General features: G+C 41.9%; 60 protein-coding genes, 1 tRNA gene, 2 pseudogenes, 1 riboswitch and 1 other annotated feature (2 of these 65 running past the window's edge). Of the genes and pseudogenes, 22 read left to right on the top strand and 41 right to left on the bottom strand.

The window, feature by feature from the left end; all coding sequences use genetic code 11:
• Positions 1-1,090: the 5' portion of a chorismate synthase gene (gene aroC, locus M1K46_RS16695; RefSeq protein ID WP_091005685.1), read on the bottom strand. 80 nt of this gene lie to the left of the window's left edge; the window shows 1,090 of its 1,170 coding nt (coding positions 1-1,090); it begins with the start codon at positions 1,088-1,090; its stop codon lies off the left edge, out of view.
• 53 nt (positions 1,091-1,143) lie between these two features.
• Positions 1,144-1,375 (bottom strand) — a binding site (T-box leader).
• A 249-nt stretch (positions 1,376-1,624) separates the two neighbouring features.
• Between aroC and M1K46_RS16690 the strand changes: the two genes are divergently transcribed.
• Both M1K46_RS16690 and M1K46_RS16685 read left to right on the top strand, forming a co-directional pair.
• On the top strand, positions 1,625-2,701 hold the full coding sequence (locus M1K46_RS16690; RefSeq protein WP_091005683.1) for a bifunctional 3-deoxy-7-phosphoheptulonate synthase/chorismate mutase: 1,077 nt from the start codon (positions 1,625-1,627) through the stop codon (positions 2,699-2,701).
• Positions 2,702-2,836: 135 nt separating this feature from the next.
• On the top strand, positions 2,837-4,192 hold the full coding sequence (locus tag M1K46_RS16685; RefSeq protein WP_256226902.1) for an MATE family efflux transporter: 1,356 nt from the start codon (positions 2,837-2,839) through the stop codon (positions 4,190-4,192).
• A gap of 145 nt (positions 4,193-4,337) precedes the next feature.
• Here the strand turns inward: M1K46_RS16685 and M1K46_RS16680 are convergent, their stop codons facing one another.
• On the bottom strand, positions 4,338-6,230 hold the full coding sequence (locus tag M1K46_RS16680; RefSeq protein WP_256226900.1) for a vWA domain-containing protein: 1,893 nt from the start codon (positions 6,228-6,230) through the stop codon (positions 4,338-4,340).
• Positions 6,231-6,258: 28 nt separating this feature from the next.
• Positions 6,259-7,152, bottom strand: coding sequence for an ATP-binding protein (locus M1K46_RS16675; protein ID WP_256226899.1), 894 nt, complete (start codon positions 7,150-7,152; stop codon positions 6,259-6,261).
• Positions 7,153-7,318: 166 nt separating this feature from the next.
• Between M1K46_RS16675 and fabL the strand changes: the two genes are divergently transcribed.
• Complete coding sequence (gene fabL / locus M1K46_RS16670) at positions 7,319-8,071, top strand: enoyl-[acyl-carrier-protein] reductase FabL (protein ID WP_256226898.1); 753 nt, start codon at positions 7,319-7,321, stop codon at positions 8,069-8,071.
• A 283-nt stretch (positions 8,072-8,354) separates the two neighbouring features.
• The gene (locus M1K46_RS16665) at positions 8,355-9,959 is read left to right on the top strand and encodes an MDR family MFS transporter (RefSeq protein WP_256226897.1); all 1,605 of its coding nucleotides are present in this window, start codon (positions 8,355-8,357) and stop codon (positions 9,957-9,959) included.
• Between the two features lie 29 nt (positions 9,960-9,988).
• Here M1K46_RS16665 and metX read toward each other — a convergent pair whose 3' ends face one another.
• Positions 9,989-11,083: a homoserine O-acetyltransferase MetX gene (metX, locus tag M1K46_RS16660; RefSeq protein ID WP_256226896.1), complete on the bottom strand. Its 1,095-nt coding sequence runs from the start codon at positions 11,081-11,083 to the stop codon at positions 9,989-9,991.
• An 82-nt stretch (positions 11,084-11,165) separates the two neighbouring features.
• Positions 11,166-11,274: riboswitch (SAM riboswitch) on the bottom strand.
• A 164-nt stretch (positions 11,275-11,438) separates the two neighbouring features.
• On the opposite strand from metX, the gene M1K46_RS16655 reads away from it, so the two are divergent.
• Positions 11,439-11,927, top strand: coding sequence for a universal stress protein (locus M1K46_RS16655; protein ID WP_091005675.1), 489 nt, complete (start codon positions 11,439-11,441; stop codon positions 11,925-11,927).
• 37 nt (positions 11,928-11,964) lie between these two features.
• Here M1K46_RS16655 and M1K46_RS16650 read toward each other — a convergent pair whose 3' ends face one another.
• Positions 11,965-12,558, bottom strand: coding sequence for a cell wall hydrolase (locus tag M1K46_RS16650; RefSeq protein ID WP_256226895.1), 594 nt, complete (start codon positions 12,556-12,558; stop codon positions 11,965-11,967).
• 220 nt (positions 12,559-12,778) lie between these two features.
• Here M1K46_RS16650 and M1K46_RS16645 point away from each other — a divergent pair, with 220 nt between their 5' ends.
• From M1K46_RS16645 to M1K46_RS16635, 3 genes are all read left to right on the top strand, one after another.
• The gene (locus M1K46_RS16645) at positions 12,779-13,351 is read left to right on the top strand and encodes a cysteine dioxygenase (protein ID WP_256226893.1); all 573 of its coding nucleotides are present in this window, start codon (positions 12,779-12,781) and stop codon (positions 13,349-13,351) included.
• Positions 13,352-13,551: 200 nt separating this feature from the next.
• On the top strand, positions 13,552-14,388 hold the full coding sequence (gene proC / locus M1K46_RS16640) for a pyrroline-5-carboxylate reductase (RefSeq protein ID WP_256226892.1): 837 nt from the start codon (positions 13,552-13,554) through the stop codon (positions 14,386-14,388).
• A 105-nt stretch (positions 14,389-14,493) separates the two neighbouring features.
• Positions 14,494-15,108, top strand: coding sequence for a DUF2238 domain-containing protein (locus M1K46_RS16635; RefSeq protein WP_256226891.1), 615 nt, complete (start codon positions 14,494-14,496; stop codon positions 15,106-15,108).
• Here M1K46_RS16635 and M1K46_RS16630 read toward each other — a convergent pair.
• Positions 15,100-15,999, bottom strand: a complete 900-nt coding sequence (locus M1K46_RS16630) for a fructosamine kinase family protein (protein WP_256226889.1) — start codon at positions 15,997-15,999, stop codon at positions 15,100-15,102. The two genes, M1K46_RS16635 and M1K46_RS16630, sit on opposite strands and share 9 nt — an antisense overlap.
• Before the next feature lie 83 nt (positions 16,000-16,082).
• On the opposite strand from M1K46_RS16630, the gene M1K46_RS16625 reads away from it, so the two are divergent.
• On the top strand, positions 16,083-17,942 hold the full coding sequence (locus tag M1K46_RS16625) for a terpene cyclase/mutase family protein (RefSeq protein ID WP_256226888.1): 1,860 nt from the start codon (positions 16,083-16,085) through the stop codon (positions 17,940-17,942).
• Here the strand turns inward: M1K46_RS16625 and M1K46_RS16620 are convergent.
• Entirely contained in the window at positions 17,930-18,595 is a 666-nt protein-coding gene (locus M1K46_RS16620; protein WP_256226887.1) for a GDSL-type esterase/lipase family protein, read from the bottom strand. The two genes, M1K46_RS16625 and M1K46_RS16620, sit on opposite strands and share 13 nt — an antisense overlap.
• A 424-nt stretch (positions 18,596-19,019) precedes the next feature.
• Between M1K46_RS16620 and M1K46_RS16615 the strand changes: the two genes are divergently transcribed.
• The 3 genes from M1K46_RS16615 to M1K46_RS16605 all read left to right on the top strand — a co-directional run bounded on the left by M1K46_RS16615 (position 19,020) and on the right by M1K46_RS16605 (position 21,325).
• Positions 19,020-19,640, top strand: a complete 621-nt coding sequence (locus M1K46_RS16615) for a DUF47 domain-containing protein (RefSeq protein ID WP_248252731.1) — start codon at positions 19,020-19,022, stop codon at positions 19,638-19,640.
• A gap of 13 nt (positions 19,641-19,653) precedes the next feature.
• Positions 19,654-20,661, top strand: coding sequence for an inorganic phosphate transporter (locus M1K46_RS16610; RefSeq protein ID WP_256226884.1), 1,008 nt, complete (start codon positions 19,654-19,656; stop codon positions 20,659-20,661).
• 124 nt (positions 20,662-20,785) lie between these two features.
• On the top strand, positions 20,786-21,325 hold the full coding sequence (locus M1K46_RS16605) for a hypothetical protein (protein ID WP_256226883.1): 540 nt from the start codon (positions 20,786-20,788) through the stop codon (positions 21,323-21,325).
• 424 nt (positions 21,326-21,749) lie between these two features.
• Here the strand turns inward: M1K46_RS16605 and M1K46_RS25865 are convergent.
• The 16 genes and pseudogenes from M1K46_RS25865 to M1K46_RS16525 form a co-directional block, all read right to left on the bottom strand.
• Positions 21,750-22,355, bottom strand: a pseudogene (locus M1K46_RS25865) (DUF2515 family protein).
• The gene (locus M1K46_RS16595) at positions 22,285-22,653 is read right to left on the bottom strand and encodes a hypothetical protein (RefSeq protein WP_256226881.1); all 369 of its coding nucleotides are present in this window, start codon (positions 22,651-22,653) and stop codon (positions 22,285-22,287) included. The pseudogene M1K46_RS25865 and the gene M1K46_RS16595 overlap by 71 nt, the downstream one beginning before the upstream one ends.
• A gap of 114 nt (positions 22,654-22,767) precedes the next feature.
• A complete protein-coding gene (locus M1K46_RS16590; RefSeq protein WP_256226880.1) occupies positions 22,768-23,340 on the bottom strand; it encodes a DUF502 domain-containing protein in 573 nt (190 codons plus the stop codon).
• Between the two features lie 12 nt (positions 23,341-23,352).
• A complete protein-coding gene (dat, locus tag M1K46_RS16585; protein WP_091005652.1) occupies positions 23,353-24,210 on the bottom strand; it encodes a D-amino-acid transaminase in 858 nt (285 codons plus the stop codon).
• Between the two features lie 274 nt (positions 24,211-24,484).
• A complete protein-coding gene (locus M1K46_RS16580; RefSeq protein ID WP_256226879.1) occupies positions 24,485-25,741 on the bottom strand; it encodes an MFS transporter in 1,257 nt (418 codons plus the stop codon).
• A 178-nt stretch (positions 25,742-25,919) separates the two neighbouring features.
• Positions 25,920-26,174, bottom strand: a complete 255-nt coding sequence (locus M1K46_RS16575) for a hypothetical protein (protein ID WP_053354312.1) — start codon at positions 26,172-26,174, stop codon at positions 25,920-25,922.
• A 95-nt stretch (positions 26,175-26,269) separates the two neighbouring features.
• Positions 26,270-27,097, bottom strand: coding sequence for an ammonia-dependent NAD(+) synthetase (gene nadE / locus M1K46_RS16570; protein WP_256226998.1), 828 nt, complete (start codon positions 27,095-27,097; stop codon positions 26,270-26,272).
• Between the two features lie 121 nt (positions 27,098-27,218).
• Positions 27,219-27,599 (bottom strand): kinase-associated lipoprotein B, encoded by a 381-nt coding sequence (kapB, locus tag M1K46_RS16565; RefSeq protein WP_256226874.1) that lies wholly within the window; start codon positions 27,597-27,599, stop codon positions 27,219-27,221.
• Positions 27,586-27,897: a hypothetical protein gene (locus M1K46_RS16560; RefSeq protein WP_053354315.1), complete on the bottom strand. Its 312-nt coding sequence runs from the start codon at positions 27,895-27,897 to the stop codon at positions 27,586-27,588. Before M1K46_RS16560 ends, kapB begins: the two co-directional genes overlap by 14 nt.
• Positions 27,898-27,993: 96 nt before the next feature.
• The gene (locus M1K46_RS16555) at positions 27,994-29,883 is read right to left on the bottom strand and encodes a PTS fructose transporter subunit IIABC (protein WP_256226873.1); all 1,890 of its coding nucleotides are present in this window, start codon (positions 29,881-29,883) and stop codon (positions 27,994-27,996) included.
• Positions 29,834-30,808 carry a 1-phosphofructokinase gene (gene pfkB, locus M1K46_RS16550; RefSeq protein ID WP_256226872.1) on the bottom strand — a complete coding sequence of 325 codons (975 nt, stop codon included), beginning with the start codon at positions 30,806-30,808 and terminating at the stop codon, positions 29,834-29,836. Before pfkB ends, M1K46_RS16555 begins: the two co-directional genes overlap by 50 nt.
• A complete protein-coding gene (locus M1K46_RS16545) occupies positions 30,805-31,554 on the bottom strand; it encodes a DeoR/GlpR family DNA-binding transcription regulator (protein ID WP_256226871.1) in 750 nt (249 codons plus the stop codon). The genes pfkB and M1K46_RS16545 overlap by 4 nt, the downstream gene beginning before the upstream one ends.
• A gap of 183 nt (positions 31,555-31,737) precedes the next feature.
• Positions 31,738-32,676, bottom strand: coding sequence for a rhodanese-related sulfurtransferase (locus M1K46_RS16540; RefSeq protein ID WP_256226870.1), 939 nt, complete (start codon positions 32,674-32,676; stop codon positions 31,738-31,740).
• 89 nt (positions 32,677-32,765) lie between these two features.
• Positions 32,766-32,840 (bottom strand) — tRNA-Arg (locus M1K46_RS16535).
• Positions 32,841-32,929: 89 nt separating this feature from the next.
• Positions 32,930-33,313, bottom strand: a complete 384-nt coding sequence (locus tag M1K46_RS16530; RefSeq protein WP_053354319.1) for a DUF2203 domain-containing protein — start codon at positions 33,311-33,313, stop codon at positions 32,930-32,932.
• Between the two features lie 111 nt (positions 33,314-33,424).
• Positions 33,425-33,637, bottom strand: a complete 213-nt coding sequence (locus M1K46_RS16525; RefSeq protein ID WP_053354320.1) for a hypothetical protein — start codon at positions 33,635-33,637, stop codon at positions 33,425-33,427.
• Between the two features lie 259 nt (positions 33,638-33,896).
• Between M1K46_RS16525 and M1K46_RS16520 the strand changes: the two genes are divergently transcribed.
• Both M1K46_RS16520 and M1K46_RS16515 read left to right on the top strand, forming a co-directional pair.
• Entirely contained in the window at positions 33,897-34,382 is a 486-nt protein-coding gene (locus M1K46_RS16520; RefSeq protein WP_309144594.1) for a DUF6081 family protein, read from the top strand.
• A 23-nt stretch (positions 34,383-34,405) separates the two neighbouring features.
• Entirely contained in the window at positions 34,406-35,866 is a 1,461-nt protein-coding gene (locus M1K46_RS16515; RefSeq protein WP_256226996.1) for an amidase family protein, read from the top strand.
• A 53-nt stretch (positions 35,867-35,919) separates the two neighbouring features.
• Here M1K46_RS16515 and ltaE read toward each other — a convergent pair whose 3' ends face one another.
• Together ltaE and M1K46_RS16505 are read right to left on the bottom strand one after the other, a co-directional pair.
• Entirely contained in the window at positions 35,920-36,960 is a 1,041-nt protein-coding gene (gene ltaE, locus M1K46_RS16510; protein WP_256226869.1) for a low-specificity L-threonine aldolase, read from the bottom strand.
• Between the two features lie 86 nt (positions 36,961-37,046).
• Entirely contained in the window at positions 37,047-37,868 is an 822-nt protein-coding gene (locus tag M1K46_RS16505) for a vanadium-dependent haloperoxidase (protein WP_256226867.1), read from the bottom strand.
• A 152-nt stretch (positions 37,869-38,020) separates the two neighbouring features.
• Between M1K46_RS16505 and M1K46_RS16500 the strand changes: the two genes are divergently transcribed.
• Entirely contained in the window at positions 38,021-38,296 is a 276-nt protein-coding gene (locus M1K46_RS16500; RefSeq protein ID WP_256226866.1) for a YciI family protein, read from the top strand.
• Positions 38,297-38,345: 49 nt separating this feature from the next.
• Here the strand turns inward: M1K46_RS16500 and M1K46_RS16495 are convergent, their stop codons facing one another.
• Together M1K46_RS16495 and M1K46_RS16490 are read right to left on the bottom strand one after the other, a co-directional pair.
• Positions 38,346-38,630, bottom strand: coding sequence for a hypothetical protein (locus tag M1K46_RS16495; protein ID WP_256226864.1), 285 nt, complete (start codon positions 38,628-38,630; stop codon positions 38,346-38,348).
• A 10-nt stretch (positions 38,631-38,640) separates the two neighbouring features.
• Entirely contained in the window at positions 38,641-39,417 is a 777-nt protein-coding gene (locus tag M1K46_RS16490) for a class I SAM-dependent methyltransferase (RefSeq protein ID WP_256226862.1), read from the bottom strand.
• 107 nt (positions 39,418-39,524) lie between these two features.
• Here M1K46_RS16490 and M1K46_RS16485 point away from each other — a divergent pair, with 107 nt between their 5' ends.
• The 3 genes and pseudogenes from M1K46_RS16485 to yjcZ form a co-directional block, all read left to right on the top strand.
• Positions 39,525-41,699 (top strand): MMPL family transporter, encoded by a 2,175-nt coding sequence (locus M1K46_RS16485; protein ID WP_256226861.1) that lies wholly within the window; start codon positions 39,525-39,527, stop codon positions 41,697-41,699.
• A 153-nt stretch (positions 41,700-41,852) separates the two neighbouring features.
• Positions 41,853-42,431, top strand: a complete 579-nt coding sequence (gene plsY, locus M1K46_RS16480) for a glycerol-3-phosphate 1-O-acyltransferase PlsY (protein WP_256226860.1) — start codon at positions 41,853-41,855, stop codon at positions 42,429-42,431.
• A 243-nt stretch (positions 42,432-42,674) separates the two neighbouring features.
• A pseudogene (gene yjcZ / locus M1K46_RS16475) lies at positions 42,675-42,884 on the top strand (sporulation protein YjcZ); the annotation flags it as partial.
• Positions 42,885-42,989: 105 nt separating this feature from the next.
• Here the strand turns inward: yjcZ and M1K46_RS16470 are convergent.
• The 7 genes from M1K46_RS16470 to M1K46_RS16440 form a co-directional block, all read right to left on the bottom strand.
• A complete protein-coding gene (locus M1K46_RS16470; RefSeq protein ID WP_256226858.1) occupies positions 42,990-43,727 on the bottom strand; it encodes an exonuclease domain-containing protein in 738 nt (245 codons plus the stop codon).
• Positions 43,705-44,817 carry a DUF294 nucleotidyltransferase-like domain-containing protein gene (locus M1K46_RS16465; protein WP_256226857.1) on the bottom strand — a complete coding sequence of 371 codons (1,113 nt, stop codon included), beginning with the start codon at positions 44,815-44,817 and terminating at the stop codon, positions 43,705-43,707. Before M1K46_RS16465 ends, M1K46_RS16470 begins: the two co-directional genes overlap by 23 nt.
• Before the next feature lie 5 nt (positions 44,818-44,822).
• Positions 44,823-46,115: an ammonium transporter gene (locus M1K46_RS16460; RefSeq protein ID WP_256226856.1), complete on the bottom strand. Its 1,293-nt coding sequence runs from the start codon at positions 46,113-46,115 to the stop codon at positions 44,823-44,825.
• Between the two features lie 162 nt (positions 46,116-46,277).
• Positions 46,278-46,709 (bottom strand): BrxA/BrxB family bacilliredoxin, encoded by a 432-nt coding sequence (locus tag M1K46_RS16455; RefSeq protein WP_248252704.1) that lies wholly within the window; start codon positions 46,707-46,709, stop codon positions 46,278-46,280.
• Positions 46,710-46,786: 77 nt separating this feature from the next.
• On the bottom strand, positions 46,787-47,437 hold the full coding sequence (locus M1K46_RS16450) for an NAD-dependent epimerase/dehydratase family protein (RefSeq protein WP_256226854.1): 651 nt from the start codon (positions 47,435-47,437) through the stop codon (positions 46,787-46,789).
• A 77-nt stretch (positions 47,438-47,514) separates the two neighbouring features.
• Positions 47,515-48,093 (bottom strand): cysteine hydrolase family protein, encoded by a 579-nt coding sequence (locus M1K46_RS16445; protein WP_256226853.1) that lies wholly within the window; start codon positions 48,091-48,093, stop codon positions 47,515-47,517.
• A gap of 22 nt (positions 48,094-48,115) precedes the next feature.
• Positions 48,116-48,796: an MgtC/SapB family protein gene (locus tag M1K46_RS16440; protein WP_062232066.1), complete on the bottom strand. Its 681-nt coding sequence runs from the start codon at positions 48,794-48,796 to the stop codon at positions 48,116-48,118.
• Positions 48,797-49,016: 220 nt separating this feature from the next.
• Between M1K46_RS16440 and M1K46_RS16435 the strand changes: the two genes are divergently transcribed.
• Together M1K46_RS16435 and M1K46_RS16430 are read left to right on the top strand one after the other, a co-directional pair.
• Positions 49,017-49,355, top strand: coding sequence for a DUF485 domain-containing protein (locus M1K46_RS16435; protein ID WP_053354333.1), 339 nt, complete (start codon positions 49,017-49,019; stop codon positions 49,353-49,355).
• Positions 49,352-50,893, top strand: coding sequence for a solute symporter family protein (locus tag M1K46_RS16430; RefSeq protein WP_091005616.1), 1,542 nt, complete (start codon positions 49,352-49,354; stop codon positions 50,891-50,893). Before M1K46_RS16435 ends, M1K46_RS16430 begins: the two co-directional genes overlap by 4 nt.
• Before the next feature lie 24 nt (positions 50,894-50,917).
• On the opposite strand, the gene M1K46_RS16425 is transcribed toward M1K46_RS16430, so the two are convergent.
• The 4 genes from M1K46_RS16425 to M1K46_RS16410 all read right to left on the bottom strand — a co-directional run bounded on the left by M1K46_RS16425 (position 50,918) and on the right by M1K46_RS16410 (position 55,336).
• Entirely contained in the window at positions 50,918-52,336 is a 1,419-nt protein-coding gene (locus M1K46_RS16425) for an amino acid permease (protein WP_256226851.1), read from the bottom strand.
• Positions 52,337-52,492: 156 nt separating this feature from the next.
• Positions 52,493-53,353 (bottom strand): CvfB family protein, encoded by an 861-nt coding sequence (locus M1K46_RS16420; protein ID WP_256226850.1) that lies wholly within the window; start codon positions 53,351-53,353, stop codon positions 52,493-52,495.
• Positions 53,354-53,448: 95 nt separating this feature from the next.
• The gene (locus M1K46_RS16415) at positions 53,449-53,601 is read right to left on the bottom strand and encodes a YycC family protein (protein WP_256226849.1); all 153 of its coding nucleotides are present in this window, start codon (positions 53,599-53,601) and stop codon (positions 53,449-53,451) included.
• A 46-nt stretch (positions 53,602-53,647) separates the two neighbouring features.
• A complete protein-coding gene (locus M1K46_RS16410; RefSeq protein WP_256226847.1) occupies positions 53,648-55,336 on the bottom strand; it encodes a formate--tetrahydrofolate ligase in 1,689 nt (562 codons plus the stop codon).
• Positions 55,337-55,519: 183 nt separating this feature from the next.
• On the opposite strand from M1K46_RS16410, the gene M1K46_RS16405 reads away from it, so the two are divergent.
• Positions 55,520-55,840, top strand: a complete 321-nt coding sequence (locus M1K46_RS16405) for a 2Fe-2S iron-sulfur cluster-binding protein (RefSeq protein ID WP_062232057.1) — start codon at positions 55,520-55,522, stop codon at positions 55,838-55,840.
• Between the two features lie 58 nt (positions 55,841-55,898).
• Here the strand turns inward: M1K46_RS16405 and M1K46_RS16400 are convergent, their stop codons facing one another.
• Entirely contained in the window at positions 55,899-56,543 is a 645-nt protein-coding gene (locus M1K46_RS16400; RefSeq protein WP_053354339.1) for an HD domain-containing protein, read from the bottom strand.
• A gap of 73 nt (positions 56,544-56,616) precedes the next feature.
• On the opposite strand from M1K46_RS16400, the gene M1K46_RS16395 reads away from it, so the two are divergent.
• Entirely contained in the window at positions 56,617-56,868 is a 252-nt protein-coding gene (locus M1K46_RS16395) for a DUF2564 family protein (protein WP_091005610.1), read from the top strand.
• 22 nt (positions 56,869-56,890) lie between these two features.
• Here the strand turns inward: M1K46_RS16395 and M1K46_RS16390 are convergent, their stop codons facing one another.
• Both M1K46_RS16390 and M1K46_RS16385 read right to left on the bottom strand, forming a co-directional pair.
• Entirely contained in the window at positions 56,891-57,178 is a 288-nt protein-coding gene (locus tag M1K46_RS16390) for a DUF6123 family protein (protein ID WP_256226845.1), read from the bottom strand.
• Positions 57,179-57,235: 57 nt separating this feature from the next.
• Positions 57,236-57,671: the 3' portion of a reverse transcriptase-like protein gene (locus M1K46_RS16385; RefSeq protein WP_256226844.1), read on the bottom strand. The gene runs 227 nt beyond the window's last position; the window shows 436 of its 663 coding nt (coding positions 228-663); its start codon lies beyond the right edge, outside the window; its stop codon occupies positions 57,236-57,238.

The following is a 57,671-nucleotide window of genomic DNA, read 5'->3' as shown; positions in this document are numbered from 1 at the left end:
CAATGGCTGCTGCCAGCTCCCAAGCAACTACAGCTTCCGCTACCACGCTCGCTGCCGGCACTGCGCAGCTGTCTGAACGTTCAATGCTGGCCTGGAATGGTTCCTTAGAATCAATGTCAATACTTTGAAGAGGTTTGTATAGAGTTGGAATTGGTTTCATTACGCCTCTGACGACGATTGGCATTCCGGTCGTCATTCCTCCCTCTAATCCGCCAGCGTTATTGGTTCGTCGAGTATAACCATCTTCTTCATTCCAAAGGATTTCGTCATGAACGAGGCTTCCCGGTTTATGAGCGGCTTCAAATCCGATGCCGATCTCTGCACCTTTAAATGCGTTGATGCTCATGATGGCCGCTGCAAGCTTTGCATCAAGCTTCCGATCATAATGAACATAGCTTCCAACCCCGACCGGCATGCCTTCTACGATCACTTCAACGATGCCTCCAATTGAGTCACCCTTCTCCTTCGCCTCGTCGATGGCACGCATCATTTTCTTTTCAGCCTTTTCATCCAAACAACGTACAGGAGAAGCTTCTGTTCTTTCCTGGAGGTCTTCTATGGATTCAAAGGATAGCTGCTCCGCCACGACTCCTCCAATTTCAATCACGTGGCCGCCGACTTTTATCCCAAGCTCCTTCAGAAGCTGTTTTGCTACTGCACCTGCCGCTACTCTCACTGTAGTCTCTCTGGCAGATGACCGTTCCAAAACGTTCCTCATATCTCTATGGTTATACTTGATGGCTCCGTTTAGATCAGCATGCCCCGGTCTAGGTCTTGTGATCTGGCGTTTTACTTCATCACTGTCCTCTTCCAAAGGTTCAGCCCCCATGATCTTCGTCCAGTGTTTAAAATCCCGGTTCTCTACGGCAAGAGTTATCGGAGATCCGAGCGTATAGCCGTGGCGGACACCGCTGTTGATAATAGCTTGGTCCTTTTCAATCTGCATCCTTCTTCCGCGGCCATGCCCTTTCTGCCTGCGGGAGAGTTCTTCGTTAATCTCTGCTGCTGTCAGTGGCAGTCCTGATGGAATGCCTTCCAGTATAGTTGTGAGCTGCGGGCCGTGTGATTCTCCGGCAGTTAAATACCTCATAATATTGCCTCCTTATTTTTCTTTAGAAATACAAAAAAGTCCCTGCTATAAATAGCAGGGACGAATTTATTCGCGGTACCACCCTCATTGCGGAAAAAAACATTCCGCCACTTCATTCACGGATAACGGAGTAAACCGTCCTTTTCTACTGAACCATGAAACAAGATCGTTCAAAAAGGAAGCTCGAGGGTGTAATTCGCATTCTCCTTTGTACTGGTTCGCACCGTCCACCAGCTCTCTTAAAACAGGGAGAAGAATACTACTGTTGCCTGTCATTGCGATCGTTTAATTGTATTATATCAAGTTTTAACACGGTTAGAGGCGATTGTAAAGGGGGATGGCCCATATTTTTGAAAATTAACAAAGCCTTTGAAGAAATCTGAAAATAACCCCTTGACAAGATATACTATCGTGCTTTAAAGTAGCAAACAATACTCAAAAAATTATTCGAAAAAGGGCCGGCGCCGCCCTTATGAAAGAAACAATTTTGAAGGAGTAAACACCTATTTTATAAATCATGAGGAGGAGCTTAGGATGTCAAAAGAACTGGAAGAACTTCGCAGTGAGATCGAATCCGTCGATCAAAAGATTCTTGATTTGTTAAACGACCGTGCTTCCATCGTACAAGAGATTGGAAAATTAAAAGAAATGCAGGGTGTTAAGCGTTTTGACCCTGTACGTGAACGCAAGCTTCTTGATCTGATTGAAGACCGTAATAAAGGGCCGTTCGAAACGTCTACCCTTCAATATATTTTTAAACAAATTTTCAAAGCCAGCCTGGAGCTGCAGGAAGATGATAACCGTAAAGCGCTGCTGGTTTCCCGTAAAAAGAAACCTGATGATACCATTATAAACATAAAAGGCGAGCTTATTGGAACAGGTGAGCAGCATTTTGTGATGGGACCTTGTGCGGTTGAAAGCTACGATCAGGTCAAACAAGTGGCAAAAGCATTAAAAGATCAAGGATTGACGCTTATGCGCGGCGGAGCGTTTAAACCCCGTACTTCTCCTTATGATTTCCAAGGTCTTGGCATGGAAGGACTTAAAATCTTAAGACAAGTTGCTGATGAAGAGAACCTCGCTGTTATCAGTGAGATTTTAAATCCAAACGATCTGGAAGAAGCTCTGGATTATGTGGACGTCGTTCAAATCGGTGCACGCAACATGCAAAACTTCGAACTTTTAAAAGCAGCTGGCGCGATCAGAAAGCCAGTATTATTAAAACGCGGTCTATCTGCAACGATTGAAGAGTTCATGTACGCAGCAGAATACATCCTAGCTCAAGGAAACGACCAAATCATTCTCTGTGAGCGCGGAATCCGTACGTATGAAAAAGCAACACGGAATACGCTCGATATCTCTGCTGTTCCGATTCTTAAAAAAGAAACTCACCTTCCAGTTATGGTCGATGTGACCCACTCTACCGGAAGAAGGGATCTATTGCTTCCTGCGGCAAAAGCAGCGCTAGCGATCGGTGCTGACGGCGTAATGGCTGAAGTTCATCCGGATCCAGCTGTTGCTCTATCTGACTCTGCACAGCAAATGAATATTCCACAATTCCACGAGTTCATGAACGAACTGAAAAAACACTCGGTTGTTCATTCTTCCTAAATTGTAAAAAGATGGTCCATCCGGATCATCTTTTTTTTTGTGTTTTTCATCTTACTTCCTGCGAAATAACTGCCCTCCCCTCTTTGCCCATATGTTATAATTTCCATTATTACAGACATGGAAAAGGAATATGAAATGGAAAAAACTCAAACGATCAAGCAAAAAATTTTATTGTTCATCAAGCTGGTGCTTCCTGTATTGGTTACACAGATCGGATTATTCGCGATGAATTTTCTTGATACAGTTATGTCCGGCCACTCAGGCCCGAAACAGCTTGCTGGTGTAGCGATCGGTTCAAGCATCTGGGTCCCTGTTTTTACTGGATTAAGCGGAATATTGATGGCGCTTACCCCCATCGTTTCCCAATATAATGGTGCCGGAAATAAAGAAAAAGTACCGTACGCTGTCATACAGAGCATCTATCTTGCGTTTGCTCTTTCATTTGCTGTAATTGCTGTTGGATTATTGGTACTAAATCCCCTGCTGAATGCCATGAATCTCGACCGTCAAGTAAGGGAGGTAGCTTCTGGGTATCTGATAGCCCTTTCGTTCGGTATGATTCCTCTGTTCTTATATAACGTTCTCCGCTGTTTTATCGATGCTCTCGGCAGAACGAGGGTGTCTATGCTGATTACGTTAACTGCACTTCCCGTCAATGCCCTCTTCAATTATTTATTGATTTTCGGTAAGTGGGGGTTTCCGGAGCTTGGCGGTGTTGGTTCGGGTTATGCTTCTGCTCTTACGTATTGGTTTATTGCTTTACTGGCGTTCTATATCATTCACAAAAAGCTGCCTTTTTCTGATTATCAAGTCTTCAGCAAGTTTTACTCCCTTTCGATTTCAGCATGGAAAAGCCAGCTAAAAATCGGGCTGCCGATTGGATTTTCCATCTTTTTTGAAACGAGTATCTTTGCAGCCGTAACGCTGCTGATGAGTTCATTCAATACAGCAACGATTGCCGCACATCAATCTGCACTTAATTTTGCTTCGTTTCTTTATATGCTGCCTTTGAGTATCTCCTTTGCACTTACCATTGCGGTCGGTTTCGAAGTCGGGGCGCATCGGTATAAAGACGCTAAGCAATACAGTTATCTCGGAATAGGAACTGCGGTCATTCTTGCCTTGCTGTGTGCAGCAGCTTTGCTCATCTTCCCCAGCCAAGTAGCCGGAATGTATTCAAACGATTCATCTGTCATAAAATTAACGAAGCATTTTTTGCTTTATGCGGTCTTTTTTCAGCTTTCCGATGCTATTGCCGCTCCCATACAAGGAGCTCTGAGAGGGTATAAGGATGTAAACGTAACGCTTGTATTATCTTTAATATCCTATTGGGTGATCGGATTGCCGGCTGGCTTTGTGCTGGCTAATTATACTGCCCTTGAAGCGTATGGATACTGGGTAGGATTGATCACAGGCCTAGCGATGGGTGCGGTCACTCTTTACTTCCGTCTCGCATATATTCAACAAAAACAAATGAAAACAAACCATTAAAAAAATCCAGGATAACCCTCCTGGATTTTCTTTTTCAGTTCAACATCGCATGCTGTTGCTTAAATGAGACCTTCAAATCTTTTTTACAAGTAATGGATGAGATAGCTGTCGATGCAGCCAGCTAATTTTTGGAACACAAGCTTTTTTAAGATAATCTGAATAGAAGCTTGCGCAGGACAGGCACTAAATAACTGACGAGTTCTGCTGCACTGGGTACGACCACCTGATGGCTGCCATATATATTTTTCATTAGATTTTGAGCTTCCTCGGTCACTTTTCCATTAGAAATGTACATCCCCAGCGTTTCAATCCCCATCTTACGAGTATTGGCTACAGCTTCATACGTGTCCAGAATGCCATGGTCCTCATAATCAAACGCCGCTGGCTCTCCATCTGAAAAGACGAGTAAAAACTTTTGTTTTTCCTTCCGGCGCAGCAAATCCTCTGCCTTTTTCCGGATGGAATAGCCATCTCGATTATCTTCCTGAGGCTCCAGCTGCAGAATTTCAGGTCCAGACTGATTTTTAAGTGAGCTCGTGAACGAAATCACTTCCTGAAAATAATTAGGCTGGCTGTCTTTCTTCGCATCAGCCGCATCTTCCCAAAAGCCTACTATGGAATGTGGGATGCGGACGGCCTTTAGGGTCTCATGGAACAGGACAATAGCCTGTTGTGTTTCTTCCATTTTGTCAAACATGGAGGCCGAGCAATCGACAAGCAAAGTAAAGACGGCATCGAGTTCTTGCGGTGATTCCGCTTTTTTAAAGAACAGCCTTGGATTTTTATCGGTCAGTAGCCGTGTCAGCCTTTTGTTTAATCGGCCAAAATGCAAATCGTGGTTTGGTACATTTTTTTTATGTTCTATGGTCTTCAAAAAGCTTTGTTTCAACAGGCTGACAGAAGATTGTACAGCAGATTTGAACTCCTGATAATCCTGTACTTCCTGAAAAGAAGGCTTCTTCGGTAGGATCTTTTTTTCAACAGCAAAACGGTTCATCTCACCGTATGGAAAAAGGCCTTGCCCTGAACGCCCGTCTGTTTGGTCTATACCTGCACCAGTCTCCCCTTTAAAATCCTTGCCTTTTGAATCTTTCGCTCCAGCCTGAACCGCTCCGAAAGCCTGATCTCCTTCCTCAGCTTTCCTCCCTCCTTCACCAAGCAAATCGGTTGATGTCCCTTGATCCAGATCAAACTGAAGAAACGAGTCAGACGGAGAAGAGGTCTCTTCGTGCCAGCTTGGCATTTCTTCCCGTTCCGTTTCATCACTGCTTTTTTCGTCTTCTGATGCAGTCTGTGAATGTGGTGCTTTTACTTCATTTTCTCTTGAGATATCTTTAAAATTCAACTTTTCCGATTCGTAGAACGACAGATAAGAACTCGTCATATCTCTTTCGTTAAATGTTCTTAATGCTCTCTTTATATCATGGATTACTGCAACTAGCTCTGATGTGCTTCCAGCAGTGTTTAATTTTATTAGATCATGGCACAGCTCAACATACCATTCTTTTAATGGTGTTTGAAGCGGCACGAGCCGGTGGTTGGCAAACAGAAAAATACAGCAGAAGAACGCGTCTAGCCATCTTCTTTGCTGGATATGCTGACGGTACTGCCTCTGATAATGGGTAAGAAGAACTCTCTTCCTCTCCAAGAAAGAGACAGACATACCAGGCCGTTTAGTCACACATACTTTTTCCAGGCGAAAATCTTCTGAAAACAAAAGCAGATGCTTAAGAAATTGAAAATGCTCTTCATTTTTTAAGGACTGAAGTGCTTCTTGCAGAGAGGTATGATCCGAAAAAAAGAAATTCCCATAGCTTCTTAAGTAAACTTCACTTTTTAATCCATGAAGCTGCAGGCTGGCTGGATAGGTCATCCAAAACTGGCTGACATGCAGCACATGGCCAGGTTTGTTCAAATAAGAATGGTATGAGAATTCTACATCCATTTTTGGATCTCTGGACAGGGTTTTCGCAAGGTCGATCAGCTGCATATGCAGAAAAGAATCGATTTTTGTATCTGCAAATGATAAAAATTTCATGCGCTACTTCACCTCCTGGGCATCCACTCTACATAAAAAGGGTATCTGAAATGTTATGGATTAATGTTTTTTCCCGTACGTCTTCTAATTTATCAGCTACAGCACGCTGAATCGCCCTCTTTGGCGGCATATAGGCCGATAAGTCTGCTGCATCAAGCAAAGCCCTGATGGACGCTGCGTCCTCCGATAACTGCCCCGTCTTAGTCTGCTGAACAAGATCTGAAGAAAACTGAACAAATTGTTTTAGAATTCCGCGGTCTTTCTGTTGAGAATGGGATAGCAGCATCTCAAATAGTGTATCTCCTTGAATATAAGGGACTTCAATAACAACAAAACGGTTTTTTAATGCTTCATTCAATGGAACGGTCCCAATATATCCCTCGTTGATCGCTGCGATCACGTTAAAACCCTCAGCAGCTTTAATAATATCACCTGTAAACGGATTAGTAACTGTCCGTCTGTAGTCGAGAATACCGTTTAAGATGGGAAGTGTTTCTGGCTTTGAAACATTGATCTCATCAATGTATAAGAAATGGCCGAACGCTGCCGCTTTTGTTACCGGCCCAGGAATAAATTCAATTTCAGAATGTCCTTTTTCATAAGAGATGGTCTTATGTCCCAGTAACGCTTCAGCATCCAAATCCACTGAACAGTTGATAGAATGCAGAGGCTGCTGAAATAAAGAAGAAAGGTATTCCGCCAGCTTTGTCTTGCCTGAACCTGTAGGCCCTTTCAGCAGAACATTCTTCCCCATCAGCAAGGCAATCACAGCGTCTTTTACAATCTCATTATCTTCCGCTGTGTACCCTTCTGATCCGATTAGACCTTGAAACTCAGCAGAATTGTTTTCATTTCGTCTATTTCTTTCAAAATTTAATTTTTCAGCCAGTACGTTGGGTAATTGCAATTGATCTATGGTCATGTAAAAATCCCTTTCATCATAAAAACTATAAAAATCTATTATATAGTATATCTCTTCTTCTTTCCTTTCAAATGCTTAGTTTAGGGCAGCATTGACATTCGGTGGGAACCGAATTAGAATTAGGACCAGGTACTAAATGCAGAATGTGATAAAGGACGTGTTTTTGTTGACAAGAAAAGTAGCTTTAATTACAGGCGGCACCAGAGGTATCGGTAAAGCCATCGCCTCCAAATTTGCCTCCGAAGAATATGATCTCGTGTTGAATTTCATGAGGAAGAAGAAAGACGCAGAGGAGACCAAACAAGAATTTGAATCTCAATACGGAATTAAGGTCCATTTAGTGAAAGCGAACGTCGGTGACCTTGACCAGATCAAAGCCTTGTTTGCGGAAGTAAAAGAAACCTTTGGCAGCCTAGATGTATTTATAAACAATGCCGCTTCCGGTGTTTTAAGGCCCCTGCTGGAAATTGAAGAAAGCCATTGGGATTGGACTCAGGACATCAACGCAAAAGCGTACCTGTTTGCCTCCCAGCAAGCAGCGATGCTTATGGCAGAAAAAGGTTCAGGTGCTATCGTTGCTCTATCGAGTCTTGGATCAATCAGAGCACTTCCGAATTACGTAGCCGTTGGTGTATCCAAGGCTTCGGTTGAAGCAATCACCCGTTATCTTGCTGTCGAACTTGCGCCTAAAGGAATTGTTGTCAATGCGGTATCTGGCGGAGCTGTTGATACGGATGCACTGAAGCATTTCCCTAATCGGGAAGAACTCTTAAACGAAGCGAAGAAGAAGAACCCGGCGGGACGTATTGTTGAACCGGTTGATATCGCTGAAACGGTTTATTTCCTCTGTACACCTGCAGCCAGCATGATTAGAGGGCAAACCATTATAGTGGACGGCGGCCTATCATTGCTTGCTTAAATACACTGGAAAAACGCCTAATAATTTTTGGGCGTTTTTTTAAATTATAAGATTGACTGACTGGTCATATCAGTAATATAATGATTTAGTGATTTTAGTTTAGTAGGTTAATTAAATTGAGAATTTGACTGGGGGTCATTTCATGGAAGGTGATCAAAACGAATTGTAAAAATACTACCATGAGAACATGAAAGCACAAAGGTTCCTGAGTTGAAGGAGTATAGCAAAGATTAACACTTAAAGATTCAATTAGTATAACAACAGAATGGAGAAGAACAATCATATGAAAATTGAACAACAAATGCCTATCAACCGCAATATGGTCCTTTTGGGCCTTATTATTGGGATGTTTTTCAGCGCAATGGAACAGACCGTGGTTGGTACAGCGATGCCTACCATTATCGGTGAGTTAAATGGATTTTCTATTTTTGCCTGGGTAACTACTGCCTATTTAATTACATCTACTACGATAATTCCGATCGTCGGAAAGCTTTCGGATCTATACGGACGCCGTTCCCTTTATTTGATTGGGACCGTCATTTTCGTCATTGGCTCCGGGTTATGTGCAACAGCGAATTCTATGGAACAATTGATTTTCTACCGCGGGCTGCAGGGTCTTGGCGGCGGTATGATCATGCCTCTTTCACAAACCATTATCGGTGATATTTTCACAGCGGAACAGCGTGCGAAATGGCAGGGAGTATTCGGAGCAATCTTCGGATTAAGCTCTGTTATCGGTCCGTTCATCGGTGGATTTTTAGTCGACTCGATCAGCTGGCACTGGATTTTCTTAATTAATGTTCCTTTTGGTCTCTTATCTGCCATCCTCATTTTTGTTGGAATGAAAAATGAACTGGTAAGGCCAAAAGAAGAAGTGAATATCGATTATCTTGGAATCATCACTCTAATCCCTGCCATCGTCTTATTGCTCCTTGGTTTGACGTTTGGCGGAGATAAATTTGAATGGGTTTCTCTGGAAAGCGGATTGATCTTCGGCTTCTCCATCGTTCTCTTGATCGTATTCGGATTTGTAGAAAAGAAGGCAAAAGAGCCTGTCCTAGATCTTTCACTGTTTAAAAACCGTGTTTTTGCCACAACAAATGCTCTAGGGTTTTTACTGGGCTTAGGCATGTTCGGTGCGATCATGTTCGTTCCGATGTTTATGCAGGGAATTCTGGGTGTAACTCCGACACAAGCTGGTTCTACCATGACACCGATGATGATTTCTCTCATCCTGGCGAGTATTATTGGAGGAAGACTTCTATTGAAAGTTCCTTATCGAACCGTATTGACTGCGGGCATGATCATTACAGCAGTAGGCTTCTACTTGATGAGCACGATGGGTGTTGATTCCAATGAAATTACAGCATACGCTTATATGATTATTATGGGATTCGGAATGGGTCTTGTTATGCCGACATTAATGATCGCGATTCAAAATGAATTTCCGAAAACAAAACTGGGAGCTATTACTTCTGCATCAACGTTCTTCCGTTCAATTGGCGGTACGATTGGTATCACTGTTCTAAATGTAGTGATGAACCATTCCTTAGAAACAAAAATGAAAGATGTAGTGAGTGAACAAACGAACCCAATGCTTCAAGGGATCTTTCAAAAGTTAGCAGACAAAACAGATGCATTGTTCAGCATTTTAATCCATCCAGATCTTCTTAAATTGCCTGATACAATTAAAGATACCGTTATTCATTCTATACAGACCGCATGGAGTGATTCTTTTACCACTGTATTTTTAACAGGCTTGATTTTTATTGGAGCGGGTATTTTGGTCGCTTTATCCGTCGGCGGCGGAAGAATTAGCCGGGAGCGCCCTGAACAGCATACGCCTTCTAATCAGACGGCGGTTATTGAAAAACCAGCTGTTGAATAGTGATAAATAAAGACATGAGGATGATATCCTCATGTCTTTATTGTTTCTCTCATAAATTCTTTGAGCAAGTTCCCCCACTTATCAAATTCTGTCAGAAATCCATCATGGCCAAACATGGTGGATACCTCAAGATATTTTGCTCTTTTATTTTCAGCTTGAACATCTTTTACAAACTGTTCCATTAAATCAGAAGGATAGAGCAAATCACCGGTGAAACCAACACAAAGCATTTGAGCCTTATAGCTCTGGGAAGCAGCCACTACTCCTCCCCTTTCTCTGCCGATATCGTGAGTATCCATCGCTTTCAATAGTGTTAAGTAACTGTTGGCATCAAAACGGTCCGCTAATTTATCCGCTTGGTATTGAAGATAGGATTCAACTGAAAAGGCTGCATCCTCATGAATGGTTTCCCAATTCTCTGTTTGTTTTCGCTGAAATCGATGATTGAACAATGCTCCCGAACGATAAGTGAGCATACCGATCATCCGAGCAATGCCAAGCCCTTTCCTTGGTGTATTTTCTTTACCGTACTGTCCGTTATTCCATAAGGGATCACTGAGGATGGCCGTTCTTCCCGCTGCATTGAAACCTATCGCATAATCACTTAGAAAAGGGGTTACGGCAATCGGGATCAGACGCTCCATAAAATCAGGATACATCAGTCCCCACTCTAATACCTGCATGCCGCCTAACGATCCGCCGATCACTGCCTCTAGACGTCCCAAGCCGAGTACTTCCAAAAGTTTCTTTTGGGCCTGCACCATGTCTCTGATTGTTATCAATGGAAATTCAGCTCCGTAAGGACTTCCAGTAACGGGATTGACCGAGAGTGGTCCTGTTGATCCGTCACACCCTCCCAATACATTTGAAGTAATCACCTGGTATTTCTCCAAATCAATATACTGCCCATTTCCCAATAGACCTGCCCACCAGCCTTCTCCCATCTCACTGTTTAACGTATAATGATTACCTGTAAGCGCATGGCATACGAAAATGGCAGGTGCATTTGCTGCGCCGATTCGCTGGTAAGCGATATGGACATCTTTCAGCTCTTTTCCAGACTCTAACGTAAGTTCTCCTATTGCTGCCGTATCATTTACAGCAGATAATTGTGTATTTGCCAACAGATATCCCCCCATTTATTCAACAAAAAACACCTCTCTAAAAGATTCAGAGAGGTGCAATTATCCGCTTGGGCTTGACCTTCTCTTATCTCTCAAAGCCTTCTGCCTTGCAGGATTTGGCACCTGTTCAGAAATAATCTGCAGGTTGCCGGGTATCATCGGGCCAGTCCCTCCACCACTCTTGATAAGAGTCAATTATGAATTTTTCAAATACTTTAATACGTTCAAAAATACCTTACTCCTATAGGTTTGTCAAATGGAATTTGGAGGTTGGGTACAAATGTTACGATTATGTTTGCCTCTCTTATATATAGGGAATGAATTTATATAAGTTTACAAAAAAGGGGTGATTTTTATGCCTTATTACGAAAGAATCCTTGTTGGTGTGGATGGATCGGAATCTTCGGAGGTTGCCTTTTACAGAGCTATAGAAATTACGAAAGAATATCATGCGCAATTGCTAATTGTTCATATTTCTGAGGAAAAAATCCCTACTGCTCCATTAGACGCAGGTGCAGTTAACTTCGAGATGAACCGTGACAAGAGTTTTAGTGAATCCCTTCTTGAAAATTATGATGAGATGGCAAGGAAACATGGATTAAAAAATGTTAAAACCTTATCTAATTACGGAACTCCAAAAACAGAAATCCTTTCTTTCGCTTCCATGCATGAAGCAGATTTAATTGTCTGCGGTGCAACCGGGTTAAACGCTATGGAACGCATTTTTATCGGCAGTGTTTCACAATATATCACCAGGCATGCCACTTGTGATGTTCTCATCGCCCGGAACAGCCAAAAAATTGAATCATCGGGTCTTAGCATAAAGAGCTCAAGTGAACGATAATAAAACCTCGGACCTTTCAATGGCCTGAGGCTTTAATTTACTTGCTGAATGTATGGTTGCCGATTACTATTTTGACAGGCTTTGTATCGAGCCAACGGCTTACCGCTGTCGTTTTATTATAGAAAAACAGCGATCCATTCGTATTGTCATAACCGGATAATGCTTTATCAACAGCTTTTTCTGATGAAGGTGAAGGCTTTTTCAGGTTGTTTTCCATGACAGGCTGAAACTGACCTTTGTCGTAGATAACCCCTTTGATCGTATCCGGAAAGCTATCAGCCTTTACTCGGTTCAAGACAACAGCAGCAACTGCAGTTTTACCTTCAAAACTTTCACCCATTGCTTCAGCTTCAACAAGAGAAGCGAGAAGTCTTTTATCTTCTGAAGAAGCTTTCACTTGATCTTCACTTACCCCTTTAACTGCCGGTATGTTTAATTGCTGGCCAGGTCTTATCATATTTCCGTCTAAATTGTTGTCTTTTTTGATACTTTCATAAGGTACGTTATAAGACTGACCAAGCTTCCAAAGTGTATCCCCTTCCTTTACCGTATGTGCGCTTGCATTTGTTCCTCCTGCTATAGAGAGCCCAATGGCTGTTATTCCTGTAATTAAACCAATCTTTTTATACATAAATTTATACCTCCTGGATCGTTGTGTTTTCGTCAAAAGTAAAAGGACGATTCCTGGCCACCCGTTTGTTGTTGCGAACTAACGCAGCCCCTAGGAGTAATGTTTCGGATATATGATATTTTTTGTGACCATTGACCGATTTTCCTTCAGAGCACATGCTGGATAAGTGGCTCCAATATACTATAGATAACCCCATTTAATTCGGCAGGAGGATGATAACTTGCTATTCCTTACAAAGATTGAAAAACTCTTCACTCCGCTCGTTCAACCTACCTCACAGGAATTGCTTGATGCTATCCATAAACTGCAAGCTAGTGTAAAGGACGCCGGCCCTTTTATCAGGGATCCAGAGAACAAACCCTATGGCAGGAAATTAATTTATAAGAGTGATCACGTAGAAATTCTCGTTATGCATTGGGCTTCTGCCCTGGATTGCTCTCCACATGACCATGGGCAGTCATATGGGTGGGTCCAGATTTTATCTGGTTCTTCAAACCACACACTCTATAAGCTCCGGCCCGGCGAACTGCCTGTGCCAGTGAAAGAACAGGTTGAAAATAAAGGATCGCTCCTTAACGTTGGAAGAGGAATGATTCATAAGATGGGTACTCATGAAAAGGATCCGCTGATTACTTTACACGTCTACTCTCCCCCAATTTCCGGTATGAAAGTGTTTGACCTTGAAAAATGTGCAGCTTGCATCGTCTCAGAAGATTGTGGAGCATGGTGGCCTGATGAACAAAGACAGCTGCTGCAAACCATATTGCTCCCGCCACAGCCTGCCAAGCGATGAATGTATTTCTTCATATCCAGGGATTTAAAAGGTTTTCCCATAATTTCTTACACTATTTGCAGTTTAGCCTCCTTAATTCTCTCTTTCTTTAGAGATTATTGGCTATAACGGACGATGTCCCGGTAAAGGGTTGAAACCTTTTCTTTACATGTTAAGATAGGACCTTAAGTGAACTTAGCACAGCAATAAGGAGAGGTTGCATGTTAGAAACTAAAAAGGTGCTTTTTATCGGGGCAGGTTCCATGGCCGAGGCAATAGCTGCCGGAATGGTCAATCAAGATAAATTACCGCCCAGCAATATTATGATGTCGAATAAACAAAATGAAGAACGACGAATTGAACTGATGAAAAAATATAAGGTGATTGCCTTACCTTACAGTGAAGTAAGGGTCCAAGAAGCGGATCTGATCATCTTGGCCATGAAGCCGAAAGATGCAGAAAAAGCATTAATCGAGCTGAAACCCAAACTAATGCCAGATCAAATTGTACTCTCTGTTCTCGCGGGGATATCTACTGGCTTTATGGAAGAAATTCTTCCTGATGAACAGCCGGTTATTCGGGTAATGCCTAACACTTCCAGTACGATTGGAGAATCCATTACGGCCGTAACTGGTGGACAATCGGTCACAATGGAGCATATAGAAATCGCAAAAGAGTTATTTTCTGCGGTCGGCAGGGTAAAAGTAATAGAAGAAGAACAGATGGATGTGTTTACAGGTATAGCAGGAAGCGGTCCGGCTTACATTTATTATGTTCTTGAACATATTGAAAAAACAGCTCAGGCTGAAGGACTGGATGAGGACCTTGCTAGGGAAATAGCGGCTCAAACCGTTTTCGGTGCCAGTAAAATGGTGCTGGATACTAATGCATCACCTGAATCACTAAGAAAAAAAGTTACATCCCCAAACGGCACTACAGCAGCAGGGTTGGATGCTCTGCAGGAAAATGAAGCTGGCCAAGCGTTTACTAAAGCAATCATCAGCGCAAAAGAACGATCTGCTGAGATCCGCAAAGAATTCGAGAAAGTTTCTGTATGATAATAAAAAATCGCCCGACCTGGGCGATTTTTTATATTTTAGGATAAGGTATAACTGCCGGTTGTGTCCCTCATACTGATAAAAAGGAAATCAGGAGGAGCACACATGGAAATAAACCATCCAAAAAATATTCATCTGTACATTCTGTTGCTTACTGCGCTTGTTTTCGTCTGGTCTGCTTTCCACCCGGCTGATTATTTCACTTGGGTTCTTGAAGTATCACCCGCTGTCCTTCCAATCCTAATCCTAATGCTTACTTATAAGCGTTTTCAATTTACAACTCTTTCCTACAGCCTTTTTTCCATCGTGTTCATATTAATGTTTATCGGTGGCCATTATACGTACGATGATGTCCCCCTTTTTGAGCGGATTCAGAATACCTTTCATCTTAAACGAAATGATTATGATCGGTTCGGACATTTCTTTAAGGGGCTCACGATTATTCCTGTACGAGAAGTTTTGCTCAGGCTGGCCGGCCTCCCTCGCCGTTTTTGGCTTATTTTCCTTAGTTTAAGCATCATTCTCTCCCTCGCCGCAGGATATGAGATTATCGAGTGGCTGGTTGCGAAAATGGAAGGGCATTCTGCCAAAGATTTTCTGGGAATCCAAGGGGATATCTGGGATTCACAATGGGATATGTCCCTTGCTTTTGTCGGGTCGATCATTGGCTATCTTCTACTATACCGCCTTCATGATCAGCAGCTTGAAAAACTACGATAAATATTTCTTTAGAATTCGATCTATGGGGCGACCGTATGTTTCTCCAAATAAATTCAAATGAACGAGAAGATAAAACAATTGATAAAGTTCTTTACGGTCTTGATATTCTTTTTCAATTGGTAAAAAGTAAGCATAAGCCTGGTAAAAATCAGCAGAGAATCCGCCAAACAATTCTGCGAAAGCCAAATCCATTTCATGATGGCCATAAAGAATCGCGGGATCGATCAGAAAGGGTTCCCCATTCTTTCCAGTAATCCAGTTCCCTCCCCATAGATCTCCATGCAGCAAGGAAACATCAGGTTGTTCTGGAAGATCCTTTTCCATCCTCACCATGATTTTGAACAACCTATTTATTCGTTCTGAATCCATTCCGTTTCCTTCACTTCCTCTTTCAATCTGCGGCAGAATCCGTTTCGTTATGTAATACGCTGTCCATGTTGAATATAAGCCGTTCGGCTGCGGAATAGTTCCGATGAAATTGTCGTGATTCAATCCATAACGCACCGGTCCGGGAGAACTGTGAAGAGCAGCAAGTCTTTCTCCCAGTTTTCTTTCTGTATCTTTCGTTTTCTTTCCTTCAACCCACTCTGCCAAAATAAGGCTTGCTTTGTCCCCAGTCCTGTTGTCTTCATACGTATAAACGTCCGGAACATCTATGGTTTGAGTTGTTCTTATTGCAGCCAGTCCGGTCGCCTCACACTGAAAAAAACGTTCTGGTGCACGGCGATGTATTTTAAAAAAATACTTCTGTTTCTGTGTTTGAACAGCATAAGCCTCGTTGATGCTGCCCCCGGATACCCTTCGGATTTGAAGTGATTCAGCCGGATCTTGAAGACGTTCCAGATGTTCTTTTAACAGCTTGCAGAACGCTGTATTATGTTCATTATTCATAATTGCCCTCACCTGCTTCATATAGATTGGAGATGTGATGTATTGATTTCTTACTCTAGTCATCCGGGAAGGGTGTAACCCCAATGCTCGATTTGGAGAAAATCAGAAATGAGATTGAACGGCGCTGCCATGATCTGCTATCTTTCCAGCAGGCAGATGGCTCGTTTAGATTTTGTTTTGAAAATCCAGTTACAACAGATGCCTATCTGCTTGTCCTTCTTGTATTATGGGAGTGGAATGATGAGCCGTTAAAACGAAAATTGGCTGAACGCATTCTTTCAAAACAAGAATTGGACGGAACATGGAAAGTATACCCTGATGAGAAAGAAGGCAATCTTTCTGTTACGATTGAAGCGTATGTTGCACTCTGTTACGCTGGATATCTCAATATTGACAGTCCACGGATGAAAATGGCCAAAGAATTTATTCTCCATCATGGTGGATTAAAAAAGGCAAGTCTTTTAACGCGCGCTTTTCTGTCTGTAAATGGTGTTATACCTTGGCCCAGAATCCCCTTTGATCCCGGTTTACTAATCGATCCCCCATCCTTATCTCCAATCCAGTTCTACGATATGAGCAGCTATGCGAGAGTTCATTTCGTACCACTGATTGCTGCCATGAGAAATGATTTCTTTGTATTTCATCCTTGCAGCCAGCAGCTCTCGGCTTTAACGGGTGATCGGAATCATGAATACTATTGGCCGGAACTTGAAAATGATTCGTTAATTCGTTTTTTTAGCGGCTTGGATCCCTCTGATTCTGTTCATAAAAAATTGGAACGGTACATGCTGGACAGAATTGAAAAAGACGGAACCCTGCTTAGTTACGCCTCTTCAACGTTCTACATGATTTATGGTTTGCTTTCCCTTGGCTATCCGAAACATTCACAAATCATTCTTCAGGCCATTCAAGGGATTATTTCTCTTTTATGTAATAATGGCACTCATTTTTTTGTTCAAAATTCACCTTCTGCTGTATGGGACACCTCACTTCTTCTCTATTCCTTGATCGAAGCCGGCATCTCACCTGCAAATCATCACATACAAAAAGGAGTTCACTTTCTTCTCGAACAGCAGCACACCAAAAAAGGCGACTGGCAGGTTCATTGTAAAGAAACCGCTCCCGGTGGGTGGGGTTTCTCTGAAACCAATTCCATCCATCCCGATACGGATGATACTCAGGCAGCTTTACGCTCCATTTCAATACAGGCTGCTTCCTCACCCCTTACCTTTCACTCTTGGCAAGAAGGAATAACCTGGCTGCTTGCCATGCAGAATGATGACGGCGGCTGGCCTGCTTTTGAAAAAAATACAAATAAAGAATGGCTTGGACTGCTTCCTTTTAAAAATGCATCCGACGCTTTGATTGATCCGTCAAACCCTGATATCACAGGAAGAGTTCTTGAATTTTTAGGCAGTTATACAACCTTGACTATAAAGGATCCTGCTGTAAGCCGTGCCGTGAATTGGCTGAAGTCCCATCAGGAGTCCGATGGATCATGGTATGGACGATGGGGTGTCTGCTATATCTATGGAACATGGGCGGCTGTAACAGGGCTTGCATCTGTTGGAATACAGGTAAACAGAGAAAAATGTCTTATAAAAGCTGCGAGGTGGCTTGAGTCTATTCAAAATACGGATGGGAGCTGGGGTGAATCATGTTATAGCGATGAGGCGAAGAGATATGTACCTTTGGGTTATGGAACGGTTGTCCAAACCGCATGGGCCATTGATGCTCTCACTTCGATGAGTCCGCAGCCAACAACCGCTATTGCTAATGGAGTAAATTATTTGCTTTCTTCCTACCATGATACATCCGCGTTAAATTACCCAACGGGATCCGCCCTGCCAGGATTTTTTTATGTTTTGTATCACAGTTACAGCCGGATTTGGCCACTGAATGCATTAAGTCATGTTTTCAGAAAATATTTTCAGTCAAAGTGAGGGCTTAACGGGCCAAAACCCGTGTCGTAGACTGCTTGAGCTATCATTTTATGGCCGAGGTTGTTAGGATGGATACTGTCCCATGACAACAATTCTTTTTCTCGTCTGACGAATAAGGAGTAAATATCTGCGACCCTTACGTTGGGGTACTTCTGGAACGTCTGGATATAAGCATTGAATAAGTTTACCCATTTATAAGCAAGATCCCACTTGTGGTAAGGATTGTATATATTCGTTAAGCGGATAATGTAATTCTTTTTCCCCTTCTCTTTCATCTCAATAATGTTCTTTAAAATGGCAGACATATTCCTTTGGCACTCTTTTAACGTGTGATGAAATTCCACTTCTTCCTTTTTTAAAAGATATTTTTTCCCTGCCTTGATCAAATCATTTCCGCCTGCAGTGATGGTAATGATCTCTGAATTCATGAGGGCTTTTCTGACCTTCGGCTCCTCAATCGAAGAAAGTACATCGAGTGTTGTAAAGCCATTTTTAGCGTAATTTGAAAGATGATATGTCTTGAAGAGAGTATGCTCTAAGAGAACGGTATACCGCTGGACGAAGCTTCCCCATTCCTTGGATGAGCCGATTCCCACAGAAATGGAATCTCCTAAGGCGGTATAGTGAGAATTTACTTTCCAAGATAAGCCCATCCTGCTCCGCACCTTTCACTCTCAGTTACTTTATAAATATGAACTTACAGTGGAAAAGGTACAAAAAATGAGAAGAGATAAAATTCTTGCTAATTTTTTTAAGTGAGTGTTATATTTTAGTTGATGACGGGATGTACCACAGCATGTCAGCGTAAATGCATAGCGTGTACGATGCTGCAGGTTCTAATTTTTTCATCCCGGCCATTACATATAAATTATTGGCAGCGGAAAGCTGCTTTTTTTATGTCTTAGGGGGTATACTCTATAAGGGAAGAACTGAATTGTAAAGCTTTTGTAAATGTTTTATTTCAATTCAAAAAAGCTGTTTATCTTTAGAATCATAAAAGTTATAATACGATTGGTTTGGGTTAGCAAAAAATTTAGGGGAAATTTACTTTTTCTTAACAAACGGAGGTTTTAGTACATGATATTTTCATCGAAAAAGGATTTGTTTTTGGACTTACTAACCAGCATCGCAGATAACGTCCGCGACTCCGCACAATACTTTGTGGATTTTAAAATCAAATCCGATGAAGATTTAAAAGAATTTGCAAGAAAAATGAAGGCATATGAAAACAAGGGCGATAAATTTATCCACGAGTTGATTATCGGTTTGAACAAGACCTTTATTACTCCCCTAGAACGTGAAGACATTTTAGAGCTTGCCAATAAAATGGACGACATTCTGGACGGCATGGAACAATGTGCTTCCAGATTTGAAATGTACAACATCACAACACCTGACCAATACATGGTTCAATTTGCTGGCCATATTCTAGAAGCGACTTACGAGGTTGCTGAATCCGCTAAATTATTGCACAAGAAAAAACTTATGGAAATCCGTCCGCATGCGATTAAGCTGAACGATCTTGAATCTGTGGTGGATGACCTGCTTCGTACAAGCATCAAAAACTTATTCAGCGTCGAAAAGGACCCGATTAAAATCATGCAATATAAAGAGCTTTATGAGCTTCTTGAGGCTATTTCCGACAGCACTGAAGATGTTGCCGATACTCTTGAAACCATTATCATGCGTAACGCCTAAGGAGTGATTGGCTATGGATACGTTATTTTTTCTGATCGTTTTAGTCGTTATCTTCGCATTGGCCTTTGATTTTATCAACGGTTTCCACGATACAGCCAATGCGATTGCGACCTCAGTGTCAACAAAAGCGCTGCCTCCAAAGGTAGCCATCGCACTTGCCGCTACAATGAACCTTATTGGTGCATTGACCTTTACAGGCGTAGCCAAAAGTGTAAGTAAAGATATTGTCGATCCTTTTCAGTTTCATGATGAAAAAATAGGATTGCTCATTGTATTGTCGGCCCTTATCGCTGGTATCGCCTGGAACTTGATTACCTGGTATTACGGGATTCCGTCAAGTTCATCTCATGCAATTATCGGATCGATTGCAGGTGCTGCTATTTCTGCAGCAGGATTCGGGGTCCTCAACTACGATGGTTTTCTAAAAATCATTCAAGCTTTAATTATTTCACCATTTGTTGCTTTAGCTGTCGGTTTTATCATCATGACTCTATTTGCAGCGATCTTTAAAAACTTTAATAAAACAAAAACAAATAAAGGCTTCCGTACCTTTCAAATTTTCACTGCCGCTCTTCAATCTTTCTCACACGGAACGAACGATGCACAAAAAGCGATGGGGATCATTACCCTGGCCTTGATTGCCGGTGGATACCATACCACAGAAGGCATCCCAATGTGGGTAAGGGTTGCCGCAGCTCTTTCAATGGGTATCGGAACATCCGTTGGCGGCTGGAAGATCATTAAGACCGTCGGTGGAAAGATCATGAAACTTCAACCGGTAAATGGAGCTGCAGCTGATTTATCATCTGCCGTGATTATCTTCACTTTTACGGCTTTAAAACTGCCAGTCAGTACGACTCATGTTATTTCATCTGCAATCATGGGTGTAGGTTCTGCTAAGCGTGTTAAAGGAGTTAAATGGGGAGTTGCTCGGCGAATTGTCCTAACATGGATTATTACATTGCCGATCTCAGCGGTATTAGCTGCCATTATCTATCAAATTTTAAAGTTATTCGTATAATAAAAAGCTTTCGGGATCACTTCCCGGAAGCTTTTTTGTATGAAAAGCTTTATTTTATGAAATAAAGACCCTTGTCTATACCCTTTTCTTAAACAAGCATATACATATAAGGAAAAAATTCGAGGTGAAAAATTTGTATAACCAAAGGAAGAATAATGGATCATTGCGTTATTTTCCATATGGAGGCTATGATCCATTTCATAAAGAATCGGTGTCCAATCATCCGGAACTGATGGAACATTCTCCTCCCCGTCCGCCGCTTCCTGCTTCTCCTCCATCAGGGAGCCAGCATTATGCATCAAAACCGAATCCCTATATGGCTGCCTATCCTCCGTATCCTCCGCCACCTAATCCCTATATGAATCATCATATGCTCCCTCCCCGCCCACCCTATCCCTATAACCCTTTTCTTGGTGGTCAGGGTGGGAACGGAAAGTTGAATAAACAAAATAATAATCAAGCGGCCAATGCCATGTTTCCCAACCCCTTTCCTTTCGGGAACGGCGGGTTTCCCGGCGGACAGCAATTCCCATTTAACCAGCAGCCATTCCAGAACCCCGGCAATCAAGGCAGTCCATTCAGCTGGGGTAAAACATTCAATGGAATAAACACTGCCATGGGAATGATGCAGCAATTAGGATCCATCATCTCCATTTTTAAATAATCTTCGTTAAAAAGAGAGCTCTTTCCTAACTGAGTTCTCTTTTGCTTGTTTTAGAATAAAAATTGTTTAGCCAGCACTGCACCCTCCAGTTGATGTAGATCGGTCCAATATTCTCTTTCTTTGAATGCAGGGGTTTTGTTTTAAATAAGAAATTGAATTGTTCAGGCACGTCTTTACCGTTGGCTGTTTTCGTAACCTTTGTTGCTCTTAGGTAGTTGATTTCCGTTTCAGGATGCTCGCTTTCCGCGGGGCGGGCGGTGAGCCTCCTCGGCGCATGGCGCCTGTGGGTCTCACCTGTCCCGCATCTCCCGCAGGAGTCTCCCCCCTTGCACTCCAATCAACTGGTCAATGAAGGATCTTTACAGTAATGTCCCCAAAGCAACGATCTTTTAGAAAAGAGCCTTACCGTTAAACCAATCTCCCTTCACTGGAGAATCAGTAAAAAATGTATTCCAGGCGTCAAGCAATTTGGGCTGTTGGTCCGCAATTCGCAATATACAAGGTTGCAGCCTTTCATGAAAAAGCTCCCGCGGTTTAGGTGTTTGCCTGTTTCTATCCTGCTGGCTAGATCGTTAAATCTGGTGACCCGTATGCCAGCAAGTTTTGTGATGCCAGATTGAACCGGAAAAATGATCTTTGTTAACTGGAGAAGGTTTTGCAGTTGAAAAGGTACACTATGAAAGGCTTTGGCATGGTTGTTATTATGAACCACCCGATCATCAATAAAATTTTGCTCATTAATAATAAGAGCCATGGTAAGGATCCGGCTCTCTTGACTGTGCCAAAAATGTTCCCAAATCGGTTTCATGAAGGCGGAGGTTTCAAGCCCTGGCAGCAAATGAAAAAGACTTCTTCTGGCACGTTTGCTTTCCTCATACAAGAGAAGCTGCGGTTATACATTTTGAAAGATGAGGCTGTTCGCTGTCTCTAATGCCCAATAGATTGGAAAGCGCTGCTCATCATTCAGGAGCCTTGTCAGAAATTCTCCCTTTAAATCCGTCATCTGATATCCGGCATTCCTGGACACCATGTGCGCAAGCAATGCCCAATGAACCTCGGAATGGTTTTGTGATATTGTTTCGATTATGTAATTGCGTCTTTTCTTTAATGAGGCTGATCAAGCTTTTTTCGTTGCCGTAATAAAAAGAGAGTCCACTTTCAGAACCCGCCTGGTTCATTCTGTCCGTGATCCATTTTCGGTCTTGCTGAGGGATTGCCCAGACAATAGATCTTTCAGAAGGAATAAAGCTGCGAAGGATGCGAACAAAGAAACCTGAAGGAATGATAACAGCTTTTGTAAGAGTGCGGTACCTTCTTTTCATGTTCATTTGATGTCTCCTTAAGAATTCTCTTCTTAAGAAGGTATGAGGCGGAAATAAAAAATAAACCTTCAAGCGCGGCAGGAAGACCGTTCTTGAAGGTTCAACAAAAGCAAGTTTCTCTTATTTGGACGCTACTCCTCCCGAAAGAATAAATTTCATGGCATCTTCAGGTTTAATGTCCAAAACAGTAATGTTGGCTCTTGGAACCAAAAAGGTAAAACCGGCAATCTGAAACGTTTGCGGAATATAAACCGCCACATGTCCTATAAATGCCTCTGAAAGAACCTCTGGATTGTCAGTCGTAATAAAGCCGATGCTTTTCAAACCATTTTCAGGCATTTCAACCAGTACGACTGTAGAAAACGATCGTTTCTCCCCCAGTAAGGACTGAAAAGTATCTTTAATGACAGAATAGAGAGTTTTGACGAGCGGGATCCTTTCTAAAGCCGAATCCAGTAATGATATGAACCGCCCACTGATATATTGAGACGAGAGCCATCCTAATATGGTTAAAAGAACAATTGTCGCAAGTATGCCGATTCCCGGAATATAATCATTCTTCATATAATTTTTCAAGGTATCGCCAAGGATGCTGTCTAGAAAATCAAACACCTTTACGAGAACATAAAAAACCAAAATAATAGGCAGTGCAGTCAAAATTCCATTGATAAAATATTTCGCAATAGCTTTCAAACAAATACCCCTTTAATTTAGAACAGTCGGCTGGTTTATTTTTTCTTTAAGTTTCTTCTGAAGAAGACGAGTAATCGGACCAATCGGATAGGTCCCTTTTTTGTCTCCCGTCACTGCAATGACAGGGGCAATCTCCATCGTTGTGCTTGAGATGAAAACTTCATCTGCCTCGAGGAGGTCATCCGTAGTAAATGCCTGTTCAGTGACGTCAAAATTCTCTTCGTTTGCAATCGTTAAAATATGCTGGCGAGTAATGCCGTTAAGGATCAGGTTGGTAGCCGGATGCGTATACAATGTTCCGTTTTTCACGATAAACAGGTTAGAAGATGACCCTTCTGTACATGTTCCTTCCCGATGCTGGAGCGCTTCGTGGCATCCATGGTCTGCCGCTTTTCTCTTGGCCATCGTGTTGCCCAGCAAGTTCAGGCTCTTTATGTCACACCTCAGCCAGCGGATATCTTCTGTAAGATAGGTTTTTACCCCATTCTCCTGAGCTTGGACGGGTGGATCCATTTTTCTTGCAAAGCCTGTGATCAGGCAGGCTGAGTCCCGCTCATATAAATGATTCCTTGGAGATGCTCCTCTTGTCATCTGTATGTATACTATTCCATTATGAATCTTGTTGACTTCAATCAGTTTAACTGTCAGATCTATAATCGTTTCGAGTGTGTAAGGCAGCTTCATTTCAAGCTTGGCTGCACTTTCGGCAAATCGCTTGAAATGCTCTTCCATTGAAAATGGTTTTCCGCCATAAATATAAACCACTTCATAAATTCCATCACCGAAATTATAGCCTCTGTCTTCCATATCAATAGAAGCTTGATCTCTCTTAATAATTTGGTCTCCATACAATACATACTGAGTTTCCATTTAGATATCACCTCGTAATCGATTATATGACACCAGCGGGCCGTTTATCTACCCTAAAGAAACGATTCCTTACCAAGTTTTTGGATGCGCAAAAGGATTTTGTCATGAATAACTTCAAAATAAGCGGAGATGGCTGCTGCCTTTTGGATTGCAGGTTTCCATCCAATGAAATACTCGATCAATTTCTGGTTAAGTTAAACGAACATATAAACTTTCCATTGTTATTAACCGTGCATGAGAAAACCTTCAGCCCTGCAGGCTGAAGGTTTATTGATTAGGCTGTTTGTTTTTGCTTCGTGCGTTTTTCCTCCAGAGACGGCAGCACTTTAATAAAAATGGCAATTCCTGTACAAGCCATTAACATGAATATAAAGGTCATCCCCATTCGAGGGATAAAATGGCCGAGTGTAATGCTGACTGCGGCAATGGTCATTGCTCCCCGGTATACCATTCCGCTTACCGCCATGTAAGAACTGCGGAGATCATCGGGAGGAATGTCGGCAAGATAGGACTGTTCAATTGGAACAAACATCAATTCTCCAACCGTAGCGATGACCATAACTGTAAGCAGAATCAAGCCATGATTGCTGTAGGAAATGGTTAAGTAACCCACAGTATACAAAGCAAGTCCCAGAAAGAAAACACGTTTGTCTTTGAAGCGCGAAGTGATCTTGCTGACAAGAACAGCAAGAACTACGACAAGCAATGTGTTTTCTGTTCTCAGAATTCCCAGCATGTTGAAGCCATCTACTGAGAAGTTGAAAAATTTCTGAACAGGCATATCTTGGCTTAAGCGGACAGAAACATAGTTTGATAAATGAAATTCAAGAGATAAGACCAATAAATAAGCAACAATAAACAAAATGAAAGTTGTATCTTTAAAAACGATTCTATAGCTGGATAAAATATCAGCCAGTACGCTTTTCTTTACTGTCTTCTTCACAGGAACATAGGTTTCCTTGATAAAAAATACGACAAGAATAACGGATACCATGGAAACAATGGATAGGCCGACAAGCAATTCAAAAAGATAATCTTTAAACAAGTAGCCTCCTGCCAAACCCCCAAGAGCAATTGAAAGATTATTTGTCCAATAGGTGATACCATACATGAATTTTCGGTTCTCTGGTGTGCTCACATCAATCAGCATCGCACTGGCCGCAGGGCCTGCCAGTCCCCAGCAGATGCTGTTAACCATCATCATGGCTATTGTTATGTAAGCAGCGGCCATTTCCGAATGTACCCATGGGCCATTTGCTGCTGCCATAATCAGTACACTAGCAAATCTTAACGTCTCTGCAATGGCCATGATTTTCTTACGGCCAATGGTGTCTGCGTAATAACCGCCGTAAAATCCAACGAGGAAGCCAACCGCTATATTGATAATTAACAATATGCCGGTTAGGGATTCACCAACTCTTTCTGCTAAATAAATAGCCATAAAAGGATAGATCATGGCTCCTATGGATCCTGAGAGCAGTGATTCAACAATCCGGATTTTAATATTGGGGTGAAAATCTTTAAAACGCATGTTCACCCTCCTTCTTTTCGACTTTTATGATTAAAGCTTTGGTACATCAGCTTTCTAACTATACGAAAAATACCATATCCTGTCAAATTAGTTGATGGAAAACTTGAAATGTTTTAAACCTTCTAAATCATTTTTTCCTCAAAAAAAGATTGCCTTTATTTTGGCAATCTTCTTGTGTTTAGGACTCCTTCTTTGCTGAAACCACTTTTTTGTTTTTCAATGTGACGATATAGCGTTCTTTCCCTACTTTAACTTTAAATTTATTATCGTATTGGCTTTTCAGATCTTCATCTAACTCAAACTTTTTGTTGAAATAATCGCCCATTGCTTTTAAGTTTTCTTTTCGGGTATTTTCCCTTTGTATGGAGGAAAACAATACAATAACAAAAACAAGTGTACTGATTACAAATACAATTTTTGCTTTTTTACTCACAGTTTGCTTCCTTTCTCACATCATTCCAAAATAAGTATACATCATCTTTTCCATGAAAAAAAGCAGACTTTTGTCTGCTTTTAATGAGTTTCACTTTATTTCCACCAAGTATCATCAGGAGCTGCAGGCAAACGGCGCTTGTGCTCAGTAATCATATACCGGTGTTCAATTTTTTCTTTCGATTCAGGTGATACTTCTTTGCCTTCCAAGTAATCATCCAGTTCTTCATAAGTAATTCCAAGAGCGGTTTCATCCGGTACGAGCGGCTTGTCGTCTTCCAAATCTGCCGTAGGTACTTTCAAATAAAGTTTTTCGTCTGCCCCTAGCTCTTTCAATAAAGCCTTACCTTGCCTTTTGCTAAGGCCTGTGAGCGGAACAAGGTCACAGGCTCCGTCCCCATACTTTGTAAAGAAGCCCGTAATAGCCTCGGCTGCATGGTCGGTTCCAATAACAAGAGATTTATTTGCTGCAGCGATATCATATTGAACCTTCATACGCTCTCTCGCTTTAATGTTGCCTTTTAGAAAATCTGTTATTTTCCCGCCGGTTGCATTATGAAATGCTTGAGCAGAAGCATCGACCGCTCCCTTAATATTGATGGTAAGGGTTTTATCTGGCTGGATAAATTTTAATGCTCGCTGTGCATCTTCTTCATCTTTTTGTACTCCGTACGGCAGCCGTACTGCAATGAACTGATAGTTTTGATCGTGGGTTTCTTCTTTTAATTCGTTGATTGCCAGCTGTGCAAGTTTCCCGGCGAGCGATGAATCCTGGCCTCCGCTGATGCCTAGAACAAAGCCGTGCAGACCGTTCTTTTTTAAATACTCTTTCATGAATCCTACACGGTTCTGAATTTCTTCCCGCGGATTAATTTCAGGTTTTACTCCGAGGTCCTGAATAATTTTTTGCTGTGTCTCATTCATCATGCCATCCACCTTTATCGTAGCGTTAAATTTATATTACCCTGTAACCTGTCATCAAAAACCATGTCAGGTTTTATCACATCATATTATAACACTTGCGATTTTTTCATCATAGTTTTATCTATAGCTTGTATTCTTTTTTTAGCTTCTTTAATTCTTCTAAAGATTTTTGAGCCCACTGATTGTCTGTTTCCACTACTTCAAGAAGATGTTCCTCAAATGCAACTTTTAAGGAGGAGGAATAATCGGGAATCTCTCCATCAAATGGTTTTACAGTATGGATGGGAGCCCAAGTCTTTTCATGCAGGGCCAGTGCTTTTCTTTGATGAAAAAACGGAACATCCGATTGGTTCGGATTATGCAGATCACCTTGTCTAGGGTGTTTCAATACAGAGAGAACACTGACAAGCACCTTTCCATTTTTTATTTGTTCTGCTTCACCTATGTATTTCCCCGTTTTATAAAGCGCCGTCACTTTCATGCCTGGTTCAATCTGCTCCATGTTTTGCTCTCCTTTCGATTTCGTTTGATACTTCAAATGCCAAATCTTCGTTTCCGAACAAAGATAATACACCAAGGACGGTTGCATCCGGGATTTCTTCAGCTTCCTCTTTAGGGACGGTTTGTTCAAGCATATGGTTTAATAATTCATTCTCAGTCTGGCCCGGATATGCCCGAAAATAGAGCTGTTTTGGATCAATTCCTTGATTGATGCACCATTGAGCAAATACAAGAATCATCATGCCTTCATCTTGTTTAAAATTTTGAATAATTTTGTTTTCAATTTCATTGGGATCCATCTTTTACACTCCTTCTTAGACCTCTCTTTTCTATCATAGCATCACTTCCGGGAAAAGAAAAAGCCATCCATTTGGCGTTGGATGGCTTACCTGGTTTTATTGCTGAACAGGTTTTTTCCAGAACCCGACAAGAACCGCTGTCACGATGGCTCCAATTAAAATTGCGAGGCCATATAGAAGAGGATTGCCTTCAACAAACGGGATAACAAATACTCCTCCATGAGGTGCCCGCAGACCGATACCAAACAGCATAGTCAACGCTCCAGCTGTTGCAGAACCTGCCACAATGGAAGGAATGACTCGTCCAGGATCAGCAGCAGCAAATGGAATGGCTCCCTCGGTAATGAAGGAAAGTCCCATAACATAGCATGTTTTTCCGGCTTCACGTTCTTGCTTTGTAAACTTGTTTTTAAAAATAGTGGTTGCAATGGCTAATCCGAGTGGCGGAACCATACCGCCTGCCATAATGGCAGCATGGGGAGCAAAGTTACCTGCATCAATCATAGCAATACCAAATGTAAAGGCTGCTTTGTTGATTGGTCCTCCCATATCAATCGCCATCATTCCTCCGAGCAGCAAGCCCACCAGGATGGCATTCCCTTTTCCTAATCCTTGCAGCCAGTCAGATAGCGCTACATTCAATGCGTGTACAGGTCCGTTTATGACGAAGATCATAATCAATCCGGTAAGTAGAATACCAAAAACAGGATAGAGAAGGACAGGCTTAATTCCTTCAAGAGAAGTTGGCAGCCATGCCAGCAGTCTTTTCAGCCCAAGGACGATGTACCCTGCAAGAAATCCTGCGATTAGTCCACCTAAAAATCCGCTTTGGCCCGTTGATGCCAAGAATCCTCCGACCATTCCCGGTGCGAATCCAGGACTGTCAGCAATGCTTCGTGCAATGAAACCGGCAAGTACGGCTACCATCAATGCAAAGGCTGTTTTTCCTCCGATCGTATCGAGTGCAGCTGCAAACTGGTTGTAAGAAGGATCTTTGGGATCGGCAGAATGGATACCAAACATAAAGGAGATGGCAATCAGGATACCTCCTCCGACTACAAACGGAAGCATGTTGGACACACCATTCATAAGATGGCGGTAAAAGGCCGACTTTTGTTTCGTTTTCCCTTCGTTTTCTGAGCCCGATGGCCTGTTTCCTGGATTGTAAACGGTTCCCTTTTTAGCCGCTGCATCTTTCAGCAGGCTTTCTGGATTTCTGATTGCCTGTGCTACAGGTACTTGTATCAGTGTTTTTCCGCTGAAACGTTCCATTTCCACTTGTTTATCAGCAGCAACAATAATGGCAGTGGCCTTTTCAATTTCTGTGGAGGTTAATTTGTTCTTTACACCGCTTGAGCCATTTGTTTCTACTTTTAACAGCATACCTAATTCTGCTGCCTTTGCTTTTAGAGAATCTGCAGCCATATAGGTATGGGCAATTCCTGTAGGGCAGGCAGTAACGGCAAGAAGCAATGGCTGATCTTTTTCTGTTTCAAGAGGTCCAGCTTCCTTTTCCTTTCCTGCTTCCTCAGCCTCTTCTTTTTCGTTGATCATCGCTATGATTTCATCTTCATCCTTGGCATGAAGAAGCCCTTCACGAAACTTCATATCCATCAAAAATGCAGAGAGCCTGGATAACGTTTCAAGATGCTCATTGTTGGCTCCTTCACTGGCGGCAATCATAAAAAACAGCTTGGAAGGCTGGCCGTCCAGGGAATCATAATCAAGCCCATCCACACTTCTTCCGAAGGCGATGGCAGGAAATTGGACTGCAGCAGTTTTGGCATGCGGAATGGCGATGCCTTCTCCAATCCCTGTCGTGCTTTGTGATTCTCTCGCCATTATAGCCTCTTTAAAAGCTTTCCTATTATTCAGTTTTCCTGCTTCATCCAATTTCTGAACCAGTTCATCTATCACATCTGCTTTTTCCTTCGATTCAAGATGAAGTTTTATCGTCTCTTTCGTGATTAATTCTGTAATTTTCATTCTTATCCCCCTCTATAACTTCTACCTTAACTTCAGGCAGATATCTCTCGATTTCAGCTGCTGTGCAGAATCCGGCTGAAAAGGCGGAAGCACTGCCGGCAGTGACACCATACTTAAAGGCCTCCAAAAGATTTTGATGCTGTGTGTAATGTGCTAAAAAACCTGCTACTACGGAATCGCCTGCACCGACTGAGTTTTTTACGATTCCAGCTGGGACATTGGCATACGCAGAAATTGTTTTTGATACAAAAACAGCACCTTGGCCCGCCATGGAAACTAAGACGTTTTCCGCACCTTCATGAATCAGCTGCTTGCCATAAAATACAGCATCAGATGGATTTTCAATGGCTGCTCCAACTAGATCTCCAAGTTCATGATGGTTTGGTTTAATTAAAAATGGATGATGCCTTAATGCTTCCTGCAATGGATTTCCCTTGGTATCCAATAGGACTTGAGATCCTTTCGATCGGATGCCTGCTATTAGTTGACCATAAAATTTGACAGGTAAACTAGAAGGAAGACTGCCTGCTAGTACAACAAAGTCATCTTCCTTTAATTTGGAAAATAAATTCTTCTCCAGCAAAGAAAGATCAACTGAGCTTATCTCCGGGGAGATCCCGTTAATCTCTGTTTCTTTCCCTGTGTTTAGTTTAATGTTGATTCTTGACTGTTCATGAACTCTGACAAACTGTGTGCCTATGTTATCTTTCTGAAGAGACTGTTCAATATAATCCCCTGTAAAACCGCCTATAAAGCCTGTGGCAATACTTTCGATTCCAAGGTTTTTTAAAACTTTTGAAACGTTTATTCCTTTACCGCCAGCCACGATGTTTTGCTCGTCAGCAAGGTTGATGGATCCTTCATTCAACTCATTGACTTTAACAAAATAATCAATGGAAGGATTTAAGGTAACTGTATAGATCAAAATTCCACCGCCTTTACAATCGTCTTCTTTTCATAAGATGTCAGTTGAATGTTGCTTTTCACTGTGATGATGGACGCTTCTTGCAGTGAAGCTACTTTTGAAAACGTGCTTTTTCCGAATTTCGAGGGGTCTGCTAAAACAAAACTTTCTTGTGAGAGTTCCAGCACCTTCTGCTTTAAAATGGACTCTTCAGGGTCTGGCGTCGTGTAACCCCATTCATCGTGAATCCCATTAATACCGATAAAGCATTTGTCAAACCGATAATTCTCAAGACTTTTTATGGCACCGCTGCCGATCATGGCTCCGGTTTTAGATTTAATCATCCCTCCGACCAAATAAGTAGATATTCCTTTTTCTACTAGTGGCCCAACCTGCTGAATACCGTTTGTCACCACAATGAGATTTGAGGGATTTAAGTAAGGTATCATTTGGAGCGTTGTCGTTCCGGCATCAAGATAAACACATTCATGTTCTTCAATAATAGAAGCGGCATATTGAGCGATCGCCCGTTTTTCTTTCATGTTTCTAAGATTTTTTTCTTCTACGGACGGCTCTTCCAATTTATCTTCTATCCTGGATGCTCCCCCATGAATGCGTTTTAGTTTTTTTGCTTTTTCAAGTCTGTCCAAATCTCTGCGGATCGTTGACTCTGAAGAACCGGTTTCCTGAACAAGCTCTTCAAGTGTAACCACTTTTTGTTTTTCCATAAGTGAAAGAATAATTTCTTGCCGCAATGTAAATAACATACCAGCCCTCCCTCTTAATAACCCATTATAAAGTAAGCCCTTTCAAAAAACAATCAAAAACTATCATAAACAATCAATATCATTCAAATAGTTTAATTTTCTGTCAAAATCATTCAAATTGAAAGTGGAAGATTTTGAAAGAAAAAAAGCAGCCAGCGTAAGCTGACTGCTTGAGTGATTTAATTATTGTGCTTTTGTTTCTAGAACTTCGTTTTCAATCTCATAACGGTTTTTCGGATGCTCACGGCATTCATCGGAACAAGATCGTTTATATTTCGTTTCACATTCTTCACAGCAAACATGTTGTCGATTGCATTCCGGATTTGCACAGTTAACATAACGATCTTCTGTTTTACCGCAATAGTAGCATTTCGCGACTACCACATCTTCTTCTGTTCGGTTGACCGGTACTGAAATCCGCTCATCAAAGACGTACATTTTACCGTCCCAATAACGGCCTTTCGTTTCCTCGTCTTTTCCGTATGTGACAATACCCCCGTGAAGCTGGTAAACATCTTCAAAACCTTCCTGTAGGAGGAAGCCGGAGAATTTCTCACAGCGAATTCCTCCAGTACAGTACGTGAGGACTTTTTTATCTTTAAATTGGTGAAGGTTTTCTCTCACCCATTTTGGAAAATCACGGGATGCCTTAACATCTGGCCGGATGGCATTTCGGAAATGGCCGATCTCATATTCGTAGTCGTTTCTTCCATCTACGATCACGACATCATCTCTCTGAATCATTTCCATCCATTCTTTTGGGCTTAACCGTTTCCCTGTTAATTCATTAGGGTCGACATCTTTATCGAGGCGCCAGGTTACAAGCTCTTTTTTAGGACGCACGAACATTTTTTTGAACGCATGCTCGTCACTCTCGTCAATTTTAAATACCATGTCAGCAAAACGGGGATCGCTTTTCATATCCCTCATATATTGCTCTGTCTGCTCCACTGTTCCTGAGATCGTTCCATTAATCCCTTCAGGAGCAACAATAATTCTGCCTAGAACGCCTAATTCTTTACAATACTTTAAGTGTTTTCGGGCAAAATATTCATGTTCTTCAATTGGAACATATTTATAATAAAGTAAAATCCGATATGGCTTTTGCATTTCGTTTGACATTATGATCACCAACCTGCAACGTTGAATTTTTTTTTGAAATGCATATAAAAAACCACCGGTATGACCCCGTGGTATTTATAACTTTTAAATGGCGCGCCCACCAGGATTCGAACCCAGAATACGAGAGCCGAAATCTCGTGTGATATCCATTTCACTATAGGCGCTTGGTTACCGTCACGAGATATATCATAAACAATTTCCGAGAATAAAACAAGCGTTTTTCAGAAAATAAATTTTAAAATATTTTCCGGACTTAATTTTCCAAAGATTTCCGGTTGATATAACCGTCTTCTTTTCCATGATAATACGTGATCGCAGGTTCTCCCTGCCTCCAGCAAAGCAGCACTTCTTTATCCCCTATAATAGCTGGAAAATCAACAAGGCCTGAATGGATATCTTTTAGTTCAGCACCGAAAGAATGAATGTTATGGATGTAGCTTTGAGCTTCAATCTCCATAAAATCCAGTTTGCTTTCGATGGTAAAAAAATCGTCATTCGGGGGATTTTCAGATAAACGCAATCGTTCTAATTCATCATAAAATTGTACAAACGAATGCTGAAGCTGCTGAAGGGATTCTAACTCACGTGAAATGACTGGCAGAAGCTGATTCGCTTCTTCAACAGTAAAATATTTCATGCTTAAAAACTCCTCTAGTGTAAAAGTACTCTTCTATTATAGCAACACTTTGGAGAATTGGCATCAATTATGTTCTTCAGCGGGGGAAAGACCGGGCTCCTCCCGGCATATTTATGCCCGTATCGCTTGCTTTCGAGGCTGTTTTAAGTCCAGATAAAAATCTCTTACGGTTTCATCCTCAAGGAGTTCCGAAAAATCCCTTCTATATTCTGAACTGATCAATATATGTGCAACCAGCGGATTTGCCTTCTTTTTAAGCAGCCGTCTGAGTGTCATCCACTTTTCACTTTTGGTTTTCAAATGAAATTTTGTAATAAACAGCATAATTCTATCATCCGTGCTGAAGTCCTTCCCATTACAACTGTATAATGTAAGACTAGTAAACCCTTTCATAATACGCTCACCTTCCCCTTCGCGTTCTTTTTACCATTATTATTCAATATTTTCAGAAATATACTTGTCCTGAAAAATAAAACTAGTTTATCTACCAATCTCAATTACTAGACTTCGGTTTGCTAACCAGCTCCTTTTTTGCTTTAATTGAATTATCAAAAAATGGGAGTTGCGATGATGGACAAATCAAATCAATGGCTCTATCTCTTTTGAAATTTCCATCCGTGCGAGGACAGAAAATACGGTTCCTGATGATCTATACGATGGCTTTGTTTCCTTGAATCTTTTGGATTTCAGTACAGGTGCAGCACTTGATTTTTTCGCAGGAAATGAGAAATATGCCAGTGTCTATGGTATATTGCCCTTCCCTGGAGTCGAGGTTCCAGATTCAGGACAAACGAAATATTTTTGCATTTTTACAGAAGAAATCGACTTTAAGAAACGGGAATTTAACACGTATAAGATTATTTATCACAGAGGAAAAGATGAGGTTGTCTTTTTGGTTAACGGGAAAGAGGTTCGAAAAGAAGCAAATGTCCCGCTTAAATTCAACAGCTTTACTGTTGCACTGGGGCTCATGACGGAAAAAGATTTGTCGCCTGAAGGCAGCACTTCGCTGCATGGGCAAGGAATTATCGGAGAATGGTCTCCTATAACGATCACAATTAACGAATAAGAAAGAAGGGTCTTCTGATGACCATGGTCAATCATTCAACATTTGTTCTTGAAGAAACAACGATTGCTGACATTCAGAATGCTATTGATCGCCAAGAACTAACATCTGTGCAGCTTGTATGTCTTTACCTTAAACAAATATCCCTTCACAATCACCGAGGATCTAATATTAATGCCGTGATCGAGGTCAATCCCGATGCTCTTCATATCGCAGAATCGCTGGATGCCGAAAGACTGCAAAAAGGAAAACGCGGTCCTCTCCATGGTATACCTGTTCTGCTAAAGGACAACATCAACACAGGTGATGCGATGCATACCAGTGCCGGTTCACTAGCCCTTGCTGATTCCTATGCTGACGAGGATGCTTTCATAGCAGTTAAACTTAGGGAGGCTGGTGCAATCATACTTGGAAAAACGAACATGACCGAGTGGGCCAACTTCATGACAGAAAACATGCCAAACGGCTTCAGTTCCCGTGGTGGACAGGTTCTAAACCCATATGGCCCAGAATCGTTTGATGTCAGTGGTTCAAGCTCAGGCTCTGGAGCTGCTGTGGCTGCAAATTTTGCAGCAGCTGCGATCGGAACAGAAACTTCCGGATCTATCCTTTGCCCCGCTTCGGCAAATAGCATCGTTGGCATTAAACCTACTACAGGATTACTCTCGCGTTTCGGCATTATTCCCATCTCGTCTAGCCAGGATACGGCCGGTCCGATGGCCAGAACGGTTACCGATGCGGCAATACTGCTCGGTGGCATGACGGGAGTGGATAACAGGGATCCAGCAACACACAAATCTATTCACGCATTTGAAACGGATTATACTAAACATTTGAAGGAAACAGCGCTTAATGGTGCAAGGATCGGTGTTTCTTACCATTTTTGCACAAAAGAACTCTCTTCTTCTGAAAAGGAGCGTTTCGATGAATCAATCGAGGTCATCAAACAGCAAGGGTGCGAAATCGTAATCATCGACTCTGCCACCCCTTTAGAGCATGTGGAATGGGACTATAATGTACTTCTGTATGAGTTTAAATCAGGAATCAACCATTATTTACAGCAGCACACGCGGCTTGATTCCATCACTTCTTTAAAAGATATCATTGCCTTTAATAACGCTAATGCAGCAAAATGTTTGCGCCATGGACAAGTTCTTTTGGAGGAAAGTGAAAAAACATCGGGTACACTCACTGAATTTGAATATTTGGAAAACCGGATAAATGATCTTCGAAAATCCAGAGAGCTGGGGATTGATAAAGTGATAAAGGAATTCCAGCTGGATGCCCTGCTTTACCCTGGAGATACAGGATACGGTTTTTCGGCTAAAGCAGGATACCCATCGATCAGTGTGCCTGCAGGCTATGATGAAAACGGCAGGCCGATCGGTATTGTCTTTACCTCTCCAGCCTTTAAAGAACCAGAGTTAATCGGGTTTGCCTACTCTTTTGAACAAGCAACAAAGCACAGAATCACCCCAAAACTCTAATCAAAAAAACCAATCCCTTTGTTAAATCGGGATTGGTTTTTTTGTTTTGACCGTTAGTGAAGGATAACTTTTGCTGATACGATTTTTGAGATCTTTTCGACAGCCTGTTCGATATCTTTGATGGATATTTCATAATGTGTTGTAAAACGTATGGTTTGTGGTCCAAAAGCCACAGCCAGGACTCCTTCTTCTTTCAATAACTGTAAAAAATGGCTGGTAGAAAACCCAGTTTGTCCAATATTAACGAGCACTATGTTCGTATCGACCCTGTTCTCCACAAAAAGTGCTGGCTGTTCCGCCAGGCTTTGCGCCAGCTTTGTCGCCTTTACATGATCATCATGAAGACGGTGAGTCATCTTCTTTAGAGCGATCATTCCTGGAGCCGCAAGGACTCCCCCTTGCCTCAGTCCGCCTCCAAGCCGTTTTCTCCATTTTCTTGCTTTATGAATAAATGAAGCAGAGCCAGCCAGGATAGAACCTGCCGGAGCACCCAGTCCCTTCGATAAACAGATTTGTACAGTATCACAATGTGATGAAAGTTTCTTTACGGATAAATTGCATGCGGCAGCTGCATTAAAAAGCCTGGCCCCATCAAGATGTACAGGAATCTTATTGGTCCTGCATATTTTATAGATTGCTGCCATGTCTTCTGCTGAAATAACTGCCCCTCCAGCTCGATTGTGTGTATTCTCCAGACAAACAAGGCTAGTCTCAGGATGATGAATATCTTCGCTTCTGATCGCCTGTAATAAGTCCTCAGGCTGTATCGATCCCCTTATCCCCATTAGCGGACGTGGCTGAATCCCCGCAAAGGCGGAAGCAGCCGCCGCTTCATACATAAAAATGTGAGAATCTGCTTCCATGATAACCTCACTGCCTGAAACAGAATGGGTCAGAATTGCTACTTGATTCCCCTGGGTCCCGCTCGTAACAAAGAGCGCATTTTCTTTTCCAAGGATTTCTGCAGCTGCTTCTTCTAACGCATTAATGGAAGGGTCTTCACTGTATACATCATCCCCTACTTCTGCTTCATACATGGCCCTGCGCATTTCTTCGGTGGGTTTCGTTACCGTATCGCTTCTTAAATCAATCATGGCCAGCCTTCACCTCCAAATTTTCTTTTTATCTATAGTAACATAGTTATCTGACAATTAAATAAAAAACTCCCGGCATCGGGAGTTTATTTAATATGGCGATCCAAAACGGATTCACAGTGCTGGCAATCGTCCAGCGGACTGGCATAATAAGTGGATAGATTCGCATGCTTGTTGCTCTTCTGAACTTCAACCGTGATTTTTTGATAGTTCAAGGAGGAGACCACAAATTCACCAATTTGAGTACCCAGTTTAACCCCCTCTTCATTATCGGCATGAAAATGCACTCCTGCAAATAATCGGGAAGCCGCATCTTCTTCAGCTATACCATGCAATTTCTCTGCTTCGTGAGGAAAAAAATGAGAAAGAATTGTGTTTGCGCAACCAGCTACTGCTGCATGCCCAGAGACATACGAAGGGAAGCGCGGAGTGCATATGACGGTTTTCAGAGAAGGATCAAGCTGTATTGGCCTTGCGACATCCCAGAGATATTTGTAATGCCAGACGACACACAACGTATCAGAAATACCCAGATGCAACGCAGACAGCAAACGTGCTGCAAGAGGGGGCGAAAGCTGATAAGCGCTGATCAGTTTTCCTGCCACCATTGACCAGTTGGATGTCGGCAGCCCTGCATAATATTTCGCTATTTTTTTTTGCTTGGCAGTCAGTTTATTTAATGTTGATCTAACGATTGTTAACTCTTTGCCTGTAAAATCAACTTCCGATGGGTCTTTGATCTCCCATTCAATAACTTCTCCTTTAAAATCCGTAAACTCTCCCCTTCTGTTTCTTCTTAGGAAATAGGTCGGCCAATTGCCTGCGGTCGGTTCCACTCCAACTGCTTCTCTCTTCTCAAATTTTTTGTACAGTGAATTCCAGGTCGGATACGTTACGTGTTTACCCATACATCTCCTCCAATGTCCTAAAAATCAGCTATATAAATTAACCATATGGAGGAAACGAAAAATCTTTCTTGAAATTTTGCAGTGTGAATGACTTTTCTTTTTGAGGAATTCCTTACATAATAAAAGAGATTAAGAATTTTAGGAGGTCGAACATGAACTATTATGCTGTACGTCTACCGATACTGGATGAAGAAAAGAGCCGCGTTTACCGAGAGGATCATTTGAAATATCTTGAAGGTCTTGTTGGTCAGGGAAATATCTTTACATATGGAAGATTTACTGACGGCACTGGGGGCCTTGTTATTTATAAAGCAAAAGATCTTGAGGAAGCTGCTGCTCTAGCAAAGCAGGATCCTTATGTATCCTCAGGTGCAAGGGATTTCGTAATTAATGAATGGGCAATGAATACAGACGTTCTGCCCCGTTAATAAGATAAGTGCAAAAGACACAAAAAGGCCCAGTAAGCAGAAGAGCTGTTTACTGGGTTTTTTCACGAATATAGCGGATGAACCCTTCTTTGGATCCATCATTTGTCAGAAGCTGCTGAACATAATAAACATCATTAAGAGGGCCGTTCTGCTCAAATGAAGCAATCAATCCACAGGACCGGGGATCGTCAGCTAATTCCTGATACCAAGTCTGAGCTTTTAATTGATCCATGTAATCTTCGAGGTCAGGGTCTTTTATTCTGAAAATATGTTTTTTAATGAAACCTGCAATCCCAGCCCCTGCTAAAAGCAGTAAAAGCAATCCTGTTATCATTTGAAACTCCTTAATTAGTTAATTCGATAACCGCATAATGAAATTTAGAAGATGGCCTTTTAATAACCGTAAATCCAAACTGCGAAAACCTGGTACTCTTAAAATGGTCCTTTAAAACGACCCTTTGACTTGCCACACGTTCGGCCTCATTTATCGTTTCTTCTGTTATAGGCACATAGGCAGCCATACCCTTTAAGCCTTTGAGCCCTGGCGAGTCAATGGATTCCTCAAACATCGGATCAAAATAAACCACATCGAACGAATCATCAGGAAGGGTTTTCAAATAGGAAAAGTGGTCTTCGTTCAAAATGGCGATTCGTCGCATCGCATCATCCATCTCGTTAATACCGCTTTCCCAGGTGACAAGTCCGCTTTCTACCAAAAAAGCGATATAGCGGTTTTTTTCGATGCCAACCACCATACCGCTGTTTCCGACAGCCAGACTGCAAACAATGGCGTCAGAAGCCAGTCCAGCTGTACAGTCCAACATGGTCATTCCCTTTTCAAGCCTTGCTGCTGAAAGTAAGGGATCCGTTTCACCGCGGAGTATTTGTTTCACTCTAAACATGGAGGAATTCGGATGAAAAAAAAGCGGTTCTGATTGTCCCAGTGGATGAAGTGTTAATTTTTCTTTGCCAACCATTAATATATGGTCATTAAATTGGGTATGTAAGGAAGATATGGATTGATTTTTTCTGGAAACCAGCCTGCCATGTACCATTCGGTTTATTTTTTCTGCCTTTTCTATCAGTTTATCATCAAATTTTCCTGCTGTAGTCACAATCATATCCACGTCACCTGTTACCTTGTTTATTTAATCTTTTCATCTATATCACATTTACCGGTAAAGGGCAATATTCAGCCATCGTTGTATCTCTTAATAGGAGGAAGAAAATGAGAGACAAGGGCATCTTTCAAATGATTGGAAAAGGGGCTTTTAAATACCGCAAGCTCATTATCGTATTTTGGGTTTTAGCGACAGCAGCATTCAGCATGCTGGCCATTAAACTTCCGGATTCATTAAGCGGCAGCGGCTTTGAGATGGAAGGTTCATTCAAGAAAGTTGAAAATATAATGCAGAAGGACTTTAACCAGCCAAAATCGTCTGTAATGATTCTGTTTAAATCAAGTAATCTCTCACCTGATGATCCAGTATACAAGAAGACGGTAGATGAGACTCTGAGAAAATTGCAGTCTGTTGATCACGCAGTAAGTGTAACGTCCCCCTATGGGTCACCAAAAATGATTCAAGGGAAAATAGCATACGCTACCGTGAATTTTGATAAAAGCTTTGATGAATTAAAGGATTCAATCAAGCAGATTCGGAAAAAGACGAAAAGTACAAAGGATATGCAGATTGGGATTACAGGCGGACCAGTGATTGCAGAAGATATGAATACCGCCAGCCAGAAGGATCTCGCCCGAGCGGAAGCGATCGGCCTTCCTGCGGCACTGATCATATTGCTGCTGGCGTTCGGGGGATTAATCGCAGCCGGGTTGCCCATAATCATCGGCTTGGTCAGTGTGGTCTGCGCTATGGGGATTCTTTTTCTGATTGGCCAGGAGTTCAGCTTAACCATATTCATCCTTAATGTAGTGCCAATGATCGGGCTCGCCCTAGGTATTGATTTCGCACTCCTGCTCGTTAATCGGTTTAGAGAAGAACTTGAACGTCAGAGTATTGAGGACGCAGTTGTCATCTCGGTACTTACTGCAGGAAGATCCATTGCTTTTTCAGGATTTTGTGTGTTTCTGGGTCTTTCAGGGATGCTGCTGATTCAGATTGATATCTTCAGATCCGTTGCACTCGGCGGAATGGTCGTCGTCATTATTTCTGTTATTAACGCACTCACATTTCTTCCTGCTGTTTTGGCAGTACTCGGTAAACGAATTAATTCTTTTATGCTGCTGAGGCGAAAAAACGGCCGTTCAGGATGGAGAAAATTTGCTTCATTCGTGATGAAAAGACCTGCAATCATGCTTATATTTTCAGTAGCGATCTTAATGTTGGCCCTAATCCCTGTCCATGATTTAAAGCTTTCTATCCCTGAAGCCGAGTCTCTTCCGCCTCATTATGAATCAAGAATTATGTTTGAGCGATTTGAAGACACGTTTGGCAAGAAAGAATTATATCCTGTAACCATTGTTGCTGATGCCGGCGGAAAGGTATTGACCGACCGCCAATTATTGAACACCGAAAAGCTCGTTAAGCGGCTTGAAAAGGAAAAAGCAGTAGAACATGTTGACTCCCTGTTTTCCTACACAGGAAGCCTGACACCGGCTGAAATTCTTGCAACCACCAAAACTAAACAAGGCAGTGAAAAACTGAAGCCTGTTTTAGATCGCTATGTAAAAAACGATAAGACAGTGATCAGAGCTTATCTTTCAATTGGTGTCACTTCAGAAAAGGCAAAAAAATGGGTGAAAAAATGGGAGGGCAAAGAGAATGGATTAGAGCTGATCCTCGGCGGACCCACAAAGTTTAATCAGGAGATTTTTGATGAAATCATTAATAAAACACCAGACGGTCTATCCATTGTCCTTTTATCGACTTTTGTTGTTCTTCTCATCGCCTTTCGATCGCTATTTATCCCTTTAAAAGCCATTTTAATGAATGTTATAAGCCTTTCTGCGACATTCGGAATTCTCGTGTGGATTTTTCAGTGTGGTTACTTAATGGATCCTGTCAGTATAGGTTTGATGATCCCAGTCTTTACGTTTGGTATTGTGTTTGGTCTCAGTATGGATTATGAGGTTTTCCTGATTTCCAGGATTCAGGAAGTCTATCAGGAAACCGGTGATAATGATAAAGCGACATTGGAAGGTTTAACGTCAACCTCCAAAATCATTACATCCGCGGCAGCCATCATGATTGTCATTACGGGATCGTTCGTATTTACAGATGTTATGCCTGTAAAACAAATTGGTATCGCCATCGCACTCGCCATTCTTATTGATGCCACACTAGTCAGAATGATCCTCGTCCCCTCATTAATGAGACTGATGGGCAGATGGAACTGGTGGCTGCCCTTTCGAAGGAAAAATATAGCGAAGAACCATGCTCATTAAAGCATGGTTTTTTTAGGTTCAGCTTTTCCCGTTCCAGCTTCAGTGCTTGCCGGACCAAAACAGACACTACAGCATTTCAATCTAAAAAACATCTGTTACCTGGAAGCGATTGCATATATAATAAGAAGAAAAGACAGGCAGAAGGTGAATCATTTGATACTTTTAATTTTGGTCTTATCTTATATCATTGGTTCCGTTCCTTTTGCGCTCATCGTAGGCAAATGGAAGTATGGAATTGATATCCGCGAGCATGGCAGCGGAAATTTGGGAGGTACCAACACCTTCCGTATCCTTGGAAAAAAAGCGGGTTTCATCGTAACGATTTCAGACATTCTTAAAGGGACACTTGCAGCCTCCCTTCCGTTGCTGCTGAATACGGATTTGCATGTCCTGTTAGCTGGAATACCGGCTGTTATTGGACATTGCTACCCTCTTTTCGCAAGATTCAAAGGCGGAAAAGCAGTGGCCACTTCTGCGGGAATCTTGTTATTCTATGCACCGTTAATGTTCTTGCTTCTTATTGCAGTCTTCTTTATGGTACTCTACCTTACGAAATATGTTTCTTTATCTTCACTGGTTGCTTGCATGGCCGCAGTATTATATGGAATCGTTGTCCACGATATTTTATTAATAACCGTTATGTCTGCATTCTTGCTCTTTTTGCTCTATCGGCATCGAACGAATATCGGCAGAATTATCGCAAAAACCGAACCGAAAATTAAATGGCTATAATGAGCGTTCCATCCGGAATGCTTTTTTTATTTTCAAAAAATCCGCATTTGTCCGTTACCGAGCAGGGCGAACGTACATAGGCTGTATGGAGATATATACCTAATATTATTTAACGACGGAGGGACAATAATGGAAAATAAAAAAATAAATGTACCCATGGCACCTGTTAATAAACCAGTAAACACCCCTTTAAATATTCCTATGAATGCACCGGTAAACGTGCCGGTTGCACCCGGCAAGGCGATCTATGATCACCATCACCTCGGACATCACCATTACCTCGGACATCACGGTTACGACTACGGATATGGATGCGGGTATGGGTATGGAACTGGATACGACTACGGAACAGGTTATGGATTCGGCGGAGGAAGGTACGGCTATACATTGATTATTGTGCTGTTTATTTTATTGATCATTATTGGCTGTTCTTGTTGGTCCGGCTTTTCTGGAGACGAATGTTGCGAAAGCAGCAGCAGCAGCAGCAGTAGCAGACGCAGTAAATAAGAATTTTTAAAAAAAGAAAGCGGGGAAAATTTTCTCCGCTTTCTTTTTGATTTATTTGATATAAACGTAAAGATCTTCAAGTGTCTCGATCCCTTTTTCTCTGCTAAGGTCCAATAGGCTTCTCCAAAGATCAACCATGATCAAAACATCTCCTTGAGCACTATGTCTGTTGCAGCAATCAATGTCAAAGTAAGAAGATGCACTGTCCAATGTTGGAAAAGCAGATGAACCTACAAGTTTTTCTGTAATCAATGCCAATTCAAGTGATGGCTGTTTTAATGAAGAACGGTATCGTTTCCACAAGTAATGGTTAATAAAAGCTACATCATGTGAAATATGATAACCGATTATCACTCCGCCCGAGAGAAAGCGAAAGATTTCTTCCGCTTTCTTATCCAGCGTTGGAGCGTTTTTCACATCGTCTTCAATGATTCCGGTTAAACTTCTGATCTCGTCAGGAATTTTGACAGAAGGATTAATGAATTGGTGGTATTGTTCAATAATCGTCGAATTCTTCATCTTTGCGGCGGCTATTGAGAATATTTGATCCCCATGTTCCGGCCTGAAACCTGTTGTTTCAGTATCCAGAATAATAAATAGAACGTCATCCAGCTTTGTTTTTAAATCAGCTCGTTTGGAAGCCTTCTCTTTCAGGATTTTTCTTATCCAGGCTTCATGCTGAAAGGAACCAGGATTTCCAGGAGGGACTTCTTCCCGATTCAATCCAAGATTGAATAATCTATGCATAATATACTTTAGATTTCTTTCAGATCCCGGCTGATTGTTCAAAACTTGTTCCTCTCTTTTTGATCTGTTTTTGGATCAGTTTGGTCAGTTTCATTGTGCGTTTAAGCTGCTGAGCCGCTTTAGAATCCATAGTAGCCAACCATAAATGATAATCAAGTCTATCATCCATTTCCTTCAGATCCATCGAGTGAGATAACCGCAGTTCCAATAAAAAATCATAAGCCGCAACGCATTCATCTATCTGTGAAGAGGAAAAACAGCCTTTCTCGTTCAGACCGAAGATTCGTTCTCTTGTAGACTGGGCGCCTTCTCCATACAATACCGACAACAATTTAATGTTATTGGTAAACGGAGCGAATACTCCTTGTTTCAAATCGAAGCGCCCTGCAAATTTCCCCCAGCGTTCTGTAAAGATCATTCCGAAGATATTAATCGGTATTTCGTGTGAAGTTACGAGTTCTGCCATTTTTTTGAGGATAAATGGCCGCTGGCGTATTTCCTGAACAAACCATTCCCTTAAGCGATACAGAGGTTCAGGGAAGCCATAAACTGGCTTTGTATCCAGCATGATCATCATGTATTTCAAATCATCTTCTGATCCTTTATTTAAATAGGAGGATAGCAGATCTTTCCACTCCTCATCACTATTCCTCCATCGAAGGTTGGACGCCATCACGTTTCCCTGGCATAAGGGATAGCCTACTTCAGCTAAATAATGGACAGCCGTCCGGGAAAATTCTTCAGCAAAAGCCTCAACCTCTCTCTTATCTGCATGACCAGTCTGATAGATTAGCCCATTATCCTGATCTGTCCATATCGTTTGTTCGTGTCGTGCACTCGATCCCATACTGAAGAAGCAATATCTTTCTCCAGGTGCTGTCCCTATAGTCTCTCTTGTTGTATCGTAAGCAAACGAAACAGCCTTACGGGTTAAAACATCGTGAATATCGTTCAGTGAATTGTATCTGTTATTAATAGAGAGACCGGAAGCTTCCAGCCCTTGAATAAACGGAATGATCTCCTCATGAATCTTCCTAAGTTCCTCCAGTGCAGCAGCTTTCTTCACTCGTTCTTTCATCTCATGAACTGTCACCGTGTCTTGGTATTTCGATTCATCAAAAAAATTAAGCATAATAATCAGTTGGCTTTCTGAGTAATTGCCGGATCTAAATGCTCAGGGTATCCATAGGAACCATGTTCACTGATATCAAGGCCTGAAATTTCCTGCTCAGGTGTAACCCTTAATCCGAAAAGTTTCTTCAAAGCAAATAATAGAATAAAAGAAACGATAGCTACATATCCAGCAGCACCAATTACTCCTACTGTCTGAACGAAAAGCTGATGAACTCCGCCGCCATAAAAAAGACCTGCCTTTCCGACACCAGTTTGCTCTACTAGGCGCGGCGATGCGAAAAATCCGGTTGAGATCGTTCCGATGATTCCAGCGATACCATGAACCGAAAAAGCATAGATCGGGTCATCAATACCTTTTCTCTCAAAATATATAGAAGTCCAGAATGTAAATGCTCCCGCGAAAACACCGATCACGATCGCTGCCCATGCTTCCACAAAAGCGCAAGCAGCCGTAATGGCAACTAATGCTGCGAGCACTCCGTTTACCATTGCTGGAATATCCGCTTTTCCTGTTAATAGCTTTGAAGTCAGAATAGCGCCGATTGCGCCAGCTGCTGCGGCAAGGTTGGTTGTTAAAGCGATATAACCGAAGAATCCATCCGCTGTCCCCATTGTGCTTCCCGCGTTGAATCCAAACCATCCAATCCACAGGATGATGCCTCCAAGAACAGTGTAGACCTGGTTATGGCCAGGGATGAGATTTGGTGTGCGATCTTTATTGAATTTTCCAATTCGAGGACCTAAAAGCAATGTAGCTACAAGTGCAGCGATCGCACCTTGAAGATGGACGACAGTTGATCCAGCAAAATCCTGCATGCCCATTTTCCCAAGCCATCCTCCTCCCCAAACCCAATGGCCGATGATCGGATAAATCAAAACAGTAAACACTGTTCCGAAGATAAAATAGACGGATAGTTTTGCCCGCTCAGCAAATCCTCCCCATGCGATTGCCAATGAAACACCTACAAATGCGAGTTGAAATAAAAATTTAAGAGAAAGCGGAACATTGGCCCAGGACAAGGAATCAAACGTTTTGCTGTCACCGTGCAAGAGCCAGCCCGTCGTTCCTAAAAAGCTGTTCCCTTCCCCAAAGGTAATGCCAAAGCCAGCTGCCCAAAAGGCAATTGTAGCAATAGCAAAACTTAATATCTGTTTTCCTGCAACATGACCCGAATTTTTCATTCGGGTGGATCCTGCTTCTAAAAGTGCGAATCCAGCTTGCATTCCAATTACTAAAATCGCAGCAACCATTACCCATAAAGAATCAATGAACATCAATACTGTACTTTCTTTCATGTTATCTCTCCACCCTTATCATGTCATGTTTTCTAACATCGTTAGATATACTATATGACATGAAAATAAAAATGGCAATTGTTTTCTGAATATTTTCTCAAAATTAGTTGTGAGATTGATTTTTTAAGCACAAAAAAAAGAACTCAAAATGAGTTCTTTTAATTATTTATTATTTTTCTCATAGGCGGTTACAAGATTCTCTACAATTTCTTCTGCGCTGTGGTTCTCAATATCGTGACGATGGATAAAATGCACTACTTCTTTTCCCTTTAAAAGTGCCATGGAAGGTGAAGAAGGAGGGTAACCTTCAAAATAATCTCTCATCCTTGCCGTTGCTTCTTTATCCTGGCCTGCAAAAACTGTAACAATGTTATCCGGTTTTGCTGCATGATTCAAAGAGTAGATCGCAGAAGGCCTGGCCAATCCAGCAGCACATCCGCATACTGAATTAATAAAAACGAGAGAAGTCCCTTCTGTATTCTCCATAAAACGATCAACTTCTTCTGGTGTTGTCAGTTCACTAAACCCTGCATTTGTAAGCTCATTTCTCATCGGCTGAGCCATCTGTCTCATGTATTCTTCGTAAGCGTTCATTTTATCCCTCCAAATAGATCTGTACACTAATTATAGCTGATTCCGTTGACGGAATAAACTCATTTATCTTTTACCTTTTACTTTGCCATCTCTTCTGATTCAATTACAGTATTACCTTTTATATTCCCTTGAGCAAACTCGTACATGGAACGCGCAACCAAATTCCCTGAAACAGGCAGATACTTTCGAAGTTTCCCTTTGAACAGAAAAGATAAGGAGTTGGCGAGCCATTCTCCTGCTTTTTCTCCCGTCCTCCACTCCTCCCGGTTCCCTGTTAAAAGTGAGGGGCGGAAGATTCCAACACAAGGAAGAATTGCTTTCCTTACGGCTTGTTCCATTTCTCCTTTTACACTGCTGTAAAAAAACCTGGAATCTGGCTTGGCACCTATGGCAGAGATTACGAGAAAGCGCGAAGCACCATGTTCTGCGGCAAACTGAGACATCATCACGGGATACTCAAAATCAACTTTTCGAAAGGCTTCTTTCGTTTTGGCCTTTTTTATCGTCGTCCCTAAACAGCAAAAGATATCATCTGCCGTAAAAAATTGCTGATAGGATGGAAGTTCGTCAAAATTAAACTGCTTTTCGATGAGTTTTTTATGATGAACGCCTGTTTCATTTCTTGTTAACACGATGACTTGATCATAGTCATCACTGCTGACAAGCAGCCGGAGAAGTTCTTTTCCTACCAAACCGGTTGCTCCCGCAATCAATGCTGTTTTTGGCATGTGATCATTCCTTCCATATGATCTTGTGACCTGAGACAATTAAAAAGGCGGAGCTGGCCGCCCGCCTTCCAAACGAATCAAAATATTGAAGTAAATTGGCTGTCCTTAATTACCTTTGCGCCTAAAACGTTTGTAAAATGCTGGAGTGCCCATTGGTGCCCTTCCGAATTAAAACTTTGCACAGCATCCTCGTGAATCACAATTTTATAGCCCTTATTGTAAGCATCAATAGCTGTATGAAGAACACAGATGTCAGAACATACTCCAACGAGATGCAGCTCTGTAATGTTTCGTTCTCTAAGTTTAAGATCCAGATTGGTACCCGCAAACGCACTGTATCGTGTTTTATCCATCCAGTAAATGTTGATTTTTTCCTGTGCAGTTAGAGAATCAGCAAGTTCACCAAGTTTTCCATATTGCTCCCGGCCTTTCGTTCCTCTGATGTTATGAGATGGAAACAGGCGGGTCTCTGGATGATAAGAATCTTCTTCTTCGTGGAGATCAACAGCAAAAACAACAAAATCTTTTTGTTCAATAAAATGTTTTGTTATTGTTGTAATCCTTTTTTCTATGGATTGACCTGGAACTCCGCAAGTCAGCTTTCCAACGTCTGCTACAAAATCATAGGTATAATCTACAATCACTAATGCCTTCATTCACAGGGCCCCTTTTATGAAGTTAGCTCAACGTTTCAATTTCTACGTTTTGAACTCCTTTTATCTCTTTAATATCATAATAAATGTCAGTTGTATATCTTTTTTCATAAATGCTCAAGGTAAGCTCCATTTTACTTGTGCCATTGTCCAGGTCCTTCACACGAACATTCAGGATCTTTAATTGTTTTTGTTTGATTTCTTTTACCATCTCAGTCATGTTCCATCCATCCGGCACAATAATGCGAACACGGGCTTCTTTTTCTCTCAGCGTTTTGGGGCCCATCCATTTCATGATCATTGGAATTAACTCAACACTGATTAGGATCATAAGAGCTCCAGCTGCTGCTTCTAAATAGAAACCTGCACCTGATGCTATTCCCAGCCCGGATGCTCCCCAAATCATTGCAGCTGTAGTCAGTCCGGAAATTACATCATTGCTTCTCCGTAATATCACCCCTGCTCCAAGAAAACCGATCCCGCTTACGACCTGTGCAGCCAGACGCATTGGGTCCATCATCGTTCGCCCTGTTAATTCAGAGAAGCTCTTCGCTGACTCGATGGAAACGATCGTTAATAAACAGCTGCTGATTGAAATCACCAAACAGGTCTTTAACCCGACAGGTTTTCGCTTAAGCTCTCGCTCGAGACCGATAACTAATCCAAGAAATGCCGAAATGCCAAGTTTAATTAAAATCAAGCTCAATGCTTCTCACCATCCTTCTTTCCTTCTTCCTATGTATATGTAAGGTAAATATCCTAAAAATACTATAACCTTAAGCTAACATCAACTTATATCTTTTAAAAAGCTAGATAATAAGCCGTAATTTTTATATAATGGAAATGATTTAATTTTCAGAAAAAAACAAAAAGGAGTGTTGCATGATGTTAAACAATATACCCGCTCAGGCTCAGGAGGGGATAGAGTGTTAGCAGAGAAAAAATCTGAAAACAAAAATATTAATTATTCCAAGATTGCTTCTTCTGCGTCCTTTAAACAATTACTTCAAGCAAAAAAGAAATTTCTTCTTCCGATGTCCATTTTCTTCTTTGTTTTTTATTTTACTCTCCCCATCATGACCTCATACTCTACAATTCTTAATACTTCTGCATTCGGTGAAATTAGCTGGGCCTGGGTTTTTGCTTTTTCACAATTTATTATGACATGGGTATTATGCAGCCTTTATTCTAAACGAGCGGTTGCTTTTGACAAACAAGCAGATGAGATTATACGTCAGTCTTTAAAGGAGGCTGACAGAAAATGAATACAGCTTTTATGCTATTTATAGCAATTGTGGCAATTACCCTTGTGATTACTTATTTTGCAGCGAAACGCACAAATACAGCCAATGATTTCTATACAGCCAGCAGTGGACTGACAGGCTGGCAGAATGGCTTCGCGATCGCAGGGGACTACATGTCAGCAGCATCTTTCCTCGGGATTGCCGGGTCTATTGCACTTTCGGGTTTTGATGGCTTTTTTTATTCCATCGGCTTTCTTGTGGCTTACCTTGTTGTCCTCTATCTCGTGGCTGAGCCTTTGAGAAATCTGGGGAAATATACAATGGCTGATATGATTGCGGCTAGGTTTAATGATAAAAAAGTCCGGGGTGTGGCTGCGTTAAACACCATCACTATTTCAATCTTTTACATGATTGCTCAATTGGTCGGTGCGGGCGCGCTGATTACCTTATTACTCGACATAGAGTATACAACTTCTGTTCTAATTGTTGGTGTGCTTATGACAGTCTATGTGGTGTTTGGAGGAATGATGGCGACAAGCTGGGTTCAGATTGTAAAAGCGGTACTGCTGATGGCAGGTACTTTCATTATCTCTCTGATGGTATTTGCAAAATTCGGCTACAGCATCACGGGTATGTTTGAACATATAAAAACAGCCACCCCATTAGGTGAGAGTTTTCTCCATCCAGGAAACAAATACAAAGATCCTCTGGACACTATCTCTCTGAATCTGGCACTCGTTCTGGGAACGGCAGGACTTCCCCACATACTTATTCGCTTTTTTACTGTAAAGGATGCACCAACCGCAAGAAAGTCAGTCGTTTATGCGACATGGATGATTGGTATCTTTTATATTATGACAATCTTTCTTGGTTTTGGAGCTGCTGCTTTCGTTGGAACTGATTCTATCATAAAAGCAAATGCCGCCGGAAATATGGCTGCCCCACTGCTTGCAAAAGCGCTTGGGGGAGATTTCTTGTTTGCTTTTGTATCTGCAGTTGCTTTCGCTACCATTCTGGCAGTAGTTGCTGGTCTAGTCCTTTCAGCTGCTTCAGCATTCGCCCATGATTTTTACAGTCAAATCTTACGGAAAGGCGAAGCCACTGAAAAAGAACAGATGAAAGCTGCCCGTTGGTCTTCCATTGGGGTAGCCATCTTGTCCATTATCCTCGCGTTATTTGCACAAAAATTAAACGTAGCTTTTCTCGTTTCACTTGCTTTTGCTGTAGCTGCCAGCGCGAACCTTCCCATTCTATTATTCACTGTATTTTGGAAGCGCTTTAATACAGCCGGAGCCATTTCTGGAATGCTGGTTGGGCTCTTAAGCTCACTTATTTTAGTAGCTCTAAGCCCAAGCGTTTGGTCTCCAGAAGCAGGGATGGCGATTTTGGTCGGGGAACCTGTCTTCCCATTAGCAAATCCGGGTATTGTTTCAATTCCACTCGGATTCATTGGTGCTATTGCAGGTACCCTTCTTTCCTCTAATAAATCTGATGATGGCAAGTTCGATGAAATCGTAGTCAAGGTCAATACCGGAATCGGTCTCCGAGATAATGCTTAAAATAAAACCATTGAAAGAGGACAGCTAAAGCTGTCCTTTTTCTTTCTTCCAAAAATGCTTCCTTACCATCGGATAAAAAATGATTCCTGATACAAGAAGCACCATGCCGAAGAGGAAGGTTTTTATATCGGTGGTTCCTGCTTTTATGACCCATAAGGAGTATATAGCCGCTAAAACAGCAATGAGGCCATCACTGTATCTGTTTTTATTGTTGTTTTCATAGGTATCGCCCAGAATGACCAATTTGATCTGATAAAGCGAAGCCATTAAATATGGGACCAGAAAAGCCAAGGTAGCAACAAATATGACAAAGTCAAAAGCTTCAGCCATCGACTGGGAAACAACTGAAAAGATAAAAAGCTGTGTCATGATATTTGTTACTGTTAATGAGAATGAAGGTGCTCCATATCTGTTTTCCTTAGAAAAAGCAGGGATGAACATAGATTTATTAGCTGCTTGATAAGGTACTTCTGCAGCGAGCAAGATCCATCCGATTGTCGCTCCAAATAATGATACGATGCCAAGAAGTGCCATAATACTGCTTCCTGAAGGTCCAACGACACTTTCAAGCGCATCGACCAGCGGCTTTTGGGAATGGATCAGTTCTTTTTGCTGCAGCGTTCCCATGACAAGCACGGTGATTCCAATATAAATTATGAGTGCAATAAGAAGTCCAAGTATGGTTGCTTTTTTGACATCGTTTTGTTTTCTGGCACGATTTGAAAACACTACGGCGGATTCCACTCCAACAAAAGCCCAAAGGGTTGCAATCGCAGCACCGTTCAACTGTCCAAGAAATCCGGTTGTTTCTCCGGTATTGCTGTCAATTTTCGTTTCGATAAAAGGGATGAGATTGCTGGACTTAAAAGCAAACAGACAGATGATAATAAAAAATAAGAAACCAACTACTTTAGCTATGGTTGCAATAAGGTTTGCTTTACCGGCTCCTTCTATTCCCTTTAGAATGGCAAAGTGGAGCCCCCATAAAAAAGCCGAGCAAACCAGAAAAGTTATGGCTCCCCCGAGGCGGATTGAAGCTGATCCAACATTAAAAATATGCTGCTTGCTCGTCATAACCGGAAAAAACGTTGACAGGTAACTGGCGAACGTTGTTATGATTGCAACATTTCCAGCCCAGTTCGCCACCCAGTAACCCCATCCGACCAAATAGCCGGCAATTAAAGATGACTCTGTTCCTTCCTTAAACAAGGCTTGTGCATAATTCTGTGCCCCCCCATTTAATGATGGCTTCCTAAGTGCAAGGTTTCCAAATACCAATGCGGTTAGAAGCACACCGGCACCCGTCAGGATCCATGCACCAAGTACACCTCCAGGACTTGCGACCTCAGCTAAAGACCGAGGGAGCATAAATATCCCTGAACCTACCATGTTTCCAACAACCAGGGCCGTCAATACCCACAGGCCAAGCTTATGATCTTTCAATTCAGCAACCTCCTGAAAAATAAATAATACCCCCCTAATATTTCCGTATTTCATGAACGCTAACCATCATCAGGGCAAAAGTAAAAGCATGCAGACCGTTTATCTTCTGCATGCTTTATAAAAAACTCTGTTAGTCCATGTTGTTGAATGAACATTCTAAATCTTAAGGTACGTTTTTCCGTTCTCTTGCTTGATTTTATTTTCTTTGATCAATTTGCCCAGGGCCCGTTTAAATGCCGCCTTGCTTATATCAAATTCATTTTTAATCTCATCCGGACTGGATTTATCAGTATAAGGCATCTGGCCTTTATTTGCTTTTAGATAGGTGTAGATTTTTTCGGCATCCTCACTATATGCTTGTTCTTTCCTCGGCTTCATCGAAAGATTTACTCTTCCATCTTCCCTTATGAATGTGACGCGGCATTCTACCCGCTCACCGAGGCGGAGCCGGTGGCTCATTTCATCTTGATGGATAAAGCCGATCAGACTGTTCTCTGTAAAGATTAATGCTCCTGAATCATTGAGCTTGTACACATGTCCAGTAACCATTTGATTAAAATGGCTTTCATTCGCAGCTTCTGCCTGTTCAACAATTTCCTGTTCATTCGCAAGGTCTGCAAACAGCCTTCCCTTCTTATCCAGGCGAAGACCGCAGTACAATTGGTCTCCAATTACAGGCCACTGCTCTAAAGGGCCGGGCAGATCATCGTTTGACAGCAATACATCCTTATGTATGCCAATGTCCAGGAATACACCCAATCGTTTCGTAGAGCCAACGACCTTGAGCCATGCCAATGTATCCAGACGGACTTTTGGCTGGGTCATGGTTGCTGCCAATCTGCCTTCATGATCCTGGTATAAAAATACTTCGACCGTTTCTCCTTCTTTCAGCTCTTTAGAAGCTTCTCTTTTATGCAGCATAACTTCTTCCGTTCCAAGGCTTAAAAAATAGCCGAAATCGCTCAACCGTTCAACTTTTAATGTAAATACCTCTCCGGCTCTTAATTTATTTTCCATCGCAGCTCAATTCCTTTGTTCTTTTTATAATAGTATGGACGTTAACATTGAAAAATAGAAACCTACTTTTAATCCGTAAAGTAGGTTTCCGCCTTTTATTCTTCCTTTTTTGTCTCTTCTTCCTCAGAAATTTCCATGAGTTTCTTTATTAAAATATGCTGAGGCATATGCATAATCTGTTCAAGCGGAACATTCAGCTTCTTGGACAGCATGAGAGCTGTTTTTGCTGAAATTTGCAATGGTTTCATAATGTGCAGCCTCCCCTCCGCTAAGTATACCAAACCTGCTTCTCTTTTAAAACAATCCCACTGCTTTCCCGTCTTCTGTAACATCCATATTCAATGCTGCAGGTGCTTTCGGCAATCCCGGCATCGTCATCACATCTCCGGTCAGTGCCACAATGAAGCCTGCTCCAATTGATTCTTTTAATTCACGAATAGTGATCACAAATTCCTCAGGTCGTCCAAGTCTTTTCGGATCATCAGAAAGTGAATACTGGGTTTTGGCCATACAGACAGGAAGGGTTGACCAGCCTTGAAGTTCAAACTCTTGAAGCTGTGTCAACGCTTTTGGTGAAAACTGAACCCCGCTTGCACCATACACTTTCTCGGCAATCGTTATGATTTTTTCTTCAAGTGGCTGATCCAGTGTATACAACGGCTGATACTCATTGGTTCCATTCTCGATAATATCGAGTACTTTTCTTGCCAGCTCTTCACCGCCTTCTCCGCCTTTCAGCCAAACATCGGATAGTTCAACAGGTATATTCTTCTCGCTGCACCACTTCAAGATATACTGAATTTCAGAATCATGATCGGACACAAAACGGTTGACAGCTACCACAAAAGGTACCCCAAATGCCTGGATCGTTTCAATATGTTTTTCAAGATTGGCCATTCCATCAGCCAATGCTTTAAGATCTTCCGTTGACAATTGATTTTTATTCTGTCCTCCATGCATCTTCAATGCACGTGCTGTAGCGACGATTACGACTGCACTGGGTTTCAGATCAGCATAGCGGGCTTTTATGTTTAAAAACTTCTCCGCCCCGAGATCAGCACCGAACCCTGCTTCTGTTACAACATAATCTCCAAGTTTGCTGGCTAACTTTGTCGCGATGATGCTGTTGCATCCGTGGGCAATATTGGCGAACGGGCCTCCATGAATAATAGCTGGAGTATTTTCAAGCGTTTGAACGAGATTAGGTCTGATCGCATCTTTTAAAAGCAGGGTCAGTGCACCTTCTACTTTTAAATCGGAAACGGTTACGGGTTTATTTTCATAGGTATAGCCAACAACCATTCTGGAAAGTTTCTTCTTCAAGTCATCCAGATCTTTGGCAAGACAAAAGATGGCCATGACTTCAGAAGCTACTGTAATATCAAATCCATCCTCACGCGGCACACCCTGCACGGGTCCGCCAAGACCGATGACAATTTTCCGAAGTGCTCTGTCATTCATATCGAGAACACGCTTCCACACAATTTTCCGAGGATCAATGTTCAGTTCATTCCCGCGGTGGATGTGATTATCGATGACTGCTGCCAAAGCGTTATTGGCAGTTGTAATCGCATGAATGTCGCCAGTAAAGTGAAGATTGATATCTTCCATCGGAATAACTTGGGAGTATCCCCCTCCAGCTGCACCGCCTTTAAGTCCCATACTAGGGCCAAGCGAAGGTTCTCTTAGAGCAATAATGGCTTTTTCTCCGATTCGGTTAAGAGCCTGTCCAAGGCCTACCGTTACCGTTGATTTACCCTCACCAGCAGGAGTTGGATTGATGGATGTTACGAGTACAACCTTACCCTCCTGCTTCGTTTTGAGTTTGTCGAACAAACCCAGTGAAAGTTTTGCCTTATAGCGCCCATAAGGTTCCCAGTCTTCTTCTTGAATATTCAATTGAGCGGCGATCTCTTCAATTCGAAGCATGTTCGCTTCTTGTGCGATTTCAATGTCGGACTTATGCTTGACTTCCTTTGTCATGTGTAAGGTACCCCCTGTAAAATACGTACATATTATCATTTTACATAAAATCATTTATAAAATGTAAACATTCTTGTTGTCCTATCGATTTAGTTTATCCTGAATTTTGTTTTTACCGAGATTAGTTTATCGTATAATAGAAAGGAATTGATCTTGCAATTCTAAAAGGAGGAATTGAGATTCATGGCAAAAATCACTGTACAGGGTTTTGGTGATTATGAAATTGAAAATGGAAAAAAACTTGTAATCGGACTTGAAGACAATGGAGTGGATATTCTTCACCGCTGCGGCGGGAAAGCAAAGTGTACAACCTGCCGGGTAGAGGTTGTCTCCGGTGACCTGGGTGAGATGAACGAATTTGAACGGAATATCATTGAAACGAAAGGGTTAGGCGAAGGGATTCGTTTATCTTGTCAGGTAAGGGTTGAGCAAGATGCTGAAATCCGTCCTGCGATGACCGTTTCAAAAGATGGGCTCGATCCAGGTCCGCGCCCTGCCGAATAAGCTTTAACAAAGGAGGCTCCATTCTTTTAGAATGAGCCTCCTTTGTTTATAGGGTTTATTATCGGATGCCTTCCCACTCAGAAAAAAACACATCTAGATACGATACCATCTGTTGATGTCTGCTCTCTGCAAGTTTTTTTCCATGCTCTGTATTCATTCGGTCTTTCAATGTCAGCAGTTTTTCATAAAAATGGTTGATAGCAGTTGACACTCCATTTCGGTATTCACTTTTTGTCATTGTGTTCCGTACAGGAATATCCGGGTCATAGATCATTTGTCCGACATGCCCGGAATACGCAAAAGTTCTTGCGATGCCGATCGCACCAAGGGCATCCAAACGATCGGCATCCTGGACTGCCATTCCCTCAATTGTCTTCATCCCTGTTGAATTTCCGCCTTTAAATGACATGGTTGAAATGATCTCAAGAACATGTTGCTTTTCGGGGTTTGTTACCTCATGCTTGGTTAGCCATAAGGATACCTTTACAAGTCCTGCTTCTTCAGATGCATTAAATTTTTCATCAGCTATGTCATGCAGGAGTGCTGCCAAGCTGCAGACAAAGGGATCCGCACCTTCTTTTTCTGCAATGGTAAGAGCTAGCTTATTCACCCTGTATATATGCCACCAATCATGGCCGCTGCCTTCCCCGCGCAAAGTTTCTTGAACGTACCGCTCGGCAGCTTCAATAATTTTTCTTTCCATTGAATTTTTCCTTTCTCATTATAAAAGTTTGTTCCAAAAGACATACTAAAAGTAAAACAGGTAGGTGAATTATATGTCAGAACCGTATAACGATCTTAAACAGGTAGACATGTCCATTCAGAGTGCACAACGAATCATCGGACATGCTACGATGAGTATGGATCCCGGCCAGCTTCATGCAGCCAAAGAAGCGCTGAATACTGCTAAAGAGCATTACGATGCCATGATGAACAACCAGACAGGAATGGATGGCATGTTTTTGGAGAATGCCCGTGAAACATTAGAACGCTGCGAACAGCAGATCAATGAAGCATTAAAACAATAAAAGCCGGATATCCGGCTTTTTTTTATGAATAAGAAACGTTAACCTCTTCTTCAAGATCATTCACATATGTATACGCTTTTCTTTTTGTTTTAATTTCATTCTGCTTAAATCCCTCTAAAAGAGCAATATAGTAGCTTCCGTCGAACTCTCTTTGGATTTTTAACGTAATTTCAATGGCGACGCTGACCATATAATCACTCATTCCAGTAAAGTGCTTACCGAATTCAATAAATGCAGTATCACTTTCTTTTAATTTAATCCCCTTTGAAGCCAGGTACCGGAAGTATTCCTCGATTGAAAACTGAGACAATTGCATCCCATCCTATTCTTTGAAGATTCATGTAAATTGTATCAGTCAAAAATACCATTAATCAATGATTTCTTTTTTACCATGGATCATGTTCTTGTGAAGTGCCTGTGTCGCAAGGGAATCTGCCTCTTTATTTTCTTTCCGGGAGATTAACTCATAGGATGGTTTGATTCCGAGTATTTTCAGTTTTTCTTCAATTTTGTCCATCCATTTTTGCAGATTTTCTTCGTAACAAGGCCATTCCCCGCTCATTTGCTGAATAACCACCATTGAATCCCCTTTAATCGTTACCGGTGTCCGCTGTACACCCAGACGTTCCAGTTCATTTAAAAGCAGCCAAAGCGCCGCATATTCCGATTCATTATTCGATTCAATCATATGGTAAGAGGCATTGGAGCGTACCCGGTAATTTTTATTCGATTGTTTATAATAAACTGCTGTTCCCTGCCCGGATAAAAGCTCATCTTTTTGAAACCCGCCATCAAAAAACGCT

Source organism: Fictibacillus sp. WQ 8-8 (genome assembly GCF_024494405.1).
Lineage (GTDB): Bacteria > Bacillota > Bacilli > Bacillales > Fictibacillaceae > Fictibacillus_C > Fictibacillus_C marinisediminis.
Note: the sequence above shows the minus strand (reverse complement) of the source record. Positions and strands in the feature narration are given on the sequence as shown.

Coding starts and splice junctions, on each gene's coding strand:
- proC (WP_256226892.1), top strand. CDS start 13,552: ATGTTAGAAACTAAAAAGGTGCTTTTTATCGGGGCAGGTTCCATGGCC.
- M1K46_RS16395 (WP_091005610.1), top strand. CDS start 56,617: ATGTCAGAACCGTATAACGATCTTAAACAGGTAGACATGTCCATTCAG.
- M1K46_RS16445 (WP_256226853.1), bottom strand. CDS start 48,093: ATGAAGGCATTAGTGATTGTAGATTATACCTATGATTTTGTAGCAGAC.
- M1K46_RS16690 (WP_091005683.1), top strand. CDS start 1,625: ATGTCAAAAGAACTGGAAGAACTTCGCAGTGAGATCGAATCCGTCGAT.
- M1K46_RS16560 (WP_053354315.1), bottom strand. CDS start 27,897: ATGGATCCCAATGAAATTGAAAACAAAATTATTCAAAATTTTAAACAA.
- M1K46_RS16525 (WP_053354320.1), bottom strand. CDS start 33,637: ATGCTGTTTATTACAAAATTTCATTTGAAAACCAAAAGTGAAAAGTGG.
- M1K46_RS16620 (WP_256226887.1), bottom strand. CDS start 18,595: ATGGGCTTATCTTGGAAAGTAAATTCTCACTATACCGCCTTAGGAGAT.
- M1K46_RS16680 (WP_256226900.1), bottom strand. CDS start 6,230: ATGAAATTTTTATCATTTGCAGATACAAAAATCGATTCTTTTCTGCAT.
- M1K46_RS16610 (WP_256226884.1), top strand. CDS start 19,654: ATGGATACGTTATTTTTTCTGATCGTTTTAGTCGTTATCTTCGCATTG.
- M1K46_RS16485 (WP_256226861.1), top strand. CDS start 39,525: ATGAGAGACAAGGGCATCTTTCAAATGATTGGAAAAGGGGCTTTTAAA.
- M1K46_RS16675 (WP_256226899.1), bottom strand. CDS start 7,152: ATGACCATAGATCAATTGCAATTACCCAACGTACTGGCTGAAAAATTA.
- nadE (WP_256226998.1), bottom strand. CDS start 27,097: ATGAATGAGACACAGCAAAAAATTATTCAGGACCTCGGAGTAAAACCT.
- M1K46_RS16420 (WP_256226850.1), bottom strand. CDS start 53,353: ATGGAAAATAAATTAAGAGCCGGAGAGGTATTTACATTAAAAGTTGAA.
- M1K46_RS16450 (WP_256226854.1), bottom strand. CDS start 47,437: ATGCCAAAAACAGCATTGATTGCGGGAGCAACCGGTTTGGTAGGAAAA.
- M1K46_RS16490 (WP_256226862.1), bottom strand. CDS start 39,417: ATGATTGTGACTACAGCAGGAAAATTTGATGATAAACTGATAGAAAAG.
- M1K46_RS16615 (WP_248252731.1), top strand. CDS start 19,020: ATGATATTTTCATCGAAAAAGGATTTGTTTTTGGACTTACTAACCAGC.
- M1K46_RS16665 (WP_256226897.1), top strand. CDS start 8,355: ATGAAAATTGAACAACAAATGCCTATCAACCGCAATATGGTCCTTTTG.
- ltaE (WP_256226869.1), bottom strand. CDS start 36,960: ATGATTGATTTAAGAAGCGATACGGTAACGAAACCCACCGAAGAAATG.
- M1K46_RS16595 (WP_256226881.1), bottom strand. CDS start 22,653: ATGAACATGAAAAGAAGGTACCGCACTCTTACAAAAGCTGTTATCATT.
- M1K46_RS16515 (WP_256226996.1), top strand. CDS start 34,406: ATGGTCAATCATTCAACATTTGTTCTTGAAGAAACAACGATTGCTGAC.
- M1K46_RS16400 (WP_053354339.1), bottom strand. CDS start 56,543: ATGGAAAGAAAAATTATTGAAGCTGCCGAGCGGTACGTTCAAGAAACT.
- M1K46_RS16635 (WP_256226891.1), top strand. CDS start 14,494: ATGGAAATAAACCATCCAAAAAATATTCATCTGTACATTCTGTTGCTT.
- M1K46_RS16415 (WP_256226849.1), bottom strand. CDS start 53,601: ATGAAACCATTGCAAATTTCAGCAAAAACAGCTCTCATGCTGTCCAAG.
- M1K46_RS16685 (WP_256226902.1), top strand. CDS start 2,837: ATGGAAAAAACTCAAACGATCAAGCAAAAAATTTTATTGTTCATCAAG.
- M1K46_RS16630 (WP_256226889.1), bottom strand. CDS start 15,999: ATGAATAATGAACATAATACAGCGTTCTGCAAGCTGTTAAAAGAACAT.
- M1K46_RS16655 (WP_091005675.1), top strand. CDS start 11,439: ATGCCTTATTACGAAAGAATCCTTGTTGGTGTGGATGGATCGGAATCT.
- M1K46_RS16625 (WP_256226888.1), top strand. CDS start 16,083: ATGCTCGATTTGGAGAAAATCAGAAATGAGATTGAACGGCGCTGCCAT.
- M1K46_RS16555 (WP_256226873.1), bottom strand. CDS start 29,883: ATGAAAATTACAGAATTAATCACGAAAGAGACGATAAAACTTCATCTT.
- M1K46_RS16465 (WP_256226857.1), bottom strand. CDS start 44,817: ATGCTTAATTTTTTTGATGAATCGAAATACCAAGACACGGTGACAGTT.
- M1K46_RS16580 (WP_256226879.1), bottom strand. CDS start 25,741: ATGCGTTTTAAAGATTTTCACCCCAATATTAAAATCCGGATTGTTGAA.
- M1K46_RS16460 (WP_256226856.1), bottom strand. CDS start 46,115: ATGAAAGAAAGTACAGTATTGATGTTCATTGATTCTTTATGGGTAATG.
- M1K46_RS16540 (WP_256226870.1), bottom strand. CDS start 32,676: ATGTCAAACGAAATGCAAAAGCCATATCGGATTTTACTTTATTATAAA.
- M1K46_RS16505 (WP_256226867.1), bottom strand. CDS start 37,868: ATGGGTAAACACGTAACGTATCCGACCTGGAATTCACTGTACAAAAAA.
- kapB (WP_256226874.1), bottom strand. CDS start 27,599: ATGGAGCAGATTGAACCAGGCATGAAAGTGACGGCGCTTTATAAAACG.
- M1K46_RS16405 (WP_062232057.1), top strand. CDS start 55,520: ATGGCAAAAATCACTGTACAGGGTTTTGGTGATTATGAAATTGAAAAT.
- M1K46_RS16495 (WP_256226864.1), bottom strand. CDS start 38,630: ATGATAACAGGATTGCTTTTACTGCTTTTAGCAGGGGCTGGGATTGCA.
- M1K46_RS16430 (WP_091005616.1), top strand. CDS start 49,352: ATGAATACAGCTTTTATGCTATTTATAGCAATTGTGGCAATTACCCTT.
- M1K46_RS16410 (WP_256226847.1), bottom strand. CDS start 55,336: ATGACAAAGGAAGTCAAGCATAAGTCCGACATTGAAATCGCACAAGAA.
- M1K46_RS16530 (WP_053354319.1), bottom strand. CDS start 33,313: ATGAAATATTTTACTGTTGAAGAAGCGAATCAGCTTCTGCCAGTCATT.
- dat (WP_091005652.1), bottom strand. CDS start 24,210: ATGGAAACTCAGTATGTATTGTATGGAGACCAAATTATTAAGAGAGAT.
- M1K46_RS16500 (WP_256226866.1), top strand. CDS start 38,021: ATGAACTATTATGCTGTACGTCTACCGATACTGGATGAAGAAAAGAGC.
- M1K46_RS16455 (WP_248252704.1), bottom strand. CDS start 46,709: ATGAACGCTTACGAAGAATACATGAGACAGATGGCTCAGCCGATGAGA.
- M1K46_RS16650 (WP_256226895.1), bottom strand. CDS start 12,558: ATGTATAAAAAGATTGGTTTAATTACAGGAATAACAGCCATTGGGCTC.
- M1K46_RS16545 (WP_256226871.1), bottom strand. CDS start 31,554: ATGTTATTTACATTGCGGCAAGAAATTATTCTTTCACTTATGGAAAAA.